This window comes from Saccharopolyspora sp. NPDC000359, from assembly GCF_040300525.1.
In the GTDB taxonomy this organism is placed as follows: Bacteria; Actinomycetota; Actinomycetes; order Mycobacteriales; family Pseudonocardiaceae; genus Saccharopolyspora.
The window spans coordinates 1-57,671 of the sequence record NZ_JBEPDU010000005.1; the positions used below are offsets into that span (position 1 = coordinate 1).

Below are 57,671 nucleotides of genomic sequence, written 5' to 3' on the forward strand. Positions count from 1 at the left end.
ACGACGGCGGAGGTCCAGCTCCCGGACCGCGTCCCCAACGGCTTCCACGGCAACTGGGTCCCGACCGGGGCCTGAGGGGTCGTGAGTGCGTAACAGTGTTCCAACCCTGTTTCGCACTCACGACCCCTGACCTGCAGGAACGCGTGCGCATCTCCGACCGCGCGACGCAGCTCTTCCTGGAGCAGGGCTTCGAGGGGACGACGATCGCGGAGATCACCGAGTCCGCCCGCGTCTCCAAGAAGACCGTCACCAACGACTTCGCCCACAAGGAAGACCCGGTCCTCGGCCACCAGGACGAGTTCGTCGGTCCGCTGGCCAGCGCGGTGACCACCCGCCAGCCCGGTGAGCCCGCACCGGCAGCGCCCCGCTGCTCCTCCGAAGCCATCGCCGAGCAGAACCCGGTCGCGGGCTGCGCGGGCCCGGACTCCAGCCGCATGATCTCGGAGAGCCGCACCCTGGGAACCTGCCTCCGCACCCCGCACGACCAGCGCGAACAAGCCCTGGAACACCCTCGTCTCCCTTGTTCACCGAAGGTCGCGTTCGTGCAGGTCAGGACTCGTGAGTGCAAACGGTGGCAAGAACAACCGTCGCCACTCACGAGGTGGTTGCGCAGGGTCGTGAGCGGGGATGGTCGTGGGAACCACCGTTGCCGCTCACGAGGGGGTCGTGAGCGCGAAACAGGGCTGGAACACTGTTACGCACTCACGACCACCGGGCGCTGATCCGCCGCCAGCAGTCCATGCAGGTTTTCTCGCGGATTGGATCCACTCCGACTCCGGCGGGCGGCAACTGTGTCGAAGTCGGGTGGCGGACGTCCAGCTACAGGCCTCTCAACTACCACTGCGTTGAGGTCGGGATTGGCATTGACGGTGTTGGGATTCGGACACCATGGATCGCGGTGGTGGGCGGTCAGCCGTCGCTCCTGCTCGGTGGCGGGATTTCCTGCGTGCGGACATGGGCGGCGCGCTCGACGGCTGGACCAGGTCCCGTGACGAGCGAAGGGCCCCTTCGACCAGTTATGCCGGTCGAAGGGGCCCTTCAGCAGGTTGTTCGGGTGCTCAGCCCGCGAGCTTGCGGAGCTCCGGGAGGAGCAGGCGGAGGGCTCGGCCTCGGTGGGAGTCCGCGTCCTTCTCCTCGGGCGAGAGCTCGGCGCTGGTCCGGGTCCCGCCCTCGGGGACGAAGATCGGGTCGTAGCCGAAGCCGTTGGTGCCGCGCTCCTCGCGGATCACCGTGCCCCGCCACTCCCCCCGGACCACCGCCTCCGCACCGTTCGGGTGGACCAGGGCCGCCGCCGAGACGAAGGCAGCGCCGCGGCGCTCGTCGGGGACGTCCTGGATCTGGCCCAGCAGGAGGTCCAGGTTCGCCTGGTCGTCGCCGTGCTTGCCCGCCCAGCGGGCCGACAGGACGCCCGGCATGCCGTTCAGCGCGTCCACCGCGAGGCCCGAGTCGTCCGCGATCGCCGGGAGGCCGGTGGCCTTCGCCGCGTCCGCCGCCTTGGCCAGCGCGTTCTCCTCGAACGTCGCGCCGGTCTCCGGGGCTTCCGGGAACTCCGGGACGTCGGCCAGGCCGATGACCTCGACGCCGGTCACGCCCTCGGCTTCGAGGATGCGGCGCAGCTCCACCAGCTTCTTCTGGTTGCGGGTGGCCAGCAGGACGCGGCTCATGCCTTGGCCCCCGGCAGTTCGCCCGGGTACGGGGCGGACAGCGCCTCGGCCTGGACCTGGGCGAGCTTGGCGCAGCCGTCCAGCGCGAAGTCGATCATCTTGTCCATCGTGGACCGGGTGTAGGTGGCGCCCTCGCCGGTGCCCTGCACCTCCACCAGCGTGCCGTGGTCGGTGGCCACCACGTTCATGTCCACCTCGGCGCGCGAGTCCTCCTCGTAGGGCAGGTCCAGGCGCACCCGGCCGTCCACCACGCCGACGCTGACCGCGGCGATGGAGCAGGACAGCGGCTTCGGGTCGGACAGCCGACCGGCCGCGCCCAGCCAGGTCACCGCGTCCGCCAGCGCCACGTAGGCGCCGGTGATCGCGGCCGTGCGGGTGCCGCCGTCCGCCTGGATCACGTCGCAGTCCAGCGCGATGGTGTTCTCGCCCAGCGCCGCCATGTCGATGCAGGCGCGCAGCGAGCGGCCGATCAACCGGCTGATCTCGTGGGTGCGGCCACCGATGCGGCCCTTCACCGACTCGCGGGGGCTGCGCGTGTTGGTCGACGACGGCAGCATCGCGTACTCGGCGGTCACCCACCCCAGCCCGGAGCCGGTCCGCCAGCGCGGGACGCCCTCCTGGACGCTGGCCGCGCACAACACCCGCGTCCGGCCGAACTCCACCAGCACCGAACCGGCTGGCCAGTCCTGGTACCCGCGCGTGATCCGCACCTCTCGGAGCTGGTCGTCGCTCCGCCCATCAGCTCGTGCCACGCCCCAACCCTAAGCCCGCCCCGGACCTCCCCCAGTCAAGGGGCTGGCGATTCGCGCGACCAGACGTCGCGGACGTCCGGCTCCCGCTCCTCGTTGCGCCGCCCGTCGGAGTGCTCGACGGCGACGAACCCGTGCCACTCGTAGAACCGGCGCGCCGGGGTGTTGACCTGGAAGGTCCAGCGCTCCAGGCCGTCTGGCCGACGGCCTTTTGGCAGGTCGACGAGCTGATCACCCAGTCCCCGGCCGCGCTGCGGCGGGTCGGGGTGGAGCTGCGCCAGCTCCGCCCTGCTCCTCCGCCACCCAGCACTCGTGGTCCGACACGACGACGTGCGCGAACCAGCTCCGCACCTCGTCGGAATGTGCCCGCCGCACCATCGGCAGGGCGGAGGAGGAGGAACGCAACCACACCTCGGCCATGTCGAGCGCGTCGGCGCCGGTGGCGCGGCGGAGCAGCACGTCAGATGTCATAGGTGCGGTCGGCCGCGACCAGCTCGGTGGGGCCGTCGAAGACCGCCTTCGCCTCGCTGAGGATCGTGTCACCGTCCGCCCACGGCACGACGTGGGTGAGCAGCAGGCGGCGGGCTCGCGCCGTCTTCGCCACCTCCGCTGCTTGGCGGCCCGACAGGTGCACCCCCTCCGGGGAGTCCGGGAAGTCCGCCCACGACGCCTCGGACAGCAGCACGTCGGCGTCCGCGGCCAGGTCCGCCAGCTGCGGGCACGGGCCGGTGTCGCCGGTGTAGGCCAGCACCTTGCCCTCCGCCGACACGCGGTAGCCCCACGACTCGCACAGGTGCGCCACCGGCACCGCCTGCACCTCGAACGGGCCGATGCGCACCGGATCCGCCGACACCGGGATGAACTCGAACACGTCCGACAGATCCGTTTCGGCCCGCTCCGCGGCGCTCGGCGCGTAAAGCGCGGCGAAGCGCTGCGGGGCTTCCTCCGGCGCGATCACCGGGAGCCGCGCGGTGCCGTAGCTGGGCGGGTTCGGGTGGTAGCGGCGCAGCACCGCCAGCGCGCCGAAGTCCGCGCAGTGGTCCGGGTGCAGGTGGCTGAACAACAGCGCGTCCAGCGCGAACGGGTCGATGAACCGCTGCATCGCGCCGAGCGTGCCGTTGCCCAGGTCGAGTGCGATGCGCGTGTCGCCGGACTCCAGCAGGTACCCGGATGAAGGCGAATCCGGGCCGGGGAAGCTCCCGGAGCAGCCGAGGATCGTCAGCTTCATGCGGTCGAGCTTGACACGACCAGCTGCCGAACGGCATCGCTGCTGACCGCTGGACCGAGGAACCGCGCCGCCAACCGGGCGAACCGGTCGGGCGCGCCGGTGGCTCGGAACTCGTGCCCGGGGGCCCCGTCCGGCGCTGCGAGCAGGTCGTTCTCGGTCAGCACCCGCACCACGTCCTTGGCGGTCTCCTCCGCGCTGGAGACGAGCGTCACGTGATCGCCCATCGCGAGCTGCAGCACACCCGTGAGCAACGGGTAGTGCGTGCAGCCGAGCACCAGGGTGTCCACGTCGGCCTGCTGCAGCGGGTCGAGGTAGCTCTGCGCCAGCCCGAGGATCTGCCGACCGGTGGTGATGCCCCGCTCGACGAAGTCCACGAACCGCGGGCAGGCCACCGTGGTCAGCTCGATGTCCGGCGCGGCGGTGAACGCGTCGTCGTAGGCGCGGGAGCGGATCGTGGCGCTGGTGCCGATCACGCCGATGCGGCGGTTGCGGGTGGTCGCCACCGCGCGCCGCGTCGCGGGCATGACGACCTCGACCACCGGGATCGAGTAGCGCTCGCGGGCGTCGCGCAGGCAGGCTGCGGACGCGGTGTTGCAGGCCAGCACAAGCGCCTTCACGCCCTCCTCGACGAGCGAGTCGGTGAGGGCCAGGGTGCGGGCGCGGATCTCCGCCAGCGGCATCGGGCCGTAGGGCGCGTTGGCGGTGTCGCCGACGTAGCGCACGGATTCGGCGGGCAGCTGGTCCATGATCGCGCGGGTCACGGTCAGCCCGCCGACGCCGGAGTCGAAGATCCCGATCGGGGCGTCAGTCACCCGGCCAGTGTGCCAGGCTCACCGCCGGTGACCTGCCGACGCGTGCTGCGCGCCACCAGCCACGCGGCCAGCAGACCGCCGAGCGCGCCGAACAGGTGGCCCTCCCAGGAGATGCCGGGTTGGCCCGGCAGCACGCCCCACAACATGCCGCCCCAGTAGAAGAACAGCACCACCGCGACCAGGATCTGCGCGACGCTGCGCTGGAAGAAGCCGCGCACCAGCAGGAACACCATCCAGCCGAAGATCACCCCGGACATGCCGATGTGGAAGGCGGAGGCGCCCACCAGCCAGGTGCCCAGCCCGCCGATGATCCAGACCGTCGCGGTCACCGCGATGAACTGGCCCAGGCCCCCGGCCAGCACCAGCCAGCCGAGCACCAGGAACGGCAGCGTGTTGGCCCACAGGTGCGACCAGTCGCCGTGCAGCAGCGGGGCCCACAGGATCCCGTCGAGACCGCTGACCTCCCGCGGCAAGATGCCGTTGTCGTCCAGCCTGGCCGCCGGGTTGACCTGGTCGTAGAACTCGATGCCGTAGAGCGCCGCGGTGGCGATGAGCATGCCCACCGCAGCACGCAGCGGGTTCGCGGGCAGCACGCGCGGGCGAGGACGATCAGGCAGCCGGTTCACGCTTCTGAGGCTACGCGGGACGCCCTGCCGCGGTCTCGGGGTTCGCCCTGAGATTCGGGCATCTTCCCCAACCCCAAGATCATCAACCGGGCCGCGCGATAGGGTCCTGAGTCGTTGCGTTCCGGACGAGGGGTGGCAGGTGCAGGTCGACACAGCAGTACCCGCGGCGGCGCGATCGGGGCGAGCACCGACGTGGGACATCGGCACCGACACGCTGCTGTGGGTCGATCCGCCGACGCGCAGCGCGCACCGCTTCGTCCCCGGCCGCACCGACCACGCGATGGAGCTCCCGCAGGAGGTCAGCGCGGCGAAACCACGCAGCCACGGCGGCCTGGTGCTGCACCTGACCGAGGGCATCGCCGTGTTCGACTCCACCGGCTCGCACCGCAACTGGCTGGTCTACTGGGCCCGCGACGGCGTCCAGGCGGGCGCGACGGCGGTCGACGCCAAGGGCCGGTTGTGGGCGACGACGCTGGGCGAGGGCGGCTGGCTGACCCGCGTCACCGGCGACGGCAGGGCGAGCATCGCGCTCCAGGACCTCACCGCGGGCAACGGCCTCGCGTGGAGCCCGAACAACACGCGCCTGTACCTGGCCGACGGGGCTACCCGCCGCATCGACGTTCTGGACTTCGACCTGGAGAACGGCACCCTCGGCGACCGCAGCACGCTGTGCGAGGTCGACGGCGAGCCCGGCGGGCTGTGCGTCGACACCGACGGCCGCATCTGGACCGCCATTCGCGACCGGGGCGAGATCCGCTCCTACACCGCCGAAGGCGCCCTGGACCGCACGATCCCGGTCCCGGCCCACCGTCCCACGGACTGCTGCTTCGGCGGCCCGGACCTGACGCACCTCTACATCACCTCGGCCACCGACGAGGTCACCAACCCCACCGAAGCCGACGGCGCGGTCCTCATCGTCCGGAACCTCGGCCAAGGCCTCCGCCCTTACTCCTTCGCCGGCTGACCCCGAAACGACACGCCGAGGGCGTGTGGGGCCACGACACACCGCAGGCGTGTGGGCAGGGAGTTGCAGTTTCAATTGAAACTGCGAATCACACCCAGGGCGATCCGCAGTTTCAATTGAAACTGCGATCTCAGGCCCAGAGCTGGCCTTCGAGGCGTTGGGCGGCTTCGTCGAGGGTGCCGCTGTAGGCACCGGTCGAGAGGTACTTCCAGCCCGCGTCCGCCACGACGAAGGCGATGTCGGCCGACTCGCCGTTCGCCGCCGCCTTCTCCGCGATGGTCAGCGCTGCGTGCAGCACACCGCCCGTGGAGATGCCCGCGAAGATGCCCTCGGACTCCAGCAGCTGCCGGGTGCGGCGCAGCGCGTCGTAGGAGCCGACCGAGAAGCGGCGGGTCAGCACGTCCGGGTCGTAGAGCTCCGGCACGAACCCCTCGTCGAGGTTGCGCAGGCCGTACACCAGTTCGCCGTAGCGGGGTTCGGCCGCGACGATCTGCACGTCCGGCTTCTGCTGCCGCAGGTAGCGGCCGACCCCGACCAGCGTGCCGGTGGTGCCCAGGCCAGCCACGAAGTGCGTGACGGTGGGCAGGTCGCGCAGGATCTCCGGCCCGGTGGTGCTGAAGTGCGCCCCAGCGTTGGCCGGGTTGCCGTACTGGTAGAGCATCACCCAGTCCGGGTTCTGCTCGGCCAGCTCCTTGGCCATCGCCACCGCCTGGTTGGAGCCCCCGGCCGCGGGCGAGGAGATGATCCGCGCGCCGTAGGCCTGCAGCAGCTGCCGACGCTCCTCGGAGGTGTTCTCCGGCATCACGCAGACCAGGCCGTAGCCCTTGAGCTTGGCCGCCATGGCCAGCGAGATCCCGGTGTTGCCCGAGGTGGGTTCCAGGATCGTGCAGCCGTGGGTGAGGCGGCCTTCCTTCTCGGCGGCCTCGATCATGGCCAGGGCCGCCCGGTCCTTGATCGACCCGGTCGGGTTCCGGTCCTCCAGCTTGGCCCACAACCGGACGTCCGGTGCGGGTGACAGGTGCGGCAACCCCACCAGCGGGGTGTCACCGAGCGCGTCCAGCAACGAGTCGTAACGAGCCACGGTGCCTCTCCTCCTGGCCCTGTAACCGCGAGGTCGTGCTGCGCGCGGCGGGGCGCAATCCCCACCGCGACCGGACGTGCGACCTCAGTGGGAACTGCGCTGCGACCAGCACCGCCGCGCAGGACGAGTCAAGCGAACTGTCGAACTCACATGCCGCCGGCGACGGCGGGCAGGATGGTCACGGAGTCACCGTCGGAGACCTTGGCCTCCAGGCCACCGGCGAAGCGGACGTCCTCGTCGTTGACGTAGACGTTCACGAAGCGGTGCAGGCTGCCCTCCTTGACCAGGCGGGACTTCAGGCCGCTGTAGTTGGTGTCGAGGTCGTTGATGACCTCGGCGACGGTGCTGCCCTCGGCCTGCACCGACTTCTCGCCACCGGTGTGGGTGCGCAGGATGGTGGGGATCGAAACCTTCACTGCCATGGGGAACCTCCTGTCCACAGAGGACTTCGTTGGAACGGGTACGCGAACACCAGCGGTCAGACCGCGGCTGATCAGTCGCGGTCGGGGACCTCGTCGGCGCCGGTGTGGGCGAACATGTACGACTCGACGACCTCCACCGGCTCCTCGGTGACCTCGCCGTCGAGGATCCGGTAGGAACGCAGCTCATGGGTCTTCGGGTCCCTGGTGGACACGAGCACGTAGTGCGCGTTGGGCTCCGAGGCGTAGGAGACGTCGGTGCGCGACGGGTAGGCCTCGGTCGAGGTGTGCGAGTGGTAGATGACCACCGGCTCCTCGTCGTTGGCGTCCATCTCCCGCCACACCTTCAACTGTTCACCGGAGTCGAACCGGTAGAAGGTGGGCGAGCGCTCGGCGTTGATCATCTCGACCAAGCGCTCCGGGCGGTCCGACCCTTCCGGACCGGCAATCACACCGCACGCCTCGTCCGGGTGGTCCCGTCGGGCATGCGCGACCATCGCATCCACGAGGTCGCGTCGGATCACCAGCACAGCAACCATCCTAATAGGTGGAGCACCGGCCTCCCACGATGTGGAATCCCTGGTAGAGCCGGTGCGGCTTTCGTCGGGCGAAACGTAGGAACACGATGATTCATTCCCGCGCCGAGGGGTAGAGCCGCGTGTAGGAAGTCACCTCGTCGACCGGTTCGGCGGCGAGCACCCCGCGCACGATCGCCCGCCCCACCACGTCTGCGGCCGCCGCGCTCACCGCGTCCAGCCGCGCGGACCAGCCCGGCTCCCCCGGCGCAGGCAGCGCGGCCCCGGTTCCGGTGGCCAGCGCGAACATGGTGTCGCCGTCGACCAGCAGGTGGGCGGGCCGCACCGCGCGGGCCAGCGCGTCCTGGGCGGCCACCGCGAGGCGCTGGCACTCGGCCTTGGACAGCCGCAGGTCGGTGGCGACGACGCCGATGGTGGTGTTCAGCGGCCGGTCGACGGGCCCGTGCCGCCCGGGGCGGGTGCCGAACAGCGATTTGGCCGCGTCGATCTCCGCCTGGGTGGGGCGCCGCAGGCCGGGTGTGGGCAGCCACGGCAGGCCGGTGTCCTGGTCGATGGCCGAACCGGCGGCGTTGACCGCCACCAGCGCGCCGACCGTGGTGCCGTCGTCCAGCACGGTGCTGGCCGTGCCGATGCCGCCCTTGACGCAGCCCACGACCGCCCCGGTCCCGGCTCCGACGTTGCCCTCCCGGGTTTCGGTGCGCGTGGCGTTCTGGCAGGCGCGGTGGCCGAAGTCGGCGTCCGGCCGGTTGCCCCAGTCGTTCATCGGCAGGTCGAAGATCACCGCACTGGGCACCACCGGCACCACGTGCGCCGGGTCGGGGCCCACGGGCACGCCGTGGCCGCGCTCGCCGAGCCAGCGCATCGCGCCGTCGGCGGCGGCCAGGCCGTAGGCGCTGCCGCCGGTCAGCACGATGCCGTGCACCTGCTGCACCAGGTGGCTCGGTTCGAGCACGTCCGTCTCGCGGGTGCCGGGTCCGCCGCCGCGGACGTCGACCGCCGCGCTCGCGCCGTCGGGCACCAGCACCGCCGTCACGCCGGTCGCCCAGTGCGCGTCGAGCCGCTGCTCGTGCCCGACCAGCACCCCGTCGACGTCGACCAGCGCGTCCTGCTGACCTGCTCCCATGCCGGCTCCTCCGCTGTGGCCGCGGCCCACGTCAACTGTGGTTCAACGGATTTCACGAGGTCCCCACCCACGCGATTCCCATTGGGGTCGCGCAGTTCTCGCCATCCCTCGTGAGCGACCATGGTCGCTCCTACCACCATCGCCACTCACGACCCCACAGCACCACCTCGTGAGCGGGGATGGTTGTTCTCACCACCATCCCCGCTCACGAACGGTCATGACATCAGTGCTGCGACCAGGCTGTCCTGGACCCAGGTGAGCCACTGGTAGACGCCCAGGTGCTCGCGGCGGAGGTCGTCCTCGGGGAGCTCCTCGGGCATGTCCTCGTCCACGTCCAGCGCCGTGCCCAGGGCCAGGCGGACGTCGTTGAGCGCCGCCAGCCAGCCGTCGGCCTGCTCCCCGGTCAGCTTGACCCGGCCGCCCTGCGGCGGGCAGGTGTCCAGCACCAGCTGCGCCGCACCGGTCTTGGCCTCCAGCAGGGTCGGCTCGTGCAGCGAGCGCATCGCCCCGGCCGCGTCCGCCTGCTCCTCGTCGGTCTCCCCGGTGATCGGGTCGCGCCGGTAGAAGTCCGGCAGCAGCCGCGCCAGCACCCGGTCCTCGGGTGCCGTCGTCGGGCCGGTGCGGATCCCGGTCAGCTCGGCGAGCTCGTCGGTCGGCGCCTCCGCGGCCCGCGCGGTGAGCATGTCCTTGATCTGCCCCACCAGGCCCCGGATGACGGCCGCTTCCTGCTGCGCCAGCTCGGCCTGCACGTGCCCGTTCTTGCGGGTCCAGCCTTCCACTCAGGAGTCCTTCTGCATCGTCGCCCACAGGCCGGCGGCGTGCAGCTTCGCCACATCGCCCTCGACCTTCTCCTTGGAACCCGAGGACACCACCGCCTTGCCCTTGTGGTGCACGTCCAACATCAGCTTCGTCGCGTGGTCCCGGGTGTAACCGAAGATCTTCTGCAGCACGTAGGTGACGTAGGACATGAGGTTGACCGGGTCGTTCCACACCACGGTCACCCACGGCTTGTCCTCGGTGCCGAGCACATCCGGTTCGAGTTGCGCGCGCTCGATTTCAGCGGGCGAGGTCATGCCCCCATCGTTGCACGTGGCCGTCACAGCGGTGTCGACCGTGTGCGCAACGCAGTCCCACCAGCTCGCGAACCCCCGACGCCACACCCCGCGGGTGATCCCGGACCACGTAATCTCTGCTCCATGACCACCAGCACTGCGCTGCTCACGGACCACTACGAGCTGACGATGCTCGCCAGCGCGCTGCGCGACGGCACCGCGCACCGCCCGTGCACCTTCGAGGTGTTCACGCGGCGGCTGCCGGGCGGGCGGCGCTACGGGGTCACCGGCGGCACTGGTCGGGTGCTCGACGCGATCGAGGACTTCACCTTCGGCGAACCAGAGCTGGCGCAGCTCGCCGAGCACCGGGTGGTCGACGACCAGACCCTGGAATGGCTGCGCGACTACCGGTTCCAGGGGCAGGTGGACGGCTACCCGGAGGGCGAGCTGTTCTTCCCCGGCTCCCCGCTGCTGACGGTGCGCGGCACCTTCGCCGAAGCCGTGGTGCTGGAGACGCTGGTGCTGTCGATCCTCAACCACGACAGCGCGATCGCCGCGGCCGCCGCACGCATGGTCTCGGCAGCCAACGGTCGGCGGATCATAGAGATGGGCTCGCGCCGCACCCACGAGGAGTCCGCGGTCGCCTCAGCCCGCGCGGCCTACCTCGCCGGTTTCACCGCCACCTCGAACCTGGAGGCGGGCCGCCGCTACGGGATCCCCACCGCGGGCACCGCGGCGCACGCCTTCACGCTGCTGCACGACTCCGAGCGGGAGGCCTTCGCGGCGCAGGTCGCGGCGCTGGGCACCGGCACGACGCTGCTGGTGGACACCTACGACATCACCCGCGGCATCGAGCTGGCGGTGGAGGTCGCGGGGCCGGAGCTGGGCGCGGTGCGTATCGACTCCGGTGACGTCGGGGTGCTGGCCAGGCAGGCCCGCGAGCAGCTCGACTCGCTGGGCGCCAAGAACACCCGGATCGTCGTCTCCGGCGACCTCGACGAGTACGCGATCGCCTCGCTGCGCGCCGAACCGGTCGACGGCTACGGCGTGGGGACCGCGCTGGTCACCGGTTCCGGGGCGCCGACCGCGGAGATGGTCTACAAGCTGGTGGAGGTCGAGGGGCGCCCGGTCGCCAAGCGCAGCTCGCACAAGGAGTCCCGCGGTGGCCGCAAGTCCGCGGTGCGCCGCTACAAGGAGACCGGCACCGCGGTGGAGGAGGTCGTCTTCCAGACCGCCCCGGGGGCGGCCGAGCCGGTGCTCGGCCCGCACGACCGGTTCCTGCAGGTCCCGCTGATGCGCGACGGCAAGCGCGTCGACGACCTGCCGACCCTGGAGGACAGCCGCCAGCGGCTCCGGCACGCGCTGGTCACCCTGCCCTGGGAGGGCCTGAAGCTCTCCCACGGCGAACCGGCGATCCCGACCACCTTCCACACCGCCTGACGGATGGCCAGAATGGGTGGCGTGACCAAAGCACTGATCGTCGTGGACGTGCAGAACGACTTCTGCGAGGGCGGCGCGCTGGCGGTGGCGGGCGGCGCTCAGGTGGCGGCGGCGATCTCGCAGTACCTCGCCGGGTTCGACCACGACCACGTGGTGGCCACCCGCGACTACCACATCGACCCGGGCGCGCACTTCAGCGACGAACCGGACTTCGTGCGCTCCTGGCCGCGCCACTGCGTCGCGGGCACCCCGGGCGCGGCGTTCCACCCCGCGCTGGACGTGGGCCCGGTGGAGGCGGTGTTCTCCAAGGGCCAGTACAGCGACGGCTACTCGGGCTTCGAGGGCGTCGACCCGCGGGACCGCCCGCTGCACGACTGGCTGGTCGAACGCGGGGTGGACCGGGTCGACGTGGTGGGCATCGCCACCGACCACTGCGTCCGCGCCACGGCCCTGGACGCGGCCCGGCAGGGCCTGGACACCACGGTCCTGCTGGAGCTGACGGCCGGAGTGTCGCGGGCAACCGTCGACACGGCCCTGGCCGAGCTCGACGCCGCAGGCGTCAACCTCATCGGCGAACCCGTCGTCCGGTAGCCACGCCGGTCGGGCAGGATCCACCGGGACGAACCGAGCGAGGTGCGGCCCAGCGCTGGCACCCGCGGCAGCGCCGCACCACGATGCTGCAGGTCTTCCCCGGACCACGACCACGAGCCGCTGGCCGCACGGTTCGTGAGCTGGTAATCCGGTGGCTTCCGGCCGGTCCGGCCGGAAAGCTCACATGCATGGTTTCGACACTGCAGAACGTCGCCATCGACTGCGCGGACCCCCACGCCCTCGCCCTGTTCTGGAGCGAGGTGACCGGACGTCCGCCGCACCCGGAGTCCGGGCCGGGAGATCCTGAGGTGGAAGTGCTGCTGGCGGAGGGCCCGGTGCTGCACTTCAACCAGGTGCCCGAGGCCAAGGCGGGCAAGAACCGGCTCCACCTGTGCCTGCGGCCCGAGACCTCGCGCGAGCAGGAGGTGGAGCGGCTGCTGGGCATCGGCGCCACCCTCGTCACCGACCTGCGCAACGCCGACGGCTCGGGCTGGGGGGTGCTCGCCGACCCCGAGGGCAACGAGTTCTGCGTGCTGCGCAGCGCATCGGACCGGGCCGCGATGGGCGGCTGAGGGGGCATCGGGGCTCGTGGACGGGGGTGGGCGGTAGTTTCTCCCCGTGCCCACCTCTGTCCCGCGATGGTCCGACCCGATTGCGTTCGAGCCCGACGAAGACGACGTGCTCCCACCGGAGATCGCCGACGACCTCGCGCGGGCGGACAAGGACCTCGAACCGGCGCTCCCGATCGCGGCCAAGGCCAGGCAGGACATCCCGGACCTGCCGACGCTGCTCGACGTCGCGATCGAGGCCGTCGGCGGGGTGCCGCGCGAGGGCCAGGCGCGGATGGCCGAGGCCGTCGAGCACGCCATCACCTCCGGCGAGCACCTGGCCGTGCAGGCCGGGACCGGCACCGGCAAGTCGCTGGCCTACCTGGTCCCGGCGATCCGGCACGCCGTCGCCGAGCACACCACCGTCGTCGTCTCCACCGCGACCATCGCGCTGCAGCGCCAGCTGGTGGACCGCGACCTGCCGCGCCTGTCCGCCGCGCTGGCCGACGCGCTCGGGCGGCGCCCGACCTTCGCGATCCTCAAGGGCCGCCGCAACTACCTGTGCCTGAACCGGGTGCACGGCAACGCCCCGGAGGAGCCCGACGAGGGCGCGCTGTTCGACGCCTTCGCCGCCTCCGCGCTGGAGCGGCAGGTCAAGCGCGTCCAGGAGTGGGCCACCGAGACCGAGACCGGTGACCGCGACGAGCTGGTCCCGGGCGTCCCGGACCAGGCGTGGCGGCAGCTGTCGGTCACCGCGAAGGAATGCCTCGGCGTGCACCGCTGCCCGGTCGGCACCGACTGCTTCGCCGAGCGCGCCCGCGCCGAGGCCGGGCGCGCGGACATCGTGGTGACCAACCACGCGTTGCTGGCCATCGACGCGCTCGACGACCGGCCGGTGCTGCCCGAGCACGACGTGGTGCTGGTCGACGAGGCGCACGACCTGGTGGACCGGGTGACGTCGGCGGCGACCGGGGAGCTCACGGCGTCCGCGGTGCGGCTCGCGGCGCGGCGCTGCGCGCGGGCCATCGACGAGGAGACCGCCGACCGGCTCGTGGAGGCTTCCGAGGGCTTGGACCTCGTCCTGCAGGCGGCGACGCCCGGACGGTTGGAGCAGCTCCCGCAGGACCTCGGCGGTGCGCTGACTGCCCTGCGCGATGCGGCTTGGGCCTGCATCAACGCGCTGGGCCCGGAGCGCAAGGAGGACACCGAGGGCAGCTCCGCGCGCAAGCTCGCGCACGCCCTCACCGAGGAGGTCCACGACACCGCGGTCCGGCTGCTCGAGGCGTTCGAGGACGACAAGCAGCACGAGGTGGTGTGGATCTCGGCGGACCCGAACCGCCCGACGACCGTCCGCATCGCGCCGATCGGGGTCGGCGGGCTGCTCCGCGAGCGGTTGTTCGGCCAGCGCACCACGGTCCTGACCTCGGCGACGCTGGCGCTCGGCGGCTCGTTCGACACGCTGGCCCGGCAGTGGGGCCTGCCCGCCCAGCAGCGGGCCCAGCCGGTCGCCGGGATGGCCACCAGCAAGGAAGCGCCGTCGGACAACGGCGGCCTGAAGTGGACCGGGCTGGACGTGGGTTCACCGTTCGAGCACCAGCGCAGCGGCATCCTCTACATCGCCCGGCACCTGCCGCCGCCGGGCCGCGACGGACTCCCGCCGCAGTACCTGGACGAGCTGACCGAGCTCGTGCAGGCGGCGGGCGGCCGCACACTCGGCCTGTTCTCCTCGATGCGGGCCGCCAAGCAGGCCAGCGAGGAACTGCGCCAGCGCCTGTCCACCCCGGTCCTGTGCCAGGGCGACGACACCACCGCGCTGCTGGTCCGCCAGTTCGCCGAAGACCCGGCGACCTCCCTGTTCGGCACCCTGTCGCTGTGGCAGGGCGTGGACGTGCCCGGCGACTCGCTGCAGCTGGTGGTGATGGACCGCATCCCGTTCCCGCGCCCGGACGACCCGCTCGCCTCGGCCCGCCAGAAGGCGGTGTCGGAGCACGGCGGCAACGGCTTCCTCACGGTCGCCGGAACCCACGCAGCACTCCTGCTGGCCCAAGGCGCAGGCCGCCTCCTACGCGCACCGAACGACCGAGGCGTCATCGCGGTCCTGGACCCCCGCCTGGCCACGGCCCGCTACGGCGGTTTCCTCCGAGCGTCCCTCCCCCCGTTCTGGACCACCCAAGACCCCAAGGTCGTCCGAGGTGCCCTCCAACGCCTAACCGCCTCCACCCCAACCTGACCCCACAACACTCACCCACCCGATTCCGATGAGGCGATCTCACCGGACCTCACAGGCGAGTCGCCGGATGATCCACAGTTTCAACTGAAACTGTAGCCCCAGGTGAGTGCCGGAACCGCTTCCACCGGCACCCAACGCCGATCGCGGGCGCTGATGAAGGGCGCCTTCACCGACCGAGCCGGTGAAAGTGCCCTTCACTTCGGGCGCCCGCGAGAGTGGTGACGCGTCGCCGGAGGGGCGGGGGACAGTTACAGTTTCAGTTGAAACTGTAACCACCGGTGTGTCGGGCACCCAACACACCGGTGATACGTCGGGACGCTTTCACTGAGATCACCTCAATGGAGATCAGAGGTCTGATCTCCATTGAAATCGCCCTCCCCCTCACCCAACCGAGGGACGATCACCCCCTCGCAGCACGACCACCCACCACACTCCTCGCCACAGACAGACCCGCAGTTTCAATTGAAACTGCGAATCCCCACGCACGAAACGCGCAGTTTCAATTGAAACTGCAAGTGCAAGCGACGGAAACCCGAGGACCTCCAAACCGAGGACCGCGATGCGCCGGAGCACCTTCCGCCCGACAGGCGATACCGCACCCGTCGACCACTCACCGTCAAGCCTCCAGCCCCAGGCGACTCACCCTGGACCGTCCCACCTACGGCGATCACGCCGTCGCAAGGGAGATCACACATCCAATGTCCATCGAAATCGCCCTCCCCTCACCCAACCGAGGCACCGTCGCACCTCCTTCACAGCACGACCACCCTCCACACCCCCGCCACAGACACATCCGCAGTTTCAATTGAAACTGCGAATTGCCACGCGTCAGGCTCGCAGTTTCAATTGAAACTGCAAGTGCGAGCGGGGGGGGCGACGCGCGTACTACACGGGGGTTGGAGTCGTGGCGCGGCAGAGCGACAGAGGGACCTCCTCCGTCAGATGGGTGATGTCGTATGCGGGCGACGACTCGCCGTCGAGACTCCGGCACCTGGCCGGATCGCCAAGGGCTCGCCGCCTCGGGGGGTCGCGCAAGTTCAATCGAAATCAGTGGTCTGGTTTCCGATGACATTGCACTTCTGTCACCCGCCTGAGGAGGCAAGGTCACCCTGGCGGCGTAGGGGGTTCACAGTTTCAACTGAAACTGTAGGTGTGGGTGACGGGAGTAGGCGGGCCCCTGGCGGAGTCTGGGGTCGGGTGTGACGGAGGCCCCTTCGGCGGGTGGGTGGTCTTGTGCGCGATCGACAACTCGTCGTTGGGCTTTCTGTTCTGGCCGGGTTGCCGGGTAGGTTGGGGCAGTCGCGCCGACCGGGCCGCGACGAAGCCGCCCGGGGCAACGAGAACACCTGGTCACAGGGCCGCAGCCGGTCGTCGGGTCCGGGCTGGCCGTAGTCGTCCGGCGGGCTCGACCCGGGGTGGGCGGCGACCGGTGGATGTTGTCGATCAACTGCTAGGGAGACGCCCGTGTCCGCACCACGCCAAGCCGCGCCCGCCGCGAACCTGGCCCGGACTGTGGTCTTCGCCGCGTTCATCGCCGTCCTCGGCATCTTCCCGGGCTTCTACCTCGGCGGCGCGGCGGTGCCGATCGTGCTGCAGAACATGGGACCGCTCCTGGCGGGCAGCATCCTCGGTGCGCGCCGCGGTGGCGCGTCGGTGCTGCTGTTCCTGGCGCTGGTCGCGATCGGACTGCCGCTGCTGTCCGGCGGTCGCGGCGGCATCGCCCCCTTCGTCGGGCCGAGTGGCGGTTTCGTGCTCGGCTGGGTGCTGTCGGCAGTGGTCGTCGGCCTGGTCGTGCAGCTGGCGCCGAAGCCGGGCCTGCTGGTCCTGCTCGCGGCCAACGTCGCTGGTGTCGCCGTGGACTACCTGATCGGCATCCCGTACTGGGGCCTGATGATCGGCGACCTCGGCGCGGCGGCGGTGCAGTCGCTGGCGTTCGTGCCCGGTGACGCGGTGAAGCTCGTCGCCGTCTCGCTGGTCGCCGTCGCGGTCCACCGCGCCGTCCCGGCGCTGACCGGCGCTCCGCGCCGCGCTCCCGCCGAGGGCTGATGGTGCTCCCGGTCCTCGGCCGCTCCCCCGCTTCGCGGGTCGCGCACGACGGCACGTCGCTCGGCCCTGCGGAGCTGCTCGCCCGGGTTCGCAGCGCTGCGCGCCTGCTCCCCCCGGGCTCGCGCGTCGCGCTCGACGGCGGGGACGCGCTGACGCGCTTGACCCACTTCCTCGGCGCGGACGTCGCGGGCTGCGCCACGCTCCTCCTGGAGCCGACCTGGGCGGAGCGGGAGCGCACCGCCGTCCTCGCCGACGCGGCCCCGCACGTGCTGTTGGACCTGAACCAGCCGGAACCGACCCCCCGCCAGGTCAGCACTTCCACCGAGTCGGACGACTCCCCCCTACCGCTGGTCTCCAGCAGTCAACCCGGCACGCCACGAGACGACGTCACGCCGTTCTACCTCCCCACCACCTCCGGCAGCAGCGGCCGACCGAAGGTGCTGGTCCGTTCCCGGCGCTCGTGGCTGCGGAGCTTCGACGCACTCGGCCTGGACCTCGAACCGCGCGACCGGGTCCTGGTCCCCGGTCCGCTGAGCTCGTCGCTGTTCCTGTTCGGCGCGCTGCACGCGCTGCACGGGGGCGCCGACGTGCACCTGCTCGACCGGTGGTCCGCCCCGGACGCGGCCGCGGCCGCTCGGCACAGCACCGTCGTCCACCTGGTGCCCGCCATGCTGTCCGCGCTGCTGTCCACTTTGGAGCGCGATCCGGTGCTGCGGGCCGAGTGCGGGTTGCGGGTCGTAGTCTGCGGTGGGGCGCGCGTGGACCAGCAGATCGAGGAGCGGCTGGGCAAGGTGCTGCCGGGCTGCGAGCTGGTCGAGTACTACGGGTCCGCCGAGCACTCGTTGATCGCGGTGCGGCGCGGCGGTCGGTTGCGCCCCGTCGTCGATGTCGAGGTGCGCGACTGCGAGCTGTGGGTCCGCTCCGAGCTCAGCTTCGACGGGTACCTCGACGACGGCGTCATCGTGCCGCCGCGCACCGATCGGGGCTGGTCCGCCGTGGGCGACCGCGCGATCCTGCACGACGACGGCTCGCTGGAGGTCCTCGGCCGCGCCAGCGCGGTGATCAACACCGGTGGTCGGCTGGTCGGCGCGGAGGAGGTCGAGTCGGTGCTGCGCGGCGCGGACGGGGTGCGCGACGTCCTGGTGGCCGCCACCCCGCACCCCCGCTTCGGCGAGCTGGTCACGGCGGTGGTGGAGGTCGATCCGGCCCGGCCACCGTCGCGCCGCGACCTGCGGGCGCGGGCACGGCATTCGCTGGAGCCCGCCAAGCGCCCCCGGCGCTGGTTGTCGGTGCGCGAGCTGCCGAGAACCGCGTCCGGCAAACCAGCCCGCGCCCTGGTCGCCGACCAGCTGCGCGACGGATCGCTCCCGGCGGAGGCGCTGTGAACCGGACTCCTGTGGTGATCGCGGCGCGGCGGACGCCGATCGGCGAGGCTGGCGGGGCCCTGCGCCACCTGCCGGTCGACCAGCTCGCCGCCCCAGTGCTGCGCGCCGCGCTGGCCGATGCTGGTGTGACCACTGTGGACGACGTGCTGCTCGGCAACGTGCTCGGGCCGGGCGGGAACCCGGCGCGCGTGGCGGCGCTGCGAACCGGGCTCGGCGAGCGCACTCCGGGCTTGACCATCGACCGCCAGTGCGCGAGCGGCCTCAGCGCGATCACCACCGCAGCCGCACTGATCAGCGCCGGTGCGGGCGAGTGGTTCCTGGCCGGTGGTGTGGAGAGCCCGTCGACCGCGCCCTGGCGCGCGTGGCGGCCGCGCACCGCGACCGAACCGCCCCGGTTCTACCAGCGGGCGCCGTTCGCCCCGGCCGACATCGGCGACCCGGACATGGGTCCGGCGGCGGACCTGGTCGCGGCCGAGGCCGGGATCTCCCGCGAGCGCCAGGACGCCTTCGCCGCCCGCAGCCACGCGCGCGCCGTCGCCGCGCAGGCGGACGGCCGGTTCGACGCCGAGCTGGTGCAGGTCGGTGGCGTCACGGCTGACGAGCGGCCGCGCGAGCGGTTCACCGGCGAGCGGCTCGCCCGGTTCCGGCCCGCGTTCACCCCGGACGGCACCGCGACCGCGGCGAACTCCTGCGGCATCAACGACGGCGCGGCTGCCGTGCTGGTGACCACCGAGGAGCAGCGGCGTCGGCTCGGCGTGCCGGGCCTGCGGCTGGTCGACTGGCGGACCTCCGGCGTCGACCCGAATCGGCTCGGGCTGGGCGCGGTGCCCGCGATGCGGGAGCTGCTGGCGCGGCACACCCCGGGAGTGGTCGAGTTCAACGAGGCGTTCGCCGGGCAGGCCCTGGCCTGCCTGGACGCCGCCGGGATCGACGAGCAGCTGGTCAGCCCGGACGGGGGCGCCATCGCGCTCGGCCACCCGTGGGGTGCGTCGGGTGCGGTGCTGGTGGTGCGGCTGTTCAGCCGGATGGTGCGCGCCGGCGGACCGCGCACCGGCCTGGCCGCGCTCTCCTCCGGCGGCGGGCTGGGCGTGGCGACGATGTGGGAGCGAGTGGGTTGATCGAGTTCGAGGGCGTCGGGCACAGCTACGACGAGCGCACCGTGCTGGACGGCGTGGACCTGCGGCTGGACGAGCAGCGGGTCGCGTTCGTGGGCGCGAACGGTTCCGGCAAGTCGACGCTGGCCCGGATGGTCAACGGCCTGGTGCACCCGACCCGGGGCCGGGTGCTGGTCGACGGCGTCGACCCGGTGCGCAACGGCCGCGCGGTGCGGCGCCGCGTCGGCTTCGTCTTCACCCACCCGGACAGCCAGATCGTGATGCCCACGGCGGGCGAGGACGTCGCGTTCTCGCTGCGCAAGCAGGGCCTGTCCAAGGCGGAGCGGCAGCGCCGAGCGGCGGAGGTGCTGGCCCAGCACGGCTTGGCGGGCTACGCCGAGCACCCGGCGCACCAGCTCTCCGGCGGGCAGAAACAGCTGCTGGCGCTGTGCTCGATGCTGGTGCTGGACCCGGACGTGCTGGTCTGCGACGAGCCGACGACGCTGCTCGACCTGCGCAACAAGCGCCACTTCGCCGAGGTCCTGGCCGGGCTGCGCCAGCAGGTCGTGCTGGTCACCCACGACCTGGACCTGCTGGCGGACTTCGACCGCGTGGTGGTGCTGGAAGCCGGGAAGGTGGTCGCCGACGACGAACCCGGCCCGGCCGTCCGCTACTACCGGGAGCTGGTCGGATGAACCCGCTCGGCTTGTACGAGCCGGGCACCAGCCCGGTGCACCGCGCGCCAGCGGGCTGGAAGTTCCCGGCACTGCTGGTGTTCGCGGTGGGGATCTTCGTCCTGAACTCCCCGCTGGCGCTGGGTACCTGCGCGCTGGCGGTGGTCCTGGCCTACGCGGTCGCCCGCATCCCCACCCGCCGCTGCTGGCAGATCGCCCGACTGCTGGTCCCGCTGCTGCTGGTGGTGTTCCTGCTCCAGTGGTGGATGCTCGGCCTCGACAACGCGGCGGTGGTCTGCCTGCGCCTGCTCACCGCCCTCGGCGCGGCGAACCTGTTCACCCTGACCACCCGCGTCGACGACCTGGTCACCGCGGTGGAACGCGGCCTCGGACCCACCCGCCGCCTCGGCGTCCGCCCGGAGCGCATCGGCCTGCTGGTCGGCCTGACCCTGCAAGCCGTCGCGGCCCTGTCCACGATCGCGACGCAGGTCCGCGAAGCCCAACGAGCCCGCAACGCGGACCGCTCGCTCCCGGCCTTCGCGGTCCCCTTCCTCGTCCGAACCCTCCGCCACGCCGACGACCTCGGCGAAGCCCTGGCGGCGAGGGGCGTCGGCGACGACTGAGCCCGGACCGGGACTTAAGACCCTGGCGCGAACGACGCGCACCTGGGCATGCTGGTGGTTACCGGGGAAACCCGGCGACCGGCCCGAAGATGCAGTGGCCTTGACGACCATCAGGCCGCCAAAGACCTAGCAGTCGTTAGATTGCAAAACATCTTCGGGCCCGGCCTGTGCCCGGGAGCCGAAGATCCGGGCCACCTGCGCAGTCACCCGCTTCCGGTGCCGCCCGGCCACCCAGCGAGCAGCACCTCCACCTTCTCCACCGCAGCAGCAGCTGATCGCGGCAATCTGATTCAATTCTTCCCTGCGTGCAGCGTGCGCTTTCCGGCGGTAACAGCAATCAACCTGACGCTTCTCATAAATTTCCAGCACACTAACCAGCGAAACGAGAGACATAGCATACCTATCACCGGCCCCAGGCGTCGAAAGCTCGTCCGCAGCAGCCGGACCGCCTCATCAGACCGCATCGCAGCGTCGACAGCAGTCAACAGACGATTCCTCTCAATGTACTCCACGGCCGATTCTGCCCCCAATAAACACGCTGCCATGGCCCGCCGTTAATGCTGATCTCCGCACCAATGACGGACCTTCTGCGGTCGGTGATCGACAACACCCCGTCCCGTTCTCACCGCCACTGGGCGAGGACTGTCACCGTGCCTGGGTCGACTTCGGTGAAGCCCGCGTCCCGGACCATGCCCACTCCCGACTCCCGCCAGGCCTGCTCCGGGTTGTCGCGGGGGTGTAGGCGGGTCCAGGTGTCGGGGGTTGCTTGGCGGACAGAGCAGCGGAAGCCCGTTGCTGCCCAGCGCGCCAGGTCGGCGTGCATGCCTTCGCCGTGGAGGAGGGCCGCCAGGATCATCGTCGCGTGGCCGACCTGGGCCGCCGACTTCCCCGCGCTCATCGGGACGTGCGGGTTCAGCCACAGGACCGGGGCTCCCGGCAGCGGTGGGCCCGGTTCGTCGGCGTCGAGTTCGCTGCCCGAGATCTGCAGACGGCTGAGCTCCTTCGGCATGTCCGCGACGCGCATCGGCAGGAAGGCTCGGACCTCGGCGTTGCCGACCTGGACGGTGCGGCCGGGCAGGGCCTGGACCGCGTCCCAGTGCGCTCCGCGCGCCCGCCGGGCCACCTTGCGGATTCGTCCCGCGATCCAGGTGCTCATGGCCTCGTGCCACTCGCCGCCCGGCTTGCAGCGCTCGTCCAGGCACACCGCCAGCGCCGCCGACGCCGCTGCTTCCAGCAGCGCCGTGCGGTCCGGTGGCTCGCGGCGCTCGATGCGCAGCACCACCGGCATCAGCACCACGTTGTCCGGGTCCTCGTCCGAGGTGTCGGCGGTGGCAGCGCCGGGCAGGGCCAGCCAGGAGGCGTAGCGGGCGATCAGCGGGTCGAGCACGTCGAAGGCGGTGTCGGGCACACCCCGGTCAGCCGTTCCTGGGCCGCCGTTGTTCCCCGGTCTCATCACGCGTCCAGCGGGACGCGGCGCACCACCCCGTCCTCGGCGTCCGCGGCTTCGATCTCGGCGCGGGTGACGCCCAGCACGAACAGCACCGTGTCCAGGAACGGGTGGGACAGGGCGGTGTCGGCGACCTCGCGCAGGGCGGGCTTGGCGTTGAACGCCACACCCAGCCCCGCCGCCGAGAGCATGTCGATGTCGTTGGCGCCGTCGCCGACGGCCACGCACTGCGCGGCCGGGACCCCGAAGGACTCGGCGAACCGCCGCAGGGCCTTGGCCTTGCCCGGCCGGTCCACGATCTCGCCGACCACCCGGCCGGTCAGCTTCCCGTCCACGACCTCCAGCTCGTTCGCGGCGCTGAAGTCCAGGCCCAGCTCGTCCACCAGCTGGTCGATGATCTGGGTGAACCCGCCGGAGACCACCCCGGTGTGGAAGCCGAGGCGTCGCAGGGTGCGGATCGTGGTGCGCGCCCCCGCCGTCAGCTCCAGCTCCGCGGCGACCTCGTCCAGCACCGACACCGGGAGCCCCTCCAGCACCGCGACCCGCTGCCGCAGCGACTCGGCGAAGTCCAGCTCGCCGCGCATGGCCCGCTCGGTGACCTCGCGCACCTGCTCCTCGCACCCAGCCCGCGCGGCCAGCATCTCGATGACCTCGCCCTGGATGAGCGTGGAGTCCACGTCGAAGACCACCAGCCGCTTCGCCCGCCGGGCCAGCCCGGTGCGCTCCACCGCCAGGTCCACCCCGGCACGGGCGGCGATGTCGGCCATCGCCCGGGTCAGCTCCGTGTCGTCGTCCGCGTCCGGGGCGCTGACCTGCAGCTCCAGCCCGGTCACCGGGTAGTCGGCGACCCGCCGGATGGAGTCGATGTTGACCCCGATCTCGGCCAGGCCGCGGGCCACCTCGCTGAAGTTGCGGGCGGTCACCGGCTGCCCGAGCACCACCACGACGTGGCTGGAGGCGAGCTTGCTCGCATCACCGTCCGGGGCACCGATCGCCACGTCGACGGTCATGCCGACGGTGGCCATCGCCTGCTCCACCGCCTCCTGGAGCTGCTCCGGGTCGTGCTCGGTGGACACCAGCACGCCGAGCACCAGCCGACCCCGGATCACCACCTGCTCGACGTCGACGATGTCCACGCCGTGCCGGGTCAGCGCGGCGAACAGCACGGAGGTGACGCCCGGCTTGTCCTTCCCGGTCACGGTGATCAGCACGGTGGTCGCGTTCGCGGTGCTCACGGCAGCGATTCTTCCTCTCCTCTTGTGCAGCGGCGAAGCCGCTCGACCCGTCCGGGGACGCGCACCACCACGCGCCAGCGCGCCCACCGGACAGGTCCCGAAGGACCCAGGCAGCCGAAGAGCCCCGGCAGGCACGGCCCGCCGGGGCTCTTCGTCGAGCTGGCCCCACCCTGGCACAGTCGCGTGGTGCGGGGCTAGCGCCCAGATCACTTCTCGGTCGTGTCGTCCCGGTTGGACTCGTCCTTGGTGACCGGCGTCTGCTTCAGCGCCGTCCCGCCGCCCTCGTGCTTGTCGGCGAGGGTCTTGCCGGTCAGGCTCAGGTGCGACTCGAGCCGCATCCGCTCGGAGATGTGCGGGTAGTGCAGCTCGAACGCCGGCCGCTCGGAGCGGATCCGGGGCAGCTCGGTGAAGTTGTGCCGCGGCGGCGGGCAGGACGTCGCCCACTCCAGGGAGTTGCCGTAGCCCCACGGGTCGTCGACCTCGACGACCTCGCCGTAGCGGTAGCTCTTGAACACGTTGTAGAGGAACGGCAGCATCGAGGCACCCAGGATGAACGCGCCGATCGTCGAGATCGTGTTCAGCAGCGTGAAGCCGTCGCTGGCCAGGTAGTCGGCGTACCGGCGCGGCATGCCCTCGTTGCCCAGCCAGTGCTGGACCAGGAACGTGCCGTGGAAGCCGATGAAGGTCAGCCAGAAGTGCAGCTTGGCCAGCCGCTCGTCCATCATCCGGCCGGTCATCTTCGGGAACCAGAAGTAGATCCCGGCGAAGGTCGCGAACACGATCGTGCCGTAGAGCACGTAGTGGAAGTGCGCCACCACGAAGTAGGTGTCCGAGACGTGGAAGTCGACCGGCGGCATCGCCAGCAGGACACCGGTCAGACCACCGAAGAGGAAGGTGACCAGGAAGCCGACGCTGAACAGCATCGGGGACTCGAAGGTCAGCTGGCCCTTCCACATGGTGCCGATCCAGTTGAAGAACTTCACACCGGTCGGGACCGCGATCAGGAACGTGGTGAAGGCGAAGAACGGCAGCAGCACCGCGCCGGTGGCGTACATGTGGTGCGCCCACACCACGACCGACAGGGCCGCGATGCCCAGCGTCGCGTACACCAGGCCGGAGTAGCCGAAGATCGGCTTGCGGCTGAACACCGGGAAGATCTCCGAGACGATGCCGAAGAACGGCAGCGCCACGATGTAGACCTCGGGGTGGCCGAAGAACCAGAACAGGTGCTGCCAGAGGATCACACCGCCGTTGGCCGGGTCGAAGACGTGCGCACCCAGGTGCCGGTCGGCCATCAGGCCCAGCAGCGCGGCGGTCAGGATCGGGAACGCCATCAGGATCAGCACGCTGGTGACCAGGATGTTCCAGGTGAAGATCGGCATCCGGAACATCGTCATGCCCGGTGCGCGCAGGCAGACCACCGTGGTGATCATGTTCACCGCGCCGAGGATGGTGCCCAGACCACCGACGGCCAGACCGGCGATCCACATGTCCGCGCCGTGGCCCGGCGAGTGCAGGGCGTCCGACAGCGGGGTGTAGGCGAACCAGCCGAAGTCGGCGGCGCCGCCCGGCAGCAGGAAGCCGCTGACGACCATCAGACCGCCGAACGAGTACAGCCAGTACCCCAGGGCGTTCAACCGCGGGAACGCGACGTCGGGGGAACCGATCTGCAGCGGCAGAATGTAGTTGGCGAAGCCGAACAGGATCGGCGTCGCGTACAGCAGCAGCATCACCGTGCCGTGCATGGTGAACAGCTGGTTGTACTGCTCCTGCGACAGGAACTGCATCCCCGGGACGGCGAGCTCACCGCGGATCAGCATCGCCATCAGGCCGCCGACCAGGAAGAACGCCATCGACGTGACCAGGTAGAGGATGCCGATTTGCTTGTGGTCCGTGGTGCGGAACATCCGCGCCATGAACGAACCCTTGACCGTTTTGCGCACCGGATAGGGGCGCGTGGCGATCGGCTGTGGCGCGACGGCCGTCACGGTGCCTCCTGCACTCCCTTGAAGCCTTCGTCGGACCCGGTTGGATCCGCCCCGACCCGGGTGGGCCGGGTGACAGCATGCGACACCCCGCAGGGCGACTGCAGGGCAAGCCAGTCGCGATGCCTGCCGACTGCGGATACTAGTCCCGACGCCTGGCCGTAGTTCGGCCGGGCCGTAGCCACCCTATTCATTGCCCCGCGGTCGGTCACCCCGAGTGAGATCGACCCGACAGCCCGCGATCACCGGCGGCCCGGCGGCGATGTCGGCCGCACGTGCCCGGAACCGGCCGGTTAGCCTACGGGGCAACAGGTCCGGCAGCCCACCTGCGACCAGTTCGACGGGCCGCCCTGGGACGACGTCCACCAGATCCTGGAGGGGAAGCACGTGCGGAGGAGCACGATCATCGGCGCTGTGCTGATCGGCGGTCTCGCGCTCGCGGGCTGCACGCCTGCCGAGGCACCGAGCGACCAGCCCCCGGCCCCCGGCACGCCGCCGTCGGCGACCGCGCAGCACGCCGGGCAGCAGGGCGCGGGTGAGCACAGCGAGACGGATCGCGAGTTCGCCCAGCAGCTGCTCACCAACCGCCAGCAGGTGCTGGAGCTGGCCGAGCTGGCGCAGACCAACGCGCAGAACGCCGAGCTCAAGACGCTGGCCAGCGAGCTGCAGCAGTCGGCCCAGCTGCAGGTCGGGCAGCTCAACGCGTTCCTGACCTCGGCGGCTGGCCAGCAGTCGGGCAGCGCCCCGGAGGACGCCGCCGACGAGGTCGGCAGCACCGACCAGCAGTCCGCGCCGCAGCTCGACCAGCTGCGGCAGGCCACCGGCGCACCGTTCGACCAGCAGTGGAAGCAGGCCGTGCAGTCGCTGGAGCAGAGCGCCGCCCAGCTGGCCCGCTCCGAGCAGGAGGAGGGCCAGGCGCAGGCCATGCGCAAGCTGGCCGAGGACTTCCTCGCCGCCCAGCAGGACGTGCTCACCAAGATCAACGCCCTCTGACCCGAGGCACCCGACGGGGCCGCAGGCGATCCGCCTGCGGCCCCGTTCGCGCTTCAGCGCCTCCCGAGCCGCCTGACCAGTACCTCCAGCCCTGCCAACAGCAGGACCACCACGAGGTGGGCGGGCCAGAGCAGCAGGTGGGTGGCCGCCGGGGTGCCGACGGCTCTTCCGCAGCGGTCCGGCGGAACCTACTATGAGTAGGCTACTGCCGAGTAGATAACGCTGACCGAGGGAGTGCTCATGCCGAACGTGTCCGGCAAGGTCGTCCTGATCACCGGTGCCGCGCGGGGGATCGGCGCGCAGACCGCCCGGGAACTGGCCCGCCGCGGCGCCCGGCTCGCCCTCGTCGGCCTGGAGCCGGACGCGCTCGCGGCGGTCGCCGCGGAACTCGGCGAGGGCCACTTCTGGGCCGAGGCCGACGTGACCGACGCCGACTCGATCAAGGCCGCGGTGGACGCCGCCGCCGAGCAGCTCGGGAGCATCGACGTGGTCATCGCCAACGCCGGGATCGCCCCCATCGGCACGGTGCGCACCAGCGACCCGCGCGCCTTCACCAAGACCATCGACGTCAACATCAACGGCGTCTTCCACACCGCCCGCGCCGCCCTGCCGCACCTGGTCGAGCGCCGCGGCTACCTGCTGGTGGTCTCCTCGCTGTCGGCGTTCACGCCGATCGGCGGCATGGCCGCCTACACCGCGAGCAAGTCCGGCGCGGAGGCGCTCGCCTGCGCGCTGCGCACCGAGGTGATGCACCTGGGCGTGGCCGTGGGCAGCGCGCACCCGTCGTGGATCGACACCGACATGGTGCGCGACGTGGCGCAGGACCTGAGCGCCTTCGAAGCGATGCGCAAGCGGCTCCCCTGGCCGATGCGCGCGACCACGAGCGTGCAGGACTGCGCCAAGGCCTTCGCCGACGGCGTCGAGCGCCGCGCCCGCCGGGTGTACGTGCCGCGCGCCATCGCGCTGGTGCACTGGCTGCGCACCGTTCCGTCGTCGCGGCTCGTCGAGTTCCTCATGCGGCCGACCGTGCGCCGCCTGATCCCGAGGACGGAGCGGGAGGTCGCCGCGCTCGGCCGGTCCCTGAGCGAGCGCAACCAGCAGATCCAGGGCTGACCGGTGCTGGGACCGGTGGCCGGGGCGTCTGACGCGGCGCGCTTCCCCGGCCACCGGAGCTCATCGGACGGCGCTGCTCGCCAAGCACCCCGCGCTCCCGCTCGACCTTGGCGATCAACATCCACACCGTCTGGTCGGTGCGGCCGCTGGCGCTGTGCTGCGGGCGGCTGCCCAGCCAGCGCGGCAGGCGCACCAAGATCCCGCCGAGGGCCGCGCCGATGGTGTTGCACACGACGTCGTCGGTGGCGGCGACTCGTCCCGGGATGACCAGGAACTGGGTCAGCTCGATCGACACCGACAGCAGCAGCCCGCCGAACGCGATCTTGACGACGCTGTCGAACCACGGCAGGCGCTGCGGCACCAGCACCGCCAGCGGCAGCAGCAGGAGCACGTTGCCGACCAGCTGCACCCACGGCGCCAGGTCACCGGGCCCCGCGGTCAGCGCCGTCGACACGTCCTTGCCGAGGCTGGGCCGGACGGGCTCGGCGGCGGGCGGTTGCGGCAGGAACACCAGGTACCCGACGCAGAGCAGCGAGTACGACAGCGCCGCGTCCAGCAGCGGCTCCCGCGGGTCGGCGCCCCGGCGCGCCACCGCCGAAGCCGTCCCCACCGCCACCGCGATCGGGAGCAGAACGGTCACCACGGCCATGAATCCGTCGAATGCCACGAAAGCCTGATGCACGTGCGCCGCACTTCCTCTGGCCGCCATCGCCAGGAACACCCGGAAGCCGGGCAATCCGCAGTGGACCGCCGGAACCGGAAACCGTTGGGAATGAACATCTCCAGCGGTCGGCGTTGACCGACTTCCCCCGCAACCATCAGGGTTCGGCGGCGGCCGGACGCCGTCCTGGGGGCCACGACGTCCAGCCACCAACCGAGACCCGCCGAACAAATTCGCAGGTGAGACGCTCCCGCGCCGCCCCATCTGGGGTCCGCTGCACGCCCACCTCCCGAATCGCCCCGCGCCACTTCCACATAGTTCCGAAATCGACCCGGTCGCCCCTGAAGATAACGACGAGAAAACGGGGCGCCAGTGCCCTGACCAAAACCCGCCACCCAATTCGGGACTGTCCACCATGGACCGAAAAAACGATTTCCGAAACCACCACCAGTAGTTTTCACCCGCCGGACAAGAGCACGAGATCCACTGTTCACACAATTCCCACGGCGTCCGCAAAGGGCGCATTGCGAATTCTGCCCAGCAGCCCGGTGAACACCGGATGAGGAGCTCGCGGCGAACGTGATTCGGGCAGCACCCGGGTCCGGAGCCGACCGCGGCGCGCGTGCTGCGGCATATGCTGCGCAGGTGAGTTCCAACCCGCTCCTCGACAGCCTGCGCAACGCCGTCACCGCAGCTCCCGGGGACCTCGCGCTGCGCCTGCACCTGGCAGAACTGCTGTTGTCCGAAGGGTCCCGCGACGAGGCCGTCTCGCACATCGCGGCCGCGCTGCAGCAGGAACCCGGCAACGCCGCGGCCACCCGGCTGATGACGCAGGCGCTCGCCCCGGCGGACCAGCGGCCCGCGCCGGAGCCCGCGCCGGAGCCGGAGCCCGCGCCGAAGAAGGGCTACGACTGGTCGGCGGGCGAGGAGGAGTTGGCCGACACCGTGCCACCCCGGTTCATCGAGTCCGAACCGGAGCAGGAGGACGAGCCCGAAGCGGTGCCGACCGGGTCCGCGGCGGACGGTGCCCTGTTCGAGGTCGAGTCCTCCGACGTCCGGCTGGACGACGTCGGCGGCATGACGGAGGTGAAGAAGCGGCTCAACGCCGCGTTCCTCGCTCCGATGCGCAACGCCAAGCTGCGCAAGCTGTTCGGCAAGAGCCTGCGCGGCGGCCTGCTGCTCTACGGTCCGCCCGGCTGCGGCAAGACCTTCCTGGCCAAGGCGGTCGCCGGGGAGTTGGGCGCCCGGTTCATCTCGGTGACGCTGCAGGAAGTCCTGGACATGTGGATGGGCAACTCCGAGAAGAACATGCACGCCCTGTTCCAGACCGCCCGCCAGAACGCGCCGTGCGTGCTGTTCTTCGACGAGATCGACGCGATCGGCCAGCGGCGGTCCCAGCTGCGCAGCTCCGGGCTGCGCGGCACGGTGAACCAGCTGCTGACCGAACTGGACGGTGTGGGGTCCGACAACGAGGGCGTTTTCGTGCTGGCCGCGACGAACCACCCGTGGGACATCGACCAGGCGCTGCTGCGGCCGGGCCGGTTCGGCCGAGCGGTGGCGGTGCTGCCGCCGGACGACGACGCCCGCAAGGCCATCCTGGAGTACCACCTCCGGGACCGCCCGGTCGCCGGGATCAAGCTGGCCGACCTGGTCAAGCGCACCGACGGCTTCTCCGGCGCGGACCTCGCGCACATCTGCGAGGCGGCCAGCGAGCGCGCCCTGACGGACTCCATCGAGGCAGGTGAGCCGCGCATGATCGGGATGGCGGACCTGCTCGGTTCCCTCGGCGAGGTGACGCCGTCGACCACGTCGTGGTTCACCACGGCCCGCAACGTGGTCCTGTACGCCAACCAGGACGGGACCTACAACGACCTGGTGGCCTACCTGAAGAAGAAGCGGATGCTGTGAAGGACGAGGACGTCGAGGTCGAGAAGGTCCGCAACCTGCTGGAAGCCGGCCGGTACGACCTCGCCAAGCAGCTGCTCGCCCCGCTCCTGGCGTCCTGGCCGGACTACTACCACCTCTGGCAGTTGCTGGCGCTGGCGCACCTCGGCGCCGATGAGTACCCCGAAGCCGAGCAGGCCACCGCGCAGGCGATCGCGCACAACCCGCAGGAAGTCTCGCTGCACCTGCTCATGGCCCGGGTGATGGTGCAGTGGGACCGGGTCGGCGACAGCGTCGCCTGGGCCCACCGGGCGCTGGAGCTGGACCCGAACTCGGCGGAAGCGCACTGGACCATCGCCAACGGCTTGGCGATGGCGGGAAAGCACCTGGACCGAGCCCTCTGGCACGCCCAGCGCGCCCGCGACCTCGAACCGGAGTCGCCCCTGGCGCACACGGTGGTCGGCACGGTCCTGGTGTCGATGGGCGGCCGAGCGACCCGCCAGGCCCGCGAACCGCTGGAAGCGGCCCTGCGCCTGGACCCGCAGTTCCCGAACGCGTGGAACGCGACGGGCCTGATGGCCCTGAAGACCCGCCGCTACAAGGCAGCCCTGCGGGCGTTCATCACCACCCTCCAGCTCCAGCCGCAGTCGGAGAACGGGGCCCACAACCTCCCGCTGGCGGTGTGGGCCCTGGTGTCCCGAGGCCGCTGGTGGATCTTCGCGCTCCTGATTCCGACGGCCGTCCTGAGCGCCTTCGCCCACGTGACCGGAGGAGCGGCCTCGATCGCGATCCACCTCGCGGGCGCGGCCCTGCTCGCCGCGGGTGCCTGGTGGGCGCTGTTCCTCCGCCTGCGCAACGTCTTCCCGGAGGCGATGCGGTTGGCGGCCACCAACGTCCTCCGCCGGGACCGCCTGGTCCGCCCAACGTGGACGGGCCTGGCGACCGGAGCCGCGATCCAGGTCCTGGCGGTCCTGCTCCCCCTCGGCCCGGCGAGCCCGGGCCTGGCGATCTGGGGAACCCTCCTCAGCAGCTTCATCGGCCACCGCGTCTCGACAGCCAGGCTCAACAGGGCCACGAAGGCCCTCACCGCCGAACGAGAAGCCCAATGGCGAACAGTGGTCACCCCCACCGGACGCCCTACTCCCCAGTCACCGCAATCCGATCCTTCACAGCCTGCGGCAGGTGGCACCCGGTGGTGCCGTTGATCGAGATGTTCCGCCCTCCGGAAACGGTGTAGGCCGCACCGTACTGGTCGAGCGCGGTGAAGGTGTGTTCGCCCGGCCGATCGGACATGATCCGAGGCCGACCGAACCCGTGAGCCGAGGCGATCTCGGAAACGATCTGCTGCACCTGCGGCCACTCCTCTTCCGGTATGTCCCCGAAGGCGACCCACACACCCAAGGTCTGCGATTCGAGCTCGTCCTTCGCGAAATCGAACTCCGCACACCCCGCGCTGATGGCCTCCTGCGATGTTTCCCACCGCATCCAGGAGAAGCGCTTCGCGAGCTCGTCACGCATCCGGGACAACATCTCCTGGTAACGAGCACTGGCCTCCTCCATGCTGGGCCGCCGCAACAGCTCAGCCCGCTGCTCTTGAGAACTGCCACCGTGCTCTGAAGTCAACTCGTTCCCCCCACATCCAGAAGCAAGTACCAGAAGAAGCAGAATCAGCACCACACGCTGCGCAGCCACCACACGTATCACCATCAACCTCGTGCATCGACCGCGAGGTCGGGCTTTCCTGCAACAATCACGCTGACGTTGTACTGGCTCGTCGTCCCCTTGTCGAGGTAGCCGTACCCCCCGCCGGTGCTGTGCCCGGACGATTCCCGGAGCTGGCGACCATCGACGGCCACCGCATCACCAGTGGCGAGGTTGTCGACACCAGGCATGTTGGACGGATCGGCCCCGAAACGCCCGAAGTCCGCGACCGGGTCCCACTTCGACTCCAAGTTGTACAGCTGACCTTCCGGAACATCGATCGTCGTGTGGTGCGGCGTACCGAGACCCGGTGAACCCATCACAACGGCGGAATCAACACCCGTCCCCTCTTGCTGCAGGGCGAATCCTGTCGTCGACGATCCGTAGGAATGACCGACTGCAACCAGGTGCGGATCCTCATCCCGCGATTCGTTGATCCCTCGGTAGAAGTCGGCGAGAGCATTCGCGCCTCTTCTTGCTGCGTTGTCCGCAGCTACCGAATCCGCTGGATCCAATGTTTCATCCAGTTGCGGCGCTTCATAGCCCATCCAAGTCACGGTCGCGACGCTGCCCCCTTCCCGAGCCACCAGAGCTTGGGCATCAGCCTGCACCATGTTCATGCTCTGGTCGTAGCTCGCCAGACTCCCCTTCTCGATGGCACTTTCCATCCCTGGTGTGAAGACCGCGACGTGGCTGGCCTTGTCGACGTCTCCGATCGCGACCGCCGCCTTCATCCGCTCCCCGGAACTGTCGAGTACCAGGAGCTGGCGGTTGCCCCGCTCCATCACTTGGCCGATCTTCTCCAGCGACTCCAGTTTCTCGTCGACCCGCTGGAGTTCGTCCTGGTCGAGGCCCTTTTGCAGCCTGCCGCCGGGGCCGGGGTAGGGCTTGTCCAGCCTGGCGCGCAGTTGGGCTGCTTGGGCTTGGAGCACAGCTCGTTCGTCGTCGAGGCGGTTGACATTGGCCGTGTGACGGACCGAGGCCGGGATGCCGTCCATGCCGCCCAGCCATGCTGGCGGTGCCTCAGCCATCGCTGCGCGGGTTTCCGCGGGCAGGGAGTTCCACCAACGCGCGTTGTCGGCTGGTGTGCCGGGTGGCGGCGGTTCCACTGTCTCGGCCAGGCCTCGCGCGTCCCCGAGGGCTGCTGCGTCCGCGAGTGATCCGTCCTTGGTCTCCATCAGGTCCAGGTCCGCGTCCCGCAGGACCTTGGTGAGCTCAGCGTCGGCGTCTTCGGCCTGCGCCAGCAGGCGCTTGACTCGTTCCACGAGGTCCGGCCGGACGGTGCGGATCCGGTGTTCGTCCTCGTCGTCGAGTCGGCTGCCGGGGCCGCCGACCACCACGTGCTCCAGGTCTTCGACCCGGCCGTCGTCGAGGATGCGGAACCGGTAGGCGCTCGCCAGGGCGTCAGCCTCGGCCAGCTGGCGCTGCACCGCTTCGAAGTCACCGACCGTTCCGATCAGCGCGCGGCGCACCGCCGCCACCTCCACGACGAGTCTCCGCAGGTCACCGCCGAGTTCGTGATGCCGGTCCGCCGCTGCCTGCGCGGCCTCGCCCTGCCAGTTCGCCGGCTTCCCAGACGCGGTGAGCTCGTCGTCCAGCCGCACCAGTCGGTCTTCCTCGCGCTTCAGGTCGTCGATCGATTCATCCAGCAGGGCCGGGTTCCACCTGCGGATGTCGGCGATGGTCGTCATCAGGCACCACCCGCGGTCTTCAGGTCCGACACCGCGCCCTGATCCGTTCCGTCGTAGGTGTCGGCGCTGCGGCGCAGGGCTTCGGCGTGGCGGTTGGCCGCATGGCACCACTTCTTCACGCTGTTCATCCAGCTGCGGCCGGCACTGCTCGCCGCAGGTGCCGCCGTCGTGCCGGGCAATGCCTGGCTGATCTTCTCCCCCACCGGGCCGAGTTTCGACTGCCCGGCTTGCTCAACCGCGGAAACCGTTGCGTCCGAGGCCTTCCGCAGTTCCTCGACAAGAACCTGGTAACCCATCAATCCTCCCCGGCCGGGGAAGTTACCGAGGTCAACTCCACCCGCACCGGGCTTCCAACCCACCGTCCCACAGATGGCGCAACAGTCGCGTGATGCAGATCGCGATTACCAAACGCCGGCCCGGGCCACGAGGCCCTGGCCGCATGAGTTGACAGCGGTCGCTGGGGCTCGTTCTAGCAACTCTGCCCCCAGAACGCAGTTCTTCCTGCGCTGGTGGGCGCCGAAGACTGGGCGGTAACTGTTGCCCGCTCCTCGCCCTCCAGAAAGGGCTCGAAAATCGGTTTGCTACTCCAGTCGAGCGAACTTCAGGTGAACTCGATCAAGTGATCCGAGCCGAGGAGACCCCGCTGGCAAACTCACGTAGCGTGACGGGACTGACTCAACAGGTACGGAAGTGGCTCGCTGCGCTGAACGAGAGCGAGTTAGGCATTGTGCTCACCGTGTGCGATCGCCTCCGGTCCGCCGCCAAGCTTCCCCAAGTACCCAAACGGGCTTCAGCCACGTCACGAGACCAGGCTGCATGCCACATATGGGCGCGCAAGACTTCCGGCCAACACATCGAGTCGGTCATCACGAGCGCATTGCCTGCCATTGCCAACCTGCTCGTCGAGCACTACGGCTGGGCTCCTGACCAGGTCGAAGAACCCGATATCGAGCAGCTCACCGAGATGCTGACCACGCTGGGGCGCCCCATCGGCCAGCTCGGGCTCTACGGACTGCTCCTGACGGAGCAACCAGCAAGCAGGTTGGCCCGGGAACATCACGGAGCGCTGGAGAAAGCCCTGCAGTCTGCGGACGTGAAGAGAGCTCCCGAACCGGACGAGAAGCACAACGATCCGACAGGAGGCCGCCAGGATCCGTCCCAAGGCATCGAGGGAGCAGCCGACGGGAAGGTTGACCCTGCACCTGCTCAGCTGGATGCAGCAGCGCTCGACGAGCTCGCGAAGTGCGTTTCCGATCTCCAGCAGCTCGCAACCTCCCTCGCAGAACAGCTGCGCACGACCGCTGCCGCGGTTGACGCAGGACGTGCTGTCGACTTGGGCGTCAACACACTGCTGACCAGCTATGACCAGCAGCACGAGACCCTGGTCGCAGGAATGGCGGAGCACACCCCGGAGTTCGCTGACGCAGGCTTCGAAGACATCGAGATCCTGCTCTCCTCGTGGCGCGCTGACCTTGCCGACCGCGAGCGAGAACAGCGGGAGGAGGTGGCTGGCAAGATCAATGATCTCGAGAAGAACATCGCCGAGATCGATGCGTTGATTGCGAAGAATCCGGTTCCCGCGCTCTCGGAAGCTCGAGCGCAGTACCTGCAGCGGCTGCACGACTTGCGGAAGTCCCTCGCGGAAGATGCCACCTCCCCCGACGTGGTGGGCGAGTACAGCGAAGCGTCAGGCGTCCAGAGCGAGTGCGCCGCAGCAGTCAGCGAGGCCAGAACGCTGGAGGATGAGCGCGAAGAGGTGTCAGATCCCACGGGTGCTCCTGCCACCTCGCACGCGCCTGCGGCTGGTGCTGTCGCGGCGGGTGAACCGACTCCCGAGCCAGCACCGGTCGCCAACGCTGAGGCCGCTGGACCGGCGGAGGAAACCGGGGCCGCGGGGGAATCGCCGCTCGATTCTCCGTGGGAAGAGGGGACACCACCGGTTGCAGTTGCACTCGTGGCATCCGGCCGCCTCGCGGAGGCGTACTGGGTCACCGCGATGTCCGCCGAACCGGACCGTCGCAGTGCCGTCTTGAGCTTCGCCACCAGCGCATACAGCGCGTACAACAGCGAGGAAGCAACGGCTGTGCTGGGCACCCTCGCGCTCGACGCCCAGGAACTCAGTCGCGATGCCGACGCCGCTGTGCTCGCCGCCACCGCCCTCCTGCGCGCGGCGCTGGTCGCTGGCTGGGGGCCGCAAATGCTCCCCCAGTTGGAACCAGCACTCAGCGTCCTCCCCAATCCCTGGCAGGACCTGCTCAAAACGGCGATCCGCGCAACGCGACTCCAGTACAGGATCGAACCTGCGGTAGGAGTCCGCTCCACCGCCGACACCGACGAGATCCGCGCCGAACTGGGTAGACGCGCCGAGAGCCTGGCCGCTGACCTTCCGCTTCGGAAGAACCTCTACCAGCGAGGAACCCGGGTGCTGCAGCGCTTGGCTCGCGAGGGCCAACCTCTGCACGACGGTCTCCAAGCTGTGATCGCCTGGTCGAACGGTACTGGAAGCAGCGAACAGCTCGCATCCCTGCTGGAAAAGTTCACCGGGCACAACGCGGCCGACGAGCTGATCGATGAAGCCGATGCCGCGGTGCGCACCCCCAAGCAGACACGAGAGCCCATCATCGCCGGGGCGAGGCGTGGACTGCAACGAGCCGTTGAAGAAGTGGCCACCCTCCTCCGGCAGGCGCACGCCGTCAGCGTTCGGATCAACTCCTCGGGCTCAGCGGACAAGGCCATCGGGGCCGCGCTGGGACGTGCAGTCACGGCGCTGCAGGACCAACCGACTCCGCCGGGGATGGCTGGTAGCGCGATGAAGCTGCTGCGGGATTGGATGGCCGAGCCCAGCAGCGCCCTGTCCTTCCCAAACCGCCACATGGCACCAATTGGGGAGGTCAGCACCGCTGAGCCGACCACGGATGTCCTGCTCCCGCTCACTGACCTGACGTGGACCGTCGACGGACGCCCTGATCCAAACCACCCTGAGACCTCCTCGGTGCTCGCTCGTCTGGTCCAGCCGTTCGACATCACGGCGGCTGTGCTGGCCTACTGCGAGCGCGGTGATCTGCGCAGGGCAAGCCGCATCCTGGAACTCCACGAGCACGGTTGCTGGGAGGCGGTGGCAGACAGTGCGCGCCTGCAGCAGGCAATCATCACCTCGAAGCAGGAGTGGACAGCGCGGCACCGCGAAGCGGTGACGGAAGCCCGTGACCTCTTCGCCCGGGTTCGCGCCCAGAACCTGCTGAACCAGAGCGACGACAGCACTGTCAGCGGCCGGATCGAAGCTCTCAGCACGGTCAGCGACGACGACTTCCACGCAGCTTCCCGGCAACTGGCCGACCTCGTCGGCGAGCTGACGAACCGCCAGCGAGCGCGCATCGAGGAGCTCGGAACCCAACTGGACACGCTCCAGATGTCCGATGCCGATCGGCTCCGCATCCGCGGCCTGCTCGAGGAGGCCGACACCGTTACCGCGACGGAGTTCCTCTCCTTCGCCATGGAGGGCAGGCCACTCCCCGAGCACTTCGGCCCGGGGACGGAAGACGTCAGGCTGTTCACGAAGTTCCTCGAGGACGGGTTCAGGAACAAGCTGGACGCGCCGCACACGAGCGCGCATCGCTGGGCTGATCTGGCCGAACCGGTCACACCACTGACGAACCACGCCAAGGACGGCATCGACGCGTGGGACTTCCTGGCCGACCCGACGGGACGCAGCCGGGACAACCACGCCGACAACGTCCGGAGGATCCTCTACACGCTCGGGTTGAACTGCGCCGAGCGTCCCACCCACCTCGCGCCTCGCGCTCGCCGGGGCTTCCGGGCCTACCGCGCCAAGGCCACCCCGAACGACGGTTCCTACATCTCCGACCTGGGCTCCTCGGCGAACGAGTACACAATCACCGTCGTGCTGGACGAACGCCGAGGCCGTTCGGTTCTCAGCGTCCTCGACCCAGAGGACACCTCACGCACCAACATCGTGGTGTACCCGCACGCCATGGACCTGGCAACCAGGCAGGCATTGGCGGCCCAAGCGGTGAACAACAAGGTGAAAGCCCTTGTCATCGACCCCGCGGCTTTCGGGTGGGTTGCTGCCAGGACGCCCAATTCGTGGCGTGCGACGCAACGCGTCACGCTGCCCTGGACGATCTTCGAGCCGTACAAGCCGTTCGTCGCTGGACTGGTGCCGCCCGAGGTCTTCGTGGGGCGCGCAACGGAGATGTCCCAGGTCACCGATCGCGATGGCGGTCTCTTCGTCTACGGTGGCCGACAGCTGGGCAAGTCAGCGCTGTTGCGACGGGTCCACGCCACGTTCGACAACGGCGACACCAAGCACGCCATCTACCTGGACCTGAAGGCCAAGGGCATCGGCGAGGCGGAGCCGGCCTCACGTATCTGGCGGGCACTGACCATCGAGCTCAAGAACCGAGGCGTTCTCGGACCGAAGGTGTCGGACGAAGCACCGCCCGACACCGTCATCAACAACGTCAAGGCATGGCTGTCCGAGAACCCGAGCCGACGGGTGCTGATGCTCGCGGACGAGGCAGACGCGTTCCTCACGGCCGACTCCCGTGGTGAGTCCACTCCCGGTGGGATCTCGCACTTCAGGAATGTGCTCGGGCTCAAGGAGCTCATGGAGTCCACCGAGCGGCGGTTCAAGGTCGTCTTCGCTGGCCTGCACCAGGTGCAGCGCTTCGGCCACATCTCCAACGTTCCGCTGGTTCACGGCGGCCCCGACATCCTCATCGGTCCGCTCGAACCGTTGGATGCCCGCAAGCTGGTGGTGGAGCCCATGGCCGCGCTGGGGTACCAGTTCGAACGGCCAGAGCTGGTCTGGCGTCTGCTGTCCGCCACGAACTACCAGGCCAGTCTGATCCAGATCTTCTGCGAAGAGCTGGTCCGCATGCTGCACGGCAGGCGTGGTCGCAGCCAATCGGTGCCAGTCCTGGTGACCGAGGACGACGTCGAAGCTGTCGCTGCGAGCGACTTGGTGCGCAGCAGGATCGCCGAACGGCTCCGGATCACTATCAACCTGGACGACCGGTACCGGGTGCTCACCCTCGTGATCGCGCTGTTCAGCCTCAACGACTCGTTCGGCACCGATTACGGCCCCGAAGAACTCCTCGACGAGGCCCGCAACCGCTGGCACTCCGGCTTCGCCGAATTGACGGCCTCACAGGTGAGCATCTACCTCGACGAGATGGTCGGGCTGGGGCTGCTGAGCCGACTACCGCACAAGAAGCGGTACACGGTGCGGAGCCCCAACGTCATCAACATGTTGGGCACCAAAGCCGACCTCGAGCGGGAGTTGGCCGAAACCGACTTCGACCGGCCCTACGAGTACAACCCGCGGGAAGCACGTCGGTTGCTGGCGTGCGAGGACGGAGGCCGTGAGTTCCACAGCCCGCTGACCGACGGCCAGCTCCACGACCTCGCGTCCAGCTCAGGAATCTCGGTGATCACCGGTAGCGGCGCGCTGGGAATCGATCGTGTTCCGGATGCGATTCAGAACTACGCCGAAATGCGAGGAACCCGCACCGCGACGGTCAGTTCCGACAAGGACCTGAAGAAGGTGGTGACCGATGCCGTTCGCCGACGGGGTTCCTCGACGATCGTCATCGTCAACGCGTTGAAGATGCCCCTGTCGGAGGTCGAATCGGTCACCGGCTGGATCGAGGACAGGCTCGCGAAGAAGACGCCGCCCCAGAACGTGTCGGCCGTGCTTCTCGCCGCGCCGTCTGTTGCCTCGGCCGCAGCTGCCAAGGTTGGCATCGAGCCGATCCGACTGGAGCGTTGGACCACCCGGAGCGTGCGCAGTTGGCCAGAATGCCCGTTCGACGTCCCGGAATCACGTGAGGCGCTGATCAGGGCGACCGGCGGTTGGCCAGATCTGGTCGAGCGAACGATTTCCTGGGTTATCAACGGGGGTTCCACCCTGACCAGCGCGGTGCGCTTTGCGGAGCAGAAGCTCAGCGAGCCGAACGTCTGCCGGGCCCACCTCAGGGGTTGCGGTCTCGACGAAAGCCTGATCCGCCAGATCGACAACTGGGTGGAGTACTTCGAGCCCGGCGATGTTGTCCCTCCAGAAGACGTGGATGCGGCACTTGAAACGGACCGGGAGACGAGTCGGGCGCTGCTGCAGCACCTGTCCATGCTCAACGTGCTGGACGAACACGAGAACGGTGTGGCGCTGGACCGGGTGGTGCACCGCTGCCTCCAGTACATCCGCGGTACGTCATGACCGCGCGGTGGAGCTTGTTGACCCTCCCCGGCCCTCGCAAGCACTTGGAGTCCATCAGCAATGATCTGGACGAGGGCCTGAGCTGTGTCTGGCTGATGCCGGACGAGTTCGTTGCGAACGGCTTTGCCGACGAATTGCTGGACGAGCTGGCGAACGACCACGACAGCTTGCACGTTCCGGAGCCGCATGGAGCGCACATCGGTGGGGCGGCAGCAGCCGTCCCACCCATCCGTGCTGCTCAACCGAGGAGTGACCTACCCAGGTGGGCGCAAGACACGTTCAGCGGTCTACCGAGTTTCGACGCCTCGCCCTCCCCTGTGGCCATCACCGTGAGTCCGCGAACGACTTCGGTCACGGAGAGGATCGTGCAACTCCTCGACCTGAACACCGACGAGCATCCCGATGAGATCCGCGCGATCGTCACCGAACCACAGCTGCGCGGCAAAGTCCTCGTGGTGTGTGGTTGGCGCGAGCGGGACCGGGACTCGCTGGCGGAGGTGCTGGTACGGCTCACCTCACTCGTGAAAGAGGAAGGACTGCCTCCAGCGCACCGCCCACGCCTGCTGCTCGCCACCCGTGAGCGGGACCTGCCCCTGGCCACATGGGACCGCCTCGACCAGATGACCACCCGCATCCGGTGGTGGTGGGGAGTTGTGGGCAGGCTGGACACCGCGGTCGTCGTGGCAACCGCACGTCCGAGGTTCGGCAGTTCTGGTTCCACGAGCCACGTGAGCGCGCTGCGCGAGTTGGTTGCCATCGACGTGATCACCGAGGTCGCTGGTCCAGATCTGCGGCTGGCCGAGTACCTCGCGATCTCGTGGGACGGGCTCGTCTCGTCCCTCGGCGACAGCATCGAAGTTTCAGCACGCGAGTTCGGGGGTGAGTTCCAGCTAGGTGGCGAACTGCCGCGTCGTGGCGGTAACCGACCGCCGTACGAGCTGCGTCGCGCGTGGCGGCTCGGGATGGCCGATCTGTGGGAGCACCAGGTTCGCGTCAGTCCCACAGCACATCGTCCGAAGCGGACCGGCACCGGGCTGGACGCGATGATCTGGCGTGGCCAGAACAGGGCCCTCATGCCCATCTTGGACGAGTACCGCGGACGGGTCGAACAGGTCTTCCGGGATCGAGCTTCGCGGGCCGTGCTGGCCGACGTGACCCAGCAGGAGCGACCACGGGGGGTCGCAAGCCAACCACCCCGCAGATCAGTGCTGGAACTCGGAGCCATGGCTTGGGCAGTCGCGAACAAGAGGGTCCGGCTTCCGCGTGCCGACAACGAGCTGCTGTTCAGCCTCTTGGACGTGCGCAACTCATTGGCCCACCTCCAACCCATCACAGATGACGAGGTGGAACGGCTGGCCAACGCCTTGGCTGGAAGCCGTTCCTGACCTCCAGCCCGGGGGGTCAGTCCTTGGGCTTGCGGAAGAGGCGGAGGAGGGGGTCGTAGCGGTGGTCCGCCAGGCGTTCCTTGAGGGGGATCAGGGCGTTGTCCGTGATGTGGATGTTCTCCGGGCAGACGTCCGTGCAGCACTTCGTGATGTTGCAGTAGCCCAGGCCGTGGTCGCCCCTGGCCTCCTCCGGGCGGTTCTCCGCCTCGTCGAGGGGGTGCATCTCCAGTTCCGCCACCCGCATCAGGAAGCGGGGGCCGGAGAAGGACTCCTTGTTGTCGTCGTGGTCGCGGATCACGTGGCAGGTGTTCTGGCAGAGGAAGCACTCGATGCACTTGCGGAACTCCTGCGAGCGCTGGACGTCCACCTGCTGCATCCGGTACTCGCCCGGTTCCAGGTCCGCGGGCGGTTGGAACGACGGGACCTCGCGGGCCTTGGTGTAGTTGTAGGACACGTCCGTGACCAGGTCCTTGACCAGCGGGAAGGTGCGCATCGGGGTGACCGTGATGGTTTCCGAGCGGTCGAAGGTGGACATCCGGGTCATGCACATCAGGCGGGGGCGGCCGTTGATCTCCGCCGAGCACGAGCCGCACTTGCCCGCCTTGCAGTTCCACCGCACCGCCAGGTCCGGGCACTGGGTGGCCTGCAGCCGGTGGATGATGTCGAGCACCACCTCGCCCTCGTGGACCTCCACCGTGTAGTCGCGCAGCCCGCCGTCCGCGGTGCCGCGCCAGACCCGGAAGTGCGCCTGGTACCCCATCAGATCTCCCCAACCCGGACGTCCGCGAGCTCTTCTTCGGTGTAGTACTTGCGCAGCTCTTCCAGCTTGAACAGCTCCAGCAGGTCGCCGCGCATCGGCGGCTGCGGCTGCTCGGTCACCTCGACGTGGTTGGCCACCAGCTCGCAGACCAGCAGCTTGCGGCGCCACTTCGCGTCCATCGCCGGGTGGTCGTCGCGGGTGTGGCCGCCGCGGCTCTCGGTGCGCAGCAGTGCCGCGCGGGCCACGCACTCGCTGACCAGCAGCATGTTCCGCAGGTCGAGGGCGAGGTGCCAGCCGGGGTTGAACTGGCGGTTGCCCTCCACTGCCAGGTGCTGCGCGCGGTCCTTGAGGTCGCGCAGCCGCTCCAGGGCCTGCCGCACCTCCGCACCCCGGCGGATGATCCCGACCAGGTCGTTCATCACCTGCTGGAGTTCGGCGTGCAGCGAGTACGGGTTCTCCCCCACCGGTTCGGCCGAGGCGGTGAACGGGTCCTGCGCCCGCCCGGCCGCTGCGCCCACATCGGACTTCGCGATGCTCGGGCGGATGCCCAGCCCGGACACGTACCCGGCGGCTCCGGTGCCCGCGCGGCGGCCGAAGACCAGCAGGTCGGACAGCGAGTTGCCGCCCAGGCGGTTGGAGCCGTGCATGCCACCGGCCACCTCGCCCGCCGCGAACAGGCCCGGCACCCGGGAGGCCGCGGTGTCCGGGTCCACTTCGACCCCGCCCATCACGTAGTGGCAGGTCGGGCCGACCTCCATGGGCTCCGCGGTGATGTCCACATCGGCCAGTTCCCGGAACTGGTGGTACATCGAGGGCAGCCGCTTGGTGATCTGCTCCGCGGGCAGGCGGGTCGCCACGTCCAGGTACACGCCGCCGTGCTCGGACCCGCGGCCCTCCTTGACCTCGTTGTTGATCGCCCGCGCCACCTCGTCGCGGGGCAGCAGCTCGGGCGGGCGGCGGTTGTTGTCCGGGTCGTCGTACCAGCGGTCCGCCTCGGCCTCGTCATCGGCGTAGTTGTCCTTGAACACCTCGGGGATGTAGTCGAACATGAACCGCCGACCCTCAGAGTTGCGCAGCACCCCGCCGTCGCCGCGCACCGATTCGGTGACCAGGATGCCCTTCACGCTCGGCGGCCACACCATGCCCGTCGGGTGGAACTGGACGAACTCCATGTTGATCAGCGACGCCCCGGCGCGCATCGCCAGCGCGTGACCGTCCCCGGTGTACTCCCAGGAGTTGGAGGTGACCTTGAAGGACTTGCCGATGCCGCCGGTCGCCACGATCACCGCCGGGGCCTCGAACAGCACGAACCGCCCGGACTCCCGCCAGTACCCGAACGCGCCGGCGATCCGGCCGTCGTCCTTGAGCAGCTCGGTGACCGTGCACTCCTGGAACACCTTGATCCTGGACTCGTAGTCACCGGTGGCCGCGTGGTCCTCCTGCTGCAGCGAAACGATCTTCTGCTGCAGGGTGCGGATCAGCTCCAGTCCGGTGCGGTCACCGACGTGCGCCAGCCGCGGGTACTCGTGGCCGCCGAAGTTGCGCTGGCTGATCCGACCGTCCGGGGTGCGGTCGAACAGCGCGCCGTAGGTCTCCAGCTCCCACACCCGCTGCGGTGCTTCGCGCGCGTGCAGCTCGGCCATCCGCCAGTTGTTCAGGAACTTCCCGCCGCGCATGGTGTCGCGGAAGTGCACCTGCCAGCCGTCGCGGGAGTTGACGTTGCCCATCGAGGCGGCGATGCCGCCCTCGGCCATCACCGTGTGCGCCTTGCCGAACAACGACTTGCACACCACGGCGGTGCGCAGGCCCTGCGACCGCGTCTCGATCGCCGCGCGCAGGCCTGCGCCACCGGCGCCGATCACGACCACGTCGTACTCGTGCCGTTCGATCTCCACCATCGACGTCCTTCTAGTTGAACAGCCTGGGGTCGGGGAACGCGCCGCTGGCGACCAGCATCACGTAGAGGTCCACGAGGGCCACCGAGACCAGCGACGACCAGGCCAGCAGCATGTGCTTGCCGTTGAGCCAGGTGACCTTGGTCCAGAACCAGTAGCGCACCGGGTGCTTCGAGAAGTGGTTGATCCGACCGCCGATCAGGTGGCGGCAGGAGTGGCAGGACAGCGTGTAGGCCCACAGCAGCAGCACGTTGACCACCATGAGCAGGCTGCCCAGCCCGATGCCGAAGCCGCCGTCGGCGCCGCGGAACGCGATCACCGTGTCGTAGCTGAGCACCGCCGCCACGACCAGCGCCGCGTAGAAGAAGTAGCGGTGCACGTTCTGCATGATCAGCGGGAAGCGGGTCTCACCGGTGTAGCGGCGGTGCGGTTCGCTGACCGCGCACGCCGGGGGCGAGGCCCAGAACGACCGGTAGTAGGCCTTCCGGTAGTAGTAGCAGGTCAGCCGGAAGCCGAGGACGAACGGCAGCACGAAGATCGGCGGCGGCACGAGCGGCCCCAGGTCGGGGGCGGGCTGACCCCAGTGGCTGGCGCCCGGCACGCACGCGACCGACAGGCACGGCGAGTAGAACGGCGCCAGGTAGTGGTAGTCGGGGACCCAGTACCACTGGTTCATGAAGGTGCGGATCACGCCGTAGACCACGAAGGCCAGCAGCGCGAGGAAGGTGACCAGCGGGGGCAACCACCAGCGGTCGGTGCGCAGGGTTCGCACGGAGATGCGTGCCCGACCGGTGGCGGTGGGGGGAGCGGACATTCGCAGACCTCGTTGTCGTGGTTTGTCCGGCGGTGCTCACCTGAGGTCGCTCATTGTGGATCAGCAGCGCGGGGCCAGGAAGTCCCCAAACCGGTGCAACCGGGGCGAGCGGCCGCCGGTCACTGGGGGGCCCGACCACCCAAGCCCTCGTCGTCGGCGTCGCGCCACAGCGAGGGGTCGTAGGGGGTGTCGGGGACCACCACGACGTCGTCGGACTCGGCGCCGCGCCGCTGGGCGGGCATGGCGCTGGAGAGGTCGGCGACGTCGATGTCCAGGCGTTCCACATCGTTGTGCAGGCGACGCACGGCCGGGGCGTCCCCGTAGCGGGCGCGCAGGGCGCCGACGCTGCTGCGCAGCTGCGCCAGCAGGCGGTGGAGTTCGGCCAGTTCGGTGGTCGTGGCCATCGGCGTGCACCTCTTCCGACTGGTGGTGGCTCGGTACGGCACCGACTCTGCCCCGAACAGGGAAGTGTGACAAGTGCCACACTCGTGATCTCGGCGAGGTTCCCCCGCGTGGGGCCCTCAGCCCGCCGCCATCGCGGCCAATCCGGCGAGCAGCGGCTGCAACCCCAGCTCGAACTGGTCATCGAAGCTCAGCCCGCGGGTGGCCCGCGCGCCCGCCACGATGTGCGGGAAGTCCGCCTCCGGCAGGGACGCCATCGGCGAGGTGGCCTCACCCGGCGCGACCAGGTCGATCTGGGCGTAGCCGATCGCGTAGCTGAAGACCAGGCGCGATGCGCCGACCAGCGCGGTGCCGCGCAGCCCCGCGTCGTGCAGCGCGCGCATCAGCGCCTCCGGCAGCCGCAGCGACGCCGGGTCGCTGTACTCCCGGAGCGCGACCAGCGGGGTCGCGTTGGGGCGGCGGATGACCAGCGACCGGACGCTGCGCGCCAGCGCGCTGACCCGCTCGCGCCAGGGCAGCTCGGCGTCCGGGACCGGGAGCTCGGCCATCAGCCGCTCGATGACCAGCCGCTCCATCTGCGCCTTGTCGGCCACGTGGTGGTAGAGGCTCATCTTCCCGACGCCGAGCCGGTCGGCCACCGCGCGCATGGAGAGCCCTCCGTGGCCGGATTCGTCGAGGACCTCCAGGGCTGCCGCGAGCACCGCCTCGCGGGTCAGCTTCGGTGGGCGGCCCCGGCGGCGCGGGGTGTTCGGCGTGGTCACGCGCTCAACCTAACCCAGCCGCTCGACTGCTCCGACATCCGCTGCTAATTTTTCGTACCGAAGACGAAAAAGGAGGCAGACCATGACCCAGTACGGACTCGTCCTGTTCACCGACTCGTTCGGCACCGCCGACACCCGCGAGACCTTCGACCGGGCGCTCGACCACGCCCGCGAGGCCGAGCGGCACGGCTGGCACGAGGTCTGGACGACCGAGCACCACTTCAACCCCCGGGTGCTCAACTCCGCCGCCCTGGCGATGGCGGGGTTCCTGCTCGGCCGCACGGACCTGCACGTCGGCACGGCCGTGTGCGTGCTGCCCAACCACCACCCGCTGGCACTGGCCGAGCAGACCTCGGTGCTCCAGCACCTCTCCGGCGACCGCTTCACGCTCGGCGTCGGGCGCGGCCAGCCGCTGGTGGACCAAGAGGTCTTCGGCACCGGCATGGCCGGGTTCCGCGACATCACCGAACCCGTGGCGCTGCTCGACCAGGCCCTGCGGCAGGGGCGGGCGAAGGGCGGCGGCGGGCGGTACGAGTTCGACGAGGTCGCGATCACGCCGGAACCACCGGCCCGCCGGGTGCCGTTCGTGCTGGCGTCGTCCTCGCCGGAGTCCGCACGGCTGGCCGGGCGCCACGGGGTTCCCGTGCTGCTCAGCCCGTTCATCGACGTGCCCACCAAGCGCGCGGTGCTCGACGCGCACGCCGCGGCGGCGGCCGAGCACGGGCACCAGCTGGATCCGCGGGACAACATCGACTCGTCGTACTTCGCCACCGCCGACGACACGGCGACCGCCGAGCAGCTGCTGACCACCGGGATAGCGGAGATCGAGCGGCAGATCGCGCAGTCCGGCAGGCCGCTGGTCGAGCGCCCGGTGCCGACGGCCGAGCAGGCGGTGGCCGCGGCCGAGCGGCTCACCGGCTGCCACATCGCGGGTGATGTGGCCGAGTGCCGCCGACAGTTGGCCGACCGGGTGGCGGCACTGGGCGTCGGCCGGGTGCTGCTGATGCCCGAGGGCGCGGGGTCGCACGAAGCCACGGTGCGCACCATCCGCGAGGCGGAGCAGGTCTTCGGGCGCGGCTAGCAGTCGTGGCGTCGGGAACCGACCGGCGGCAAAGTCGTGGCGAGTCTTGTGGATCAGCATCCGCACCTACAGACTCACGAGTCGGTTCCCGAAACTGATCGTCTGCGACTGCGAGGCAGCATTGAGCATTCTCGGCACCCGGGTCGAACGCCGTGAAGACCCGCGCCTTCTCACCGCCGGCGGGACCTACGTCGACGACCTGCGCGAGCCCGAGCTGAACGGGGCGCTGCACGTGACCTTCGTGCGCAGCCCGCTGGCGCACGCCAGGATCACCGAGATCGACACCGAGGAGGCCCGCGCGCTGCCGGGCGTGGTCGGCGTGTTCACCGGTGCGGACGTCGACCTCCCGGCGTTCCCGCCGGACAGCGGCATCAGCGGCCCACCCCCGGCGGCGATGGAGCGGCCGCACCTGGCCCGCGACGTGGTGCGCTACGTCGGGGAACCGGTGGCCGCGGTGGTCACCGAAACCCGCGCCCAGGGCGAGGACGCCGCCGAGGCGGTGTCCGTCGACTACGACCCGCTGGACGCCGTGGTCGACGTCGACGACGCGCTGCGCGACGAGGTCCTGCTGTTCCCCGAGGCCGGTACCAACGTCACCGGCACCAGCGGGGAGCTGGACGACTCGCTGTTCGACGACTGCGAAGTGGTGGTGCGCGAGCAGGTCGAGAACCAGCGGGTGGCCGCCGCGCCGCTGGAGGTGCGCACCGCGGCCTGCGCCTGGAGCGGCGAGAAGGTCACCCTGTGGCTGTCCAACCAGAACGCGCAGAGCTGCCGCGACGCGCTGATGGCCAACCTCGGGCTGCCGCGCGAGCAGGTCCGGGTGATCACCCCCGACGTGGGCGGCGGGTTCGGCGCCAAGATCGGTGTCGAGCAGGAGGCCGCGCTGCTGGCGTTCCTGGCCAAGCGCGTCGAGCGCCCGGTCAAGTGGGTGGAGAACCGCAGCGAGAACCTGGTCGCGATGACCCACGGCCGCGCGCAGCGGCACGTGGTGACCATCGGCGGTCGCCGCGACGGGACGGTGCAGGCCTACCAGCTCGACATCGTGCAGGACGTCGGCGCCTACCCGCGGATGGGCGCCTTCCTGCCGCTGTTCACCCGGTTCATGGTCAGCGGCGTCTACGACATCCCGCAGGTGCGCTCGCGGGCCCGCGCGGTGGTCACCAACACCACCCCGATCGGCGCCTACCGCGGCGCGGGACGGCCGGAGGCGACCGCGGCGGTCGAGCGGGCGGTGGACCTGTTCGCCGCCGAGATCGGCATGGACCCGGCCGAGGTCCGGCGGCGCAACCTGGTGCGGCCCGAGCAGTTCCCGTACAAGACGCCGGGCGGGATGACCTACGACACCGGCGAGTACGTCAAGGGCCTGGACGCGGTGCTGGAAGCCGCCGACTACCAGGCGCTGCGCGCGGAGCAGGCCAAGCGCCGGGCCGAGGGCAGCACCCGCCAGCTCGGCATCGGGCTGGCCAGCTACGTGGAGATCACCGCGCCGAACAACACCGAGGGCGAGACCGGGCACGTGGAGATCCGCCCGGACGGCAGCGTCCTGGTGCTCACCGGCAGCTCCCCGCACGGGCAGGGCCACTGGACCTCCTACGCGATGCTGGTGTCCGACCAGCTGGGCATCGACCTGGACAAGATCGAGGTCGTGCACGGCGACACCGACCTGATCCCCGAAGGCGTGGGCACCATGGGCTCGCGGTCGCTGCAGCTCGGCGGGTCGGCGGTGCACCGGGCCGCGGTGGACGTCAAGGACAAGGCGCGCAAGCTGGCCGCCGAGCTGATCGAGATCGACGAGGCCGACCTGGAGCTCGCCGAGGGCAGGTGGCAGGTTCGCGGCACGCCCAACGTCGCGCTGTCCTGGGCGGAGCTGGCAGCCAAGGCCGAGGACGGGCTGGCCGCCGACGTGCACTTCACCGAGGACCGGCCGACCTTCCCGTTCGGCTCGCACCTCGCGGTGGTCGAAGTGGACACCGAGACGGGCAAGGTGGACTACCTCCGGCACGTGACGGTCGACGACGCGGGCGTGATCATCAACCCCGTGCTCACCGAGGGCCAGCGCCACGGCGGCATCGCCCAGGGCGCGGCGCAGGCGCTGCTGGAGGAGGTCACCTACGACGCCGACGGCAACCCGCAGAACGCCAACCTCGCCGACTACGCCTTCATCACCGCCGCCGAGCTGCCCAGCTTCGAGCTGCTCACGATGGAAACCCCGACGACGCTCAACCCGTTGGGCGTGAAGGGGATCGGCGAAGCGGGCACCATTGGTTCGACCCCCGCGGTGCAGAACGCGGTGGTGGACGCGGTGGCCCACCTCGGCGTCCGGCACATCGACATGCCGACCACACCCGAACGGGTGTGGCGCGCGATCAACGAGGCATGACCCCGACCCGCGACAGGTTCTGAGGAGTTCGTTCGTGCAAGTTTCGATCAACGTCAACGGCGAGCAGCGCAGCCACGAGGTCGAGGACCGCACCCTGCTCGTGCACTACCTGCGGGACGACTGCGGGCTGACCGGCACCAACATCGGGTGCGACACCACCTCCTGCGGCGCGTGCACGGTGCTGCTCGACGGCGAGTCGGTCAAGTCGTGCACCGTGCTGGCCGCGCAGGCCGACGGGCACGAGGTGACCACCATCGAGGGCCTCGCCGACGGCGAGGAGCTGCACCCGGTGCAGCGCGCCTTCCAGCAGAAGCACGGCCTGCAGTGCGGGTTCTGCACCCCGGGCATGGTGATGGCCTCGGTGTCGCTGGTCGAGGAGAACCCGAACCCGACCGAAGCCGAGGTGCGCGCCGGGCTGGAGGGCAACCTCTGCCGCTGCACCGGCTACCACAACATCGTCGAAGCCGTGCTGAGCGCGGCGGCGGAGAAGCAGGGGGCCGCGGAATGATCCCTGCCGCGTTCACCTACCGGAAGGCCGGTTCCGTCGAGGAGGCGCTGAGCCTGCTCGCCGAGCACGGCGACGACGCGAAGCTGCTGGCCGGTGGGCACTCGCTGCTGCCGCTGATGAAGCTGCGGCTGTCGGTGCCGGAGGTGCTGATCGACCTCGGCGGCCTGCGCGAGCTGTCCTACGTGCGCGAGGACGGCGACGAGGTCCGCATCGGCGCGCTGACCCGGCACCACGACCTGGAGCACTCCGAGCTGCTGCAGCGGGAGGTCCCGCTGCTGGCGCACGCGGCAGGCACCATCGGCGACCCTCAGGTCCGCCACCGCGGCACCATCGGCGGCTCGCTGGTGCACGGCGACCCGGCCTCGGACCTGCCCGCGGTGGCGCTGGCGCTGGACGCGGTGCTGGTCGCGCAGGGTCCGTCCGGCACCCGGGAGATCCCGGCGACGGAGTTCTTCACCGACTTCTTCGAGACGGCGCTCGGCGAGGACGAGCTGCTGGTCGAGATCCGGGTGACGAAGAACCCGCGGCAGGGCTGGGACTTCCAGAAGTTCACCAAGCGGGCGATCGACTGGGCGGTGGTCGGCGTGGCCGTCGCGGGCGACCGCGTCGCGCTGGTGAACATGGGCCCGGCGCCGATGCGGGCGCGCGGCGTCGAGGAGGCCTTGGCGAGCGGTGCGAGCCCGGCCGAAGCCGCGGAGCGGGCGGCGGAGGGCACCTCGCCGCCGGACCAGGCGAGCGCCAGCGCGGACTACCGCAAGCACCTGGCGGAGGTCCTGGTGCGCAGAGCGCTGGAGGCCGCCGCGGCCCGCAGCGCATGACGGGACGAGGGCACCCGCGACCTCGTCGCGGGTGCCCTCGCGGTTCCCCCTCCAGCACCTTCCCCCGCGATTTCAATGGGAATCAGACGTCCGAACCCCACTGGAGTCGCGTTGGCCGCGCCGCGGTGCTGCGCACATCCCCGGGAGTGGCGGCGAGGTCCGCCCTCGCCCCGCCGCCGTCGAGCCCGATGTTCGCGCTGGTGTCAGGCCGGGTTGTCCGACGCGTGGGTGACGAGCAGGGTCACGCCCGCCTCCCCACCGCAGTCGACCAGCACGGGCCCCACCCCGTTGCCGACCGTCCCGCGGAGCTTCGCCCTGGCCTCGAAGCGCTCCGGCCCGGACTCGATGATCTCGACGTCCTCCAGCACCGGCCGCCCGTCGACACCGCTGACGACGGCCCGCAGCCCGGTACCACCGCCGCAGTGCCCGGTGATCGTCACCTCCTGCCCCCGCTCGGTCGTCGGGTTGGGCGTCACCTGCACCGTGGCAGGGGCACCCCGTGGCACCGAGGCACCGCTGCCCTGCGTGAAAGCCACGCATTCTCCTTCTCGTGGTGAATTCGGATCGCGTCGACCGCCGCTCGGCTGCCGACACCGACCAGTCTTCGCGACCAGGGTGCGGCGGGGTATCAGGGTTTTTCCCGGAAGCCCCTGATCAACTCCTGCGACTCGTTTCGCGCGCGGTCTTGTGCTGGAACACCGTCGTGACCGCGGCCGCGGTCAACTTGCCCTTCATCGACAGCAGCGCGAAGTCCCACGGCAGCACGGCCGAGGGGCGCGGCGCGCGTTCCCGCTCCAGCGCGTCGCTGTGCACGTCGATCAGCCCGGGGATGCACAGCAACCCGCCACCGTCGACATCGCAGGACGCACCGGCCGGGTGGTCCTCGACGGCCTCGATCCGCCCGCCGCGCACCACGATCCGGCTGTCGTCGGTGACCCGGTCCGACAGCATCGCACGCACGTGCCCCAGCACGTAGTCCTGCGGAATGGCACCCAAGGTCCAGGTCCTGATCCCGACAGCGCTGCTCATGCCGCGACCACCCCCGCACCACACACCCTCGTGAGCGCGAAACGGGGCTGGAACACTGTTACGCACTCACGACCCCCACACACCCTCGTGAGCGCCAAACAGGGCTAGAACACTGTTACGCACTCACGACCCCCTGGACTCACGCCGCCAGCACCTCCTCGGCCTTGCGGAGCGGGTGATCCGGCCGTCGGCCATCCCCACGACCCGGGTCGCCAGGCGCCGGACACCTGCGCACCGCGGAAGTCCTCGATGCGCTGGATCGGCGAATCCGCCCGCACCAGCCCGTAGGCCCGGTAGCCGGGCGCGGTGCCCGGTGCCTCGACCTGCGCGCCGACCGGCGTGATCCGCACCCCGCTGTTGCGCGCCACCACGTAGGACAGCGGCCCGTACATGGCGACGTCGATCTTGCCGGTGCGCTGGCCCTCGATGACCGCGGCGTAGTCGGTGGCCTTCTCCACCCGATTCGCTTGCCGGTCTCCTGCTCCAGCATGTCGACCAGCGGCTCGAACTCCTGCTCCAGGCTGGTGGCGTCCTCCGTCGGGATGGAGGCGAACACCAGCTCGTCCGGGTTGCGCGCCCCGCCCTGGTCGCTGGCGGCGCTCGGGCCGCAGGCGGTGAGCTCGAGCGGCAGCACCGCGCAGGCGAGGACGGCCAGCAGCCGCCGGGAAACGTTGCACATGCAGGTCCTCCGATCGCGAAGTTGCGCGGTCAGCGTGCGGAGGACAGGTGGAGCAGCCCTCGGCTGCGGGTTACGCGCGGTGGAACGCTGCGGGACGGTCTGGCGCACCTGCCCCACAACTCGGGTAGGTTGCCGGGACGTGATCGAGATCGACTCCGCCTTCGTCACCGAACCGCGCGCCACCTACGCCCGCCTCCGCGAGCAGGGCCCGGTACACCGCGCCACCGCCCCCGACGGCACGTCGATCTGGCTGGTCACGCGCTACGCCGACGTCCGGGCGGCGCTGGCCGACCCCCGGCTGTCGCTGGACAAGGCGCACTCCACCGGCGGCTACCGGGGCTTCTCGCTGCCACCCGCGCTGGACGCGAACCTGCTGAACATGGACGCCCCGGAGCACACCAGGCTGCGGCGGATCATCGGCAAGGCCTTCGCCCCGCGCCGCATCGAACCGCTGCGCCCCCGCGTCCAGCAGCTCGCCGACGCCCTGTTGGACGAGCTCGCCGACGAGGTCGACCTGATGCCCGCCTACTGTGGACCGCTGCCGATCGCGGTGATCTGCGAGCTGCTCGGCGTCGGCGAAGCCGACCGCCCGGACTTCCGCGCCTGGACCGACGGCATGCTCGCCCCGGAGTCCCCCGAGCAGGCCCGCGACTCCCTCACCGCCCTGCACCGCTACCTGCTCGACCTGATCGCGGCGAAGCGCGCCAACCCCGGCCCGGACTTGCTGAGCACGCTGGTCGAGCTGCGCGACGAGGCGGACCGGCTGACCGAGGACGAGCTGACCTCGGCGGCGTTCCTGGTGCTGTTCGCCGGGTACGAGAACACGGTGAACCTGCTGGGCAACGGCCTGGTCGCGCTGCTGACCAACCCGGCGGCCCTGGCCCGCGCCCGCCAAGGGGTCACACCGACCACTGTGGACGAACTGCTGCGCTTCGACCCGCCTCCCCAGCTGGCCATCCGCCGGTTCCCGAAGCAGGACGTGGTGCTTGGCGGCGCAACCATCCCGGCGGGCGAAACCGTCCTGCTGTCCCTGGTCTCGGCGCACCACGACACCGACCGCTACCCGAACCCGGAACTCCTGGACCTCGACCGCGCGGACAACCCGCACCTGGCCTTCGGCCACGGCCCGCACTACTGCCTCGGCGCGGCCCTGGCCCGCATGGAGGCAGAGGTCGGCCTGAACACGCTCCTCACCCGCTTCCCGAACCTCGCCCTGGCAGTCCCAGAACCCGAGCTCCAGTGGCGCAACTCCTTCCGGAACCGAGGCCTCCGAACCCTCCCAGTCACCCTCCACCCCCAAACCCTCGCCGAACCCGAATCCCCCACCCACAACCACAGTTCCCACTGAACCTGCACCCCGCCCCCATGACGAACCGCAGTTTCAATTGAAACTGCGCCCCACAGCCACGCCAGATCGCAGTTTCAATTGAAACTGCGGTTCCCCAGGGCCCACTGCAAGATGCCTCCACGGCACGAGGAGCTGCGGTTCTGCTCGAAAGCTGCACGTCTCTGCGCGTCGGGACCCCGGCACACCGGGACCGCGCCGGGGGCGCCTCGAGCTCCGTTGAAATCAGACGTCCAAATTCCATTGAGGTGATCTCACCGGGCCCGCACAGGCGAGTCGCCAGATGATTCACAGTTTCAACTGAAACTGTAACCCCGGGTGAGTGCCGAAACCGCTTCCACCGACACCCCGCGCCGATCACAGGCGTTGATCAAGGGCGCCTTCGCCGACCGAGCCGGTGAAGGGCGCCTTCACTTCGGGCGCGCAAGAGTGGTGAGGCGTCGGCGGAGGGGCGTGGGACGGTTACAGTCTCAACTGAAACTGTGCACCACCGGTGTGTCGGGCGCCCGACACACCGGGGATGCGTCGGGGCGCTTACTGAGATCACCTCATTGAAGTCGCGTGCCACGGCGGGTACCCCGGGGACGTGACGGGCACTCGATCGACTCCGCACCGGGTCCGGATCGGCACCTCCGGCTGGGTCTACGGGCCGTGGCACGGCCCGTTCTACCCGCGCGACCTGCGCCGCGGCGGCGAGCTGGAGTACCTGTCCAACCGCCTCGGCTCGGCCGAGATCAACGCGTCGTTCTATTCCCTGCAGCGCCCTGAGCACTACCGCCGCTGGGCCGAGCAAACCCCGGACGGCTTCCTGTTCGCGGTCAAGGGCAGCAGGTTCATCACCCACATGAAGAAGCTCCGCGACGCGGGAACCCCGCTGGCAAACTTCTTCGCCAGCGGGCTCCTGGCCCTCGGCCCCAAGCTCGGCCCGCTGCTCTGGCAGCTCCCGCCGTCGCTGCCCTACGACGCCGACCGCCTGGAGGAGTTCTTCGGCCTCCTCCCCCGCAGCACGGCCGCAGCAGCTGACCTGGCCGCCAGGCACGACGAGCGCCTGGCGGGCCGTGCCCTCACCGAGGCCGACGCCGACCGGCCGCTCCGCCACGCGCTGGAGGTCCGCCACCCCAGCTTCGCCGCCCCGGAACCGGTGGAGCTGCTCCGAGCCCACGACATCGGCCTGGTGGTGGCGGACGCGGCGGGCGACTGGCCGCACCTCGAAGACGTCACCAGCGATTTCGTCTACCTCCGCTTCCACGGCGCGGAGGAGCTCTACGCGAGCGGCTACACCGAGGAGGACCTGGACCACTGGGCGCACCTGATCCGCGAATGGAACGAGGGCAAGTCCCCGACAACCCCGCACACGGTCGCGCCACCAGCCCCGAAGGTGCAGGGCCGCGACGTCTACGCCTACTTCGACAACGACATCAAGGCCCACGCCCCAGAAGACGCCCTAGCCCTCACCAAGCGCTGCACTTGAACCGGGCAGCTCCTGCCGGTCGCCGAAGCGGTCGCGCACGACCTGCGCCAGCTCGCGGTGCCCGTGCGCGGCCAACACCTCCGCCAACCGGTGGCTGAGCGCCGCCCGCTCGTCACCGCTGGCCAGCCGTTCGATGGCGGCGAAGACGTGTTGCTCGGCCCCGACCTCGAAGTCCTCCACGACGAACGAGTGCACCGGGTGGATCCAGTTCGGCTCGTCGCTGTCCGGGTCCGGCACCCGCCGGTCGTGCGCGGCGGCGGTGAGCTTGCGCAGGTTGCTGATCTGCCGCACAGCCTCGTCCAGGTCCCCGTCCTCGCGGCGCGAGAGCCACCACACCAGCGCGCTGCCCGGCGATTTCAGCACGTCGTCGGCGAAGTACGCCCGCTTGTTCCGCTCGTGCGCCCGCTTGCGCTCCCAGACCTCTTCCTCCTTGCGCGCGGCGGCCAGCTGCCGCAACCGCTCCGCATCCGCCTCCGCCAGCACCAGTCGAACGTCGCTGGCCCAGGCGACCACGTGGCCGGACTTGTCCGAGCGCGGTGTGCCGAGTAGGGCGTTCAGCCGGTGCTGCGCGAGTTCGCCGTCCTCGGGCGAGGTCTCGGCCACCAGCTCCCCGGCTTGCTCCAGGACCAGGTCCACCGCCAGACCGGCCGGATTGGCGTGCGGCAGCCCCGGCGCGTCGGGTTTGCTGTACCAGAAGACCTTGGCGGAGAAGGAGAAGCGGTACTCCGGGTGCGCGCTGCGCAGTGGCGTCCTGGCCACCGGGTGCTCGGTCGGCTGCGGCGGAGCGGGTTGCTCGACCGGCGCCTCCTCCGGCGGGGCGGGCTTGCGCCCCACCCGCCCCAACAGCCACCAGCTGACCGCCCAGGGCCCGACGATCGTCAGGACCACCAACGCGATCCACAGCCAGGCGGGCCAGCCGTAGCGCAACCCGAGCAGGACCCAGATCAGCGCCCCGAACACCGACAAGACCTTGACGACGGTGCGTTGATCCTGATTCATCGCACTCCCTCCGCACACCGGTCGACGCCACCTCATTGACTACCGGCTGCGCGGGGCCCTGCGAACGGTTCAGCCCGTTTTGCGCTCGAACAGAGCACTAGAACGACAGGTACACCGCGGTGGCGTCGTCGTGCTGCTTGCTGCGGTGGGGTTCGGGGCGTGCTGCTTCCGCTGCTCGGACCTGGGCGAGGAGTTCGGTCGGGCCTTCCTCCTCCAGCAGGTCCAGGAGGTCTGGCCAGGTTCCGAGGCCGAGCTCCTCCACGTAGCGGGAGGCCCCGTCGCTGAGCAGGGCCGCTCGGCGGACGTCGCGCAGCGTGCCCTGGAACGCTTCGTGGGCCGCTTCCGGCTTCGTGCTCGCCACCCAGAAGCCGCCGGGTTGGTTGCGCAGGTCGCGCACCGCTTCCTGGGTGTAGCTGGGCAGGTGGTCCAGGCGGTCGTCGACGACCGCGCCGGAGTCGAAGACGATCGGGCTGTCGGCGAGCACCAGGTACTCGACCTCGTCACCCGCGCGCAGGATGGACACCGTCGACGACGGGCTGGAGGGGTTCCGCAGGTCGCAGGTGTCCGCGTGGGCCGCGCAGGTCGCCGCGATCGCTTCGGCCAGCACGTCGGCGAGCGGTTGGTCCGACACCACGAGCCGAGCGGCGAGCTCGGCGCCGAGGCGGTGCACCAGCCACGCCACGTCGTGCGCGCAGCCGCTGTCCACATCGGACGGGGCGGTCGCGCCGTCCAGGACGAAGGCCCAGTCCGGGCCGACGGCGTGGTAGTCCTCGTTCACCCGGCCCGGCGTCGCCAGCGTCGCGCAGGTCGCCTGCACGGTCAGTGGCCCGGCAGCTGGTGCAGCGCGGTCACCAGCGGCGCCAGCTCCGGCACCTCGCAGGCTTCGGCGAGCGACTTCTCCAGCACCTCGTCGTGGGTGGGGCGCGCCTTCTCCAACAGCTCCCGGCCGGTGTCGGTGAGCTCGGTGTAGATGCCGCGCCGGTCGTCCTTGCACAGGACCCGGGTGAGCAGCTCCCGGTCTTCCAACCGGCTGACCAGCCGGGTGGTGGCGCTGCTGCTCAACGCGGTGGCGCGGGCGAGCTGCTGCATCCGCATGTGCCACCCGTCCTGGCGGCTCAGCGCGTCGAGCACGGTGTACTCGACGACGGACAACCCGCACTCGGCCTGCAGCGCCTTCTCCAGTGCGGTCTCGAGCCGCCCGTGCAGGGCCGCGAGCGTCCGCCAACCACGAGCCCGGATCTCCACGGCGTCGTCAGCGATCCCCATCGGCCACCTCCTACCGGCATCATACCAGCTCACGCAGTTATGAGGCGCCTACAACCACCCGGGGCTCGTCGGGTCCCACAACCCGCTGGCCGAGCCGCGGGCGAGGTGCTCGGCGTAGACGCCGACCTTCCACGCGATGAGCGAGCGGCAGTCCTCCAGCGCCTCGATCTGCGCTTCGACGCGCTGGCGGTGGTCGTCGAGCAACCGCAGCCGCTCCGCCTCGTTGCCGGGGCCGCGCCGCACCAGAT

55 protein-coding genes (1 of these 55 running past the window's edge) are annotated in these 57,671 nt (G+C 70.1%); 23 read left to right on the forward strand and 32 right to left on the reverse strand.

Features of this window, described 5'->3' with window-relative positions; all coding sequences use genetic code 11:
• The first annotated feature begins 143 nt into the window (after nt 1-143).
• Entirely contained in the window at nt 144-722 is a 579-nt protein-coding gene (locus ABT324_RS05020; protein ID WP_351171820.1) for a TetR/AcrR family transcriptional regulator, read from the forward strand.
• Nucleotides 723-1,058: 336 nt separating this feature from the next.
• Here ABT324_RS05020 and rdgB read toward each other — a convergent pair whose 3' ends face one another.
• The 7 genes from rdgB to ABT324_RS05055 are packed head-to-tail and all read right to left on the reverse strand — an operon-like array spanning nt 1,059 to nt 5,079.
• Complete coding sequence (gene rdgB / locus ABT324_RS05025) at nt 1,059-1,664, reverse strand: RdgB/HAM1 family non-canonical purine NTP pyrophosphatase (RefSeq protein WP_351171823.1); 606 nt, start codon at nt 1,662-1,664, stop codon at nt 1,059-1,061.
• Nucleotides 1,661-2,416: a ribonuclease PH gene (gene rph / locus ABT324_RS05030; RefSeq protein ID WP_351171826.1), complete on the reverse strand. Its 756-nt coding sequence runs from the start codon at nt 2,414-2,416 to the stop codon at nt 1,661-1,663. Before rph ends, rdgB begins: the two co-directional genes overlap by 4 nt.
• 35 nt (nt 2,417-2,451) lie before the next feature.
• Nucleotides 2,452-2,694, reverse strand: coding sequence for a GNAT family N-acetyltransferase (locus ABT324_RS05035; protein WP_351172297.1), 243 nt, complete (start codon nt 2,692-2,694; stop codon nt 2,452-2,454).
• Nucleotides 2,645-2,884: a hypothetical protein gene (locus ABT324_RS05040; protein WP_351171829.1), complete on the reverse strand. Its 240-nt coding sequence runs from the start codon at nt 2,882-2,884 to the stop codon at nt 2,645-2,647. Before ABT324_RS05040 ends, ABT324_RS05035 begins: the two co-directional genes overlap by 50 nt.
• Nucleotides 2,874-3,641, reverse strand: a complete 768-nt coding sequence (locus ABT324_RS05045; protein WP_351171832.1) for an MBL fold metallo-hydrolase — start codon at nt 3,639-3,641, stop codon at nt 2,874-2,876. Before ABT324_RS05045 ends, ABT324_RS05040 begins: the two co-directional genes overlap by 11 nt.
• Nucleotides 3,638-4,453 carry a glutamate racemase gene (gene murI, locus ABT324_RS05050; protein WP_351171835.1) on the reverse strand — a complete coding sequence of 272 codons (816 nt, stop codon included), beginning with the start codon at nt 4,451-4,453 and terminating at the stop codon, nt 3,638-3,640. The genes ABT324_RS05045 and murI overlap by 4 nt, the downstream gene beginning before the upstream one ends.
• Entirely contained in the window at nt 4,450-5,079 is a 630-nt protein-coding gene (locus ABT324_RS05055; protein WP_502949696.1) for a rhomboid family intramembrane serine protease, read from the reverse strand. The genes murI and ABT324_RS05055 overlap by 4 nt, the downstream gene beginning before the upstream one ends.
• 139 nt (nt 5,080-5,218) lie before the next feature.
• Here ABT324_RS05055 and ABT324_RS05060 point away from each other — a divergent pair, with 139 nt between their 5' ends.
• Nucleotides 5,219-6,043: an SMP-30/gluconolactonase/LRE family protein gene (locus tag ABT324_RS05060; protein WP_351171838.1), complete on the forward strand. Its 825-nt coding sequence runs from the start codon at nt 5,219-5,221 to the stop codon at nt 6,041-6,043.
• Nucleotides 6,044-6,173: 130 nt separating this feature from the next.
• Here the strand turns inward: ABT324_RS05060 and ABT324_RS05065 are convergent, their stop codons facing one another.
• The 6 genes from ABT324_RS05065 to clpS form a co-directional block, all read right to left on the reverse strand.
• Complete coding sequence (locus ABT324_RS05065) at nt 6,174-7,124, reverse strand: PLP-dependent cysteine synthase family protein (protein WP_351171841.1); 951 nt, start codon at nt 7,122-7,124, stop codon at nt 6,174-6,176.
• A gap of 146 nt (nt 7,125-7,270) precedes the next feature.
• Nucleotides 7,271-7,546, reverse strand: a complete 276-nt coding sequence (locus tag ABT324_RS05070) for a MoaD/ThiS family protein (RefSeq protein WP_351171844.1) — start codon at nt 7,544-7,546, stop codon at nt 7,271-7,273.
• 71 nt (nt 7,547-7,617) lie between these two features.
• Nucleotides 7,618-8,073, reverse strand: a complete 456-nt coding sequence (locus ABT324_RS05075) for a M67 family metallopeptidase (protein ID WP_150065445.1) — start codon at nt 8,071-8,073, stop codon at nt 7,618-7,620.
• 100 nt (nt 8,074-8,173) lie between these two features.
• Nucleotides 8,174-9,202 carry a P1 family peptidase gene (locus tag ABT324_RS05080; RefSeq protein ID WP_351171847.1) on the reverse strand — a complete coding sequence of 343 codons (1,029 nt, stop codon included), beginning with the start codon at nt 9,200-9,202 and terminating at the stop codon, nt 8,174-8,176.
• A 215-nt stretch (nt 9,203-9,417) separates the two neighbouring features.
• Nucleotides 9,418-9,981 (reverse strand): DUF2017 domain-containing protein, encoded by a 564-nt coding sequence (locus ABT324_RS05085; protein ID WP_351171850.1) that lies wholly within the window; start codon nt 9,979-9,981, stop codon nt 9,418-9,420.
• On the reverse strand, nt 9,982-10,275 hold the full coding sequence (clpS, locus tag ABT324_RS05090) for an ATP-dependent Clp protease adapter ClpS (RefSeq protein ID WP_150065438.1): 294 nt from the start codon (nt 10,273-10,275) through the stop codon (nt 9,982-9,984).
• Nucleotides 10,276-10,398: 123 nt separating this feature from the next.
• On the opposite strand from clpS, the gene ABT324_RS05095 reads away from it, so the two are divergent.
• The 9 genes from ABT324_RS05095 (at nt 10,399) to ABT324_RS05135 (ending at nt 20,885) form a co-directional block, all read left to right on the forward strand.
• Nucleotides 10,399-11,694 (forward strand): nicotinate phosphoribosyltransferase, encoded by a 1,296-nt coding sequence (locus tag ABT324_RS05095; RefSeq protein WP_351171853.1) that lies wholly within the window; start codon nt 10,399-10,401, stop codon nt 11,692-11,694.
• A 21-nt stretch (nt 11,695-11,715) separates the two neighbouring features.
• Nucleotides 11,716-12,285: an isochorismatase family protein gene (locus ABT324_RS05100; protein ID WP_351171856.1), complete on the forward strand. Its 570-nt coding sequence runs from the start codon at nt 11,716-11,718 to the stop codon at nt 12,283-12,285.
• Between the two features lie 188 nt (nt 12,286-12,473).
• Nucleotides 12,474-12,857 (forward strand): VOC family protein, encoded by a 384-nt coding sequence (locus ABT324_RS05105; protein WP_351171859.1) that lies wholly within the window; start codon nt 12,474-12,476, stop codon nt 12,855-12,857.
• A gap of 46 nt (nt 12,858-12,903) precedes the next feature.
• Nucleotides 12,904-15,063: an ATP-dependent DNA helicase gene (locus ABT324_RS05110; protein WP_502949697.1), complete on the forward strand. Its 2,160-nt coding sequence runs from the start codon at nt 12,904-12,906 to the stop codon at nt 15,061-15,063.
• A gap of 1,464 nt (nt 15,064-16,527) precedes the next feature.
• Complete coding sequence (locus ABT324_RS05115; RefSeq protein ID WP_351171862.1) at nt 16,528-17,109, forward strand: biotin transporter BioY; 582 nt, start codon at nt 16,528-16,530, stop codon at nt 17,107-17,109.
• Nucleotides 17,109-18,494: a class I adenylate-forming enzyme family protein gene (locus ABT324_RS05120; protein WP_351171865.1), complete on the forward strand. Its 1,386-nt coding sequence runs from the start codon at nt 17,109-17,111 to the stop codon at nt 18,492-18,494. Before ABT324_RS05115 ends, ABT324_RS05120 begins: the two co-directional genes overlap by 1 nt.
• Nucleotides 18,491-19,612, forward strand: coding sequence for a thiolase family protein (locus ABT324_RS05125; protein ID WP_351171868.1), 1,122 nt, complete (start codon nt 18,491-18,493; stop codon nt 19,610-19,612). The genes ABT324_RS05120 and ABT324_RS05125 overlap by 4 nt, the downstream gene beginning before the upstream one ends.
• Entirely contained in the window at nt 19,609-20,283 is a 675-nt protein-coding gene (locus tag ABT324_RS05130; RefSeq protein ID WP_351171871.1) for an energy-coupling factor ABC transporter ATP-binding protein, read from the forward strand. Before ABT324_RS05125 ends, ABT324_RS05130 begins: the two co-directional genes overlap by 4 nt.
• Nucleotides 20,280-20,885 (forward strand): energy-coupling factor transporter transmembrane component T family protein, encoded by a 606-nt coding sequence (locus ABT324_RS05135; RefSeq protein ID WP_351171874.1) that lies wholly within the window; start codon nt 20,280-20,282, stop codon nt 20,883-20,885. Before ABT324_RS05130 ends, ABT324_RS05135 begins: the two co-directional genes overlap by 4 nt.
• Nucleotides 20,886-21,507: 622 nt before the next feature.
• Here the strand turns inward: ABT324_RS05135 and ABT324_RS05140 are convergent.
• The 3 genes from ABT324_RS05140 to ctaD all read right to left on the reverse strand — a co-directional run bounded on the left by ABT324_RS05140 (nt 21,508) and on the right by ctaD (nt 25,555).
• Nucleotides 21,508-22,293: a peptidyl-tRNA hydrolase gene (locus ABT324_RS05140; protein WP_351171877.1), complete on the reverse strand. Its 786-nt coding sequence runs from the start codon at nt 22,291-22,293 to the stop codon at nt 21,508-21,510.
• A gap of 44 nt (nt 22,294-22,337) precedes the next feature.
• Nucleotides 22,338-23,567, reverse strand: a complete 1,230-nt coding sequence (gene serB / locus ABT324_RS05145; protein WP_351171880.1) for a phosphoserine phosphatase SerB — start codon at nt 23,565-23,567, stop codon at nt 22,338-22,340.
• A gap of 206 nt (nt 23,568-23,773) precedes the next feature.
• Nucleotides 23,774-25,555, reverse strand: a complete 1,782-nt coding sequence (gene ctaD, locus ABT324_RS05150) for an aa3-type cytochrome oxidase subunit I (protein WP_351171882.1) — start codon at nt 25,553-25,555, stop codon at nt 23,774-23,776.
• A gap of 384 nt (nt 25,556-25,939) precedes the next feature.
• Here ctaD and ABT324_RS05155 point away from each other — a divergent pair, with 384 nt between their 5' ends.
• The gene (locus ABT324_RS05155) at nt 25,940-26,545 is read left to right on the forward strand and encodes a DUF305 domain-containing protein (protein WP_351171885.1); all 606 of its coding nucleotides are present in this window, start codon (nt 25,940-25,942) and stop codon (nt 26,543-26,545) included.
• Between the two features lie 240 nt (nt 26,546-26,785).
• Nucleotides 26,786-27,658, forward strand: a complete 873-nt coding sequence (locus ABT324_RS05160; RefSeq protein ID WP_351171888.1) for an SDR family oxidoreductase — start codon at nt 26,786-26,788, stop codon at nt 27,656-27,658.
• Here ABT324_RS05160 and ABT324_RS05165 read toward each other — a convergent pair.
• On the reverse strand, nt 27,558-28,325 hold the full coding sequence (locus ABT324_RS05165) for a VanZ family protein (protein ID WP_351171891.1): 768 nt from the start codon (nt 28,323-28,325) through the stop codon (nt 27,558-27,560). The genes ABT324_RS05160 and ABT324_RS05165 overlap by 101 nt on opposite strands.
• A gap of 639 nt (nt 28,326-28,964) precedes the next feature.
• Here ABT324_RS05165 and ABT324_RS05170 point away from each other — a divergent pair.
• Together ABT324_RS05170 and ABT324_RS05175 are read left to right on the forward strand one after the other, a co-directional pair.
• Nucleotides 28,965-30,227 (forward strand): ATP-binding protein, encoded by a 1,263-nt coding sequence (locus ABT324_RS05170; protein WP_351171894.1) that lies wholly within the window; start codon nt 28,965-28,967, stop codon nt 30,225-30,227.
• Nucleotides 30,224-31,408 carry a tetratricopeptide repeat protein gene (locus ABT324_RS05175; RefSeq protein ID WP_351171897.1) on the forward strand — a complete coding sequence of 395 codons (1,185 nt, stop codon included), beginning with the start codon at nt 30,224-30,226 and terminating at the stop codon, nt 31,406-31,408. The genes ABT324_RS05170 and ABT324_RS05175 overlap by 4 nt, the downstream gene beginning before the upstream one ends.
• On the opposite strand, the gene ABT324_RS05180 is transcribed toward ABT324_RS05175, so the two are convergent.
• Genes ABT324_RS05180 through ABT324_RS05190 form a run of 3 tightly spaced genes read right to left on the reverse strand, consistent with a single transcriptional unit; the run spans nt 31,341 to nt 33,891 of the window.
• Nucleotides 31,341-31,910, reverse strand: coding sequence for an LppA family lipoprotein (locus ABT324_RS05180; protein ID WP_351171900.1), 570 nt, complete (start codon nt 31,908-31,910; stop codon nt 31,341-31,343). The genes ABT324_RS05175 and ABT324_RS05180 overlap by 68 nt on opposite strands.
• The gene (locus ABT324_RS05185; RefSeq protein ID WP_351171903.1) at nt 31,910-33,595 is read right to left on the reverse strand and encodes an alpha/beta hydrolase; all 1,686 of its coding nucleotides are present in this window, start codon (nt 33,593-33,595) and stop codon (nt 31,910-31,912) included. Before ABT324_RS05185 ends, ABT324_RS05180 begins: the two co-directional genes overlap by 1 nt.
• Complete coding sequence (locus tag ABT324_RS05190) at nt 33,595-33,891, reverse strand: hypothetical protein (RefSeq protein ID WP_351171906.1); 297 nt, start codon at nt 33,889-33,891, stop codon at nt 33,595-33,597. Before ABT324_RS05190 ends, ABT324_RS05185 begins: the two co-directional genes overlap by 1 nt.
• Before the next feature lie 323 nt (nt 33,892-34,214).
• Here ABT324_RS05190 and ABT324_RS05195 point away from each other — a divergent pair, with 323 nt between their 5' ends.
• A complete protein-coding gene (locus ABT324_RS05195; RefSeq protein WP_351171909.1) occupies nt 34,215-39,830 on the forward strand; it encodes a hypothetical protein in 5,616 nt (1,871 codons plus the stop codon).
• A gap of 17 nt (nt 39,831-39,847) precedes the next feature.
• On the forward strand, nt 39,848-41,215 hold the full coding sequence (locus tag ABT324_RS05200; RefSeq protein ID WP_351171912.1) for a hypothetical protein: 1,368 nt from the start codon (nt 39,848-39,850) through the stop codon (nt 41,213-41,215).
• A gap of 16 nt (nt 41,216-41,231) precedes the next feature.
• Here ABT324_RS05200 and ABT324_RS05205 read toward each other — a convergent pair whose 3' ends face one another.
• The 5 genes from ABT324_RS05205 to ABT324_RS05225 form a co-directional block, all read right to left on the reverse strand.
• Nucleotides 41,232-41,975 carry a succinate dehydrogenase/fumarate reductase iron-sulfur subunit gene (locus ABT324_RS05205; RefSeq protein ID WP_351171915.1) on the reverse strand — a complete coding sequence of 248 codons (744 nt, stop codon included), beginning with the start codon at nt 41,973-41,975 and terminating at the stop codon, nt 41,232-41,234.
• Nucleotides 41,975-43,873: a fumarate reductase/succinate dehydrogenase flavoprotein subunit gene (locus ABT324_RS05210; RefSeq protein ID WP_351171918.1), complete on the reverse strand. Its 1,899-nt coding sequence runs from the start codon at nt 43,871-43,873 to the stop codon at nt 41,975-41,977. The genes ABT324_RS05205 and ABT324_RS05210 overlap by 1 nt, the downstream gene beginning before the upstream one ends.
• Nucleotides 43,874-43,883: 10 nt before the next feature.
• On the reverse strand, nt 43,884-44,684 hold the full coding sequence (gene sdhC / locus ABT324_RS05215; RefSeq protein ID WP_351171921.1) for a succinate dehydrogenase subunit SdhC: 801 nt from the start codon (nt 44,682-44,684) through the stop codon (nt 43,884-43,886).
• Between the two features lie 119 nt (nt 44,685-44,803).
• Nucleotides 44,804-45,088, reverse strand: a complete 285-nt coding sequence (locus ABT324_RS05220; RefSeq protein WP_351171925.1) for an Rv0250c family protein — start codon at nt 45,086-45,088, stop codon at nt 44,804-44,806.
• Between the two features lie 117 nt (nt 45,089-45,205).
• The gene (locus tag ABT324_RS05225) at nt 45,206-45,847 is read right to left on the reverse strand and encodes a TetR/AcrR family transcriptional regulator (RefSeq protein WP_351171928.1); all 642 of its coding nucleotides are present in this window, start codon (nt 45,845-45,847) and stop codon (nt 45,206-45,208) included.
• An 82-nt stretch (nt 45,848-45,929) separates the two neighbouring features.
• Here ABT324_RS05225 and ABT324_RS05230 point away from each other — a divergent pair, with 82 nt between their 5' ends.
• From ABT324_RS05230 to ABT324_RS05245, 4 genes are all read left to right on the forward strand, one after another.
• The gene (locus ABT324_RS05230; protein ID WP_351171931.1) at nt 45,930-46,928 is read left to right on the forward strand and encodes an LLM class flavin-dependent oxidoreductase; all 999 of its coding nucleotides are present in this window, start codon (nt 45,930-45,932) and stop codon (nt 46,926-46,928) included.
• Between the two features lie 121 nt (nt 46,929-47,049).
• Nucleotides 47,050-49,308, forward strand: a complete 2,259-nt coding sequence (locus ABT324_RS05235) for a xanthine dehydrogenase family protein molybdopterin-binding subunit (protein WP_351171934.1) — start codon at nt 47,050-47,052, stop codon at nt 49,306-49,308.
• A gap of 34 nt (nt 49,309-49,342) precedes the next feature.
• Entirely contained in the window at nt 49,343-49,816 is a 474-nt protein-coding gene (locus ABT324_RS05240; RefSeq protein WP_351171937.1) for a (2Fe-2S)-binding protein, read from the forward strand.
• The gene (locus ABT324_RS05245) at nt 49,813-50,634 is read left to right on the forward strand and encodes an FAD binding domain-containing protein (protein WP_351171940.1); all 822 of its coding nucleotides are present in this window, start codon (nt 49,813-49,815) and stop codon (nt 50,632-50,634) included. The genes ABT324_RS05240 and ABT324_RS05245 overlap by 4 nt, the downstream gene beginning before the upstream one ends.
• Nucleotides 50,635-50,837: 203 nt before the next feature.
• Here the strand turns inward: ABT324_RS05245 and ABT324_RS05250 are convergent, their stop codons facing one another.
• The 3 genes from ABT324_RS05250 to ABT324_RS05260 all read right to left on the reverse strand — a co-directional run bounded on the left by ABT324_RS05250 (nt 50,838) and on the right by ABT324_RS05260 (nt 52,121).
• A complete protein-coding gene (locus ABT324_RS05250) occupies nt 50,838-51,170 on the reverse strand; it encodes a hypothetical protein (RefSeq protein ID WP_351171943.1) in 333 nt (110 codons plus the stop codon).
• Nucleotides 51,171-51,288: 118 nt separating this feature from the next.
• On the reverse strand, nt 51,289-51,663 hold the full coding sequence (locus ABT324_RS05255; protein ID WP_351171946.1) for an amidohydrolase family protein: 375 nt from the start codon (nt 51,661-51,663) through the stop codon (nt 51,289-51,291).
• Nucleotides 51,664-51,767: 104 nt separating this feature from the next.
• Nucleotides 51,768-52,121: a PhnD/SsuA/transferrin family substrate-binding protein gene (locus tag ABT324_RS05260; protein ID WP_351171949.1), complete on the reverse strand. Its 354-nt coding sequence runs from the start codon at nt 52,119-52,121 to the stop codon at nt 51,768-51,770.
• A gap of 360 nt (nt 52,122-52,481) precedes the next feature.
• Between ABT324_RS05260 and ABT324_RS05265 the strand changes: the two genes are divergently transcribed.
• Together ABT324_RS05265 and ABT324_RS05270 are read left to right on the forward strand one after the other, a co-directional pair.
• Entirely contained in the window at nt 52,482-53,690 is a 1,209-nt protein-coding gene (locus ABT324_RS05265; protein WP_351171952.1) for a cytochrome P450 family protein, read from the forward strand.
• Between the two features lie 583 nt (nt 53,691-54,273).
• Nucleotides 54,274-55,158: a DUF72 domain-containing protein gene (locus tag ABT324_RS05270; protein WP_351171955.1), complete on the forward strand. Its 885-nt coding sequence runs from the start codon at nt 54,274-54,276 to the stop codon at nt 55,156-55,158.
• On the opposite strand, the gene ABT324_RS05275 is transcribed toward ABT324_RS05270, so the two are convergent.
• The 4 genes from ABT324_RS05275 to ABT324_RS05290 form a co-directional block, all read right to left on the reverse strand.
• Nucleotides 55,132-56,157, reverse strand: coding sequence for a hypothetical protein (locus ABT324_RS05275; RefSeq protein WP_351171958.1), 1,026 nt, complete (start codon nt 56,155-56,157; stop codon nt 55,132-55,134). The two genes, ABT324_RS05270 and ABT324_RS05275, sit on opposite strands and share 27 nt — an antisense overlap.
• Before the next feature lie 97 nt (nt 56,158-56,254).
• Nucleotides 56,255-56,935, reverse strand: a complete 681-nt coding sequence (locus ABT324_RS05280; protein ID WP_351171961.1) for a protein phosphatase 2C domain-containing protein — start codon at nt 56,933-56,935, stop codon at nt 56,255-56,257.
• 41 nt (nt 56,936-56,976) lie between these two features.
• Nucleotides 56,977-57,423, reverse strand: coding sequence for a MarR family winged helix-turn-helix transcriptional regulator (locus ABT324_RS05285; RefSeq protein ID WP_351171964.1), 447 nt, complete (start codon nt 57,421-57,423; stop codon nt 56,977-56,979).
• Nucleotides 57,424-57,471: 48 nt separating this feature from the next.
• On the reverse strand, nt 57,472-57,671 hold the 3' portion of the coding sequence (locus ABT324_RS05290) for a MerR family transcriptional regulator (protein WP_351171967.1). The gene runs 223 nt beyond the window's last position; only the last 200 of its 423 coding nucleotides appear in the window; the start codon falls outside the window, past its right edge; its stop codon occupies nt 57,472-57,474.

Coding starts and splice junctions, on each gene's coding strand:
- ABT324_RS05220 (WP_351171925.1), bottom strand. CDS start 45,088: ATGGCCACGACCACCGAACTGGCCGAACTCCACCGCCTGCTGGCGCAG.
- ABT324_RS05210 (WP_351171918.1), bottom strand. CDS start 43,873: ATGGTGGAGATCGAACGGCACGAGTACGACGTGGTCGTGATCGGCGCC.
- ABT324_RS05135 (WP_351171874.1), top strand. CDS start 20,280: ATGAACCCGCTCGGCTTGTACGAGCCGGGCACCAGCCCGGTGCACCGC.
- ABT324_RS05180 (WP_351171900.1), bottom strand. CDS start 31,910: ATGGTGATACGTGTGGTGGCTGCGCAGCGTGTGGTGCTGATTCTGCTT.
- rdgB (WP_351171823.1), bottom strand. CDS start 1,664: ATGAGCCGCGTCCTGCTGGCCACCCGCAACCAGAAGAAGCTGGTGGAG.
- sdhC (WP_351171921.1), bottom strand. CDS start 44,684: ATGTCCGCTCCCCCCACCGCCACCGGTCGGGCACGCATCTCCGTGCGA.
- ABT324_RS05070 (WP_351171844.1), bottom strand. CDS start 7,546: ATGGCAGTGAAGGTTTCGATCCCCACCATCCTGCGCACCCACACCGGT.
- ABT324_RS05080 (WP_351171847.1), bottom strand. CDS start 9,202: ATGGGAGCAGGTCAGCAGGACGCGCTGGTCGACGTCGACGGGGTGCTG.
- ABT324_RS05245 (WP_351171940.1), top strand. CDS start 49,813: ATGATCCCTGCCGCGTTCACCTACCGGAAGGCCGGTTCCGTCGAGGAG.
- ABT324_RS05120 (WP_351171865.1), top strand. CDS start 17,109: ATGGTGCTCCCGGTCCTCGGCCGCTCCCCCGCTTCGCGGGTCGCGCAC.
- ABT324_RS05285 (WP_351171964.1), bottom strand. CDS start 57,423: ATGGGGATCGCTGACGACGCCGTGGAGATCCGGGCTCGTGGTTGGCGG.
- ABT324_RS05095 (WP_351171853.1), top strand. CDS start 10,399: ATGACCACCAGCACTGCGCTGCTCACGGACCACTACGAGCTGACGATG.
- ABT324_RS05160 (WP_351171888.1), top strand. CDS start 26,786: ATGCCGAACGTGTCCGGCAAGGTCGTCCTGATCACCGGTGCCGCGCGG.
- ABT324_RS05205 (WP_351171915.1), bottom strand. CDS start 41,975: ATGGGGTACCAGGCGCACTTCCGGGTCTGGCGCGGCACCGCGGACGGC.
- ABT324_RS05190 (WP_351171906.1), bottom strand. CDS start 33,891: ATGGGTTACCAGGTTCTTGTCGAGGAACTGCGGAAGGCCTCGGACGCA.
- ABT324_RS05255 (WP_351171946.1), bottom strand. CDS start 51,663: ATGAGCAGCGCTGTCGGGATCAGGACCTGGACCTTGGGTGCCATTCCG.
- ABT324_RS05185 (WP_351171903.1), bottom strand. CDS start 33,595: ATGACGACCATCGCCGACATCCGCAGGTGGAACCCGGCCCTGCTGGAT.
- ABT324_RS05040 (WP_351171829.1), bottom strand. CDS start 2,884: ATGACATCTGACGTGCTGCTCCGCCGCGCCACCGGCGCCGACGCGCTC.
- ABT324_RS05045 (WP_351171832.1), bottom strand. CDS start 3,641: ATGAAGCTGACGATCCTCGGCTGCTCCGGGAGCTTCCCCGGCCCGGAT.
- ABT324_RS05230 (WP_351171931.1), top strand. CDS start 45,930: ATGACCCAGTACGGACTCGTCCTGTTCACCGACTCGTTCGGCACCGCC.
- clpS (WP_150065438.1), bottom strand. CDS start 10,275: ATGACCTCGCCCGCTGAAATCGAGCGCGCGCAACTCGAACCGGATGTG.
- ABT324_RS05105 (WP_351171859.1), top strand. CDS start 12,474: ATGGTTTCGACACTGCAGAACGTCGCCATCGACTGCGCGGACCCCCAC.
- ABT324_RS05275 (WP_351171958.1), bottom strand. CDS start 56,157: ATGAATCAGGATCAACGCACCGTCGTCAAGGTCTTGTCGGTGTTCGGG.